This is a genomic window from Bacillus thermotolerans, from assembly GCF_000812025.2.
GTDB classification, from domain to species: Bacteria; Bacillota; Bacilli; order Bacillales; family Domibacillaceae; genus Quasibacillus; species Quasibacillus thermotolerans.
Genome location: NZ_JWJE02000016.1, coordinates 1 through 57,671, shown reverse-complemented (window position 1 = coordinate 57,671; position 57,671 = coordinate 1). Strand labels below are relative to the sequence as shown.

The 57,671-nt window shown below is 45.4% G+C and carries 56 protein-coding genes and 1 riboswitch (1 of these 57 running past the window's edge); of the genes, 40 read left to right on the top strand and 16 right to left on the bottom strand.

Features of this window, described 5'->3' with window-relative positions:
• From QY97_RS08435 to QY97_RS08415, 5 genes are all read right to left on the bottom strand, one after another.
• On the bottom strand, positions 1-529 hold the 5' portion of the coding sequence (locus tag QY97_RS08435) for a peptidylprolyl isomerase (protein ID WP_046128700.1). 434 nt of this gene lie to the left of the window's left edge; 529 of the gene's 963 nt are visible here — the first part of the coding sequence; its start codon is at positions 527-529; its stop codon lies beyond the left edge, outside the window.
• Positions 530-677: 148 nt separating this feature from the next.
• Complete coding sequence (locus QY97_RS08430) at positions 678-863, bottom strand: hypothetical protein (RefSeq protein WP_408606257.1); 186 nt, start codon at positions 861-863, stop codon at positions 678-680.
• Positions 864-982: 119 nt separating this feature from the next.
• The gene (locus QY97_RS08425; protein WP_039237576.1) at positions 983-1,519 is read right to left on the bottom strand and encodes a DUF3267 domain-containing protein; all 537 of its coding nucleotides are present in this window, start codon (positions 1,517-1,519) and stop codon (positions 983-985) included.
• Positions 1,520-1,794: 275 nt separating this feature from the next.
• Positions 1,795-2,364: an HTH-type transcriptional regulator Hpr gene (locus tag QY97_RS08420; RefSeq protein WP_039237574.1), complete on the bottom strand. Its 570-nt coding sequence runs from the start codon at positions 2,362-2,364 to the stop codon at positions 1,795-1,797.
• A gap of 146 nt (positions 2,365-2,510) precedes the next feature.
• On the bottom strand, positions 2,511-2,876 hold the full coding sequence (locus QY97_RS08415) for a YtxH domain-containing protein (protein WP_046128701.1): 366 nt from the start codon (positions 2,874-2,876) through the stop codon (positions 2,511-2,513).
• Positions 2,877-3,075: 199 nt separating this feature from the next.
• Between QY97_RS08415 and QY97_RS08410 the strand changes: the two genes are divergently transcribed.
• Positions 3,076-3,267 (top strand): hypothetical protein, encoded by a 192-nt coding sequence (locus tag QY97_RS08410; RefSeq protein WP_040037156.1) that lies wholly within the window; start codon positions 3,076-3,078, stop codon positions 3,265-3,267.
• A gap of 43 nt (positions 3,268-3,310) precedes the next feature.
• Here QY97_RS08410 and QY97_RS08405 read toward each other — a convergent pair whose 3' ends face one another.
• Entirely contained in the window at positions 3,311-3,829 is a 519-nt protein-coding gene (locus QY97_RS08405) for a tryptophan transporter (protein ID WP_039237570.1), read from the bottom strand.
• 162 nt (positions 3,830-3,991) lie between these two features.
• On the bottom strand, positions 3,992-4,411 hold the full coding sequence (locus QY97_RS08400) for an HIT family protein (RefSeq protein ID WP_039237567.1): 420 nt from the start codon (positions 4,409-4,411) through the stop codon (positions 3,992-3,994).
• A gap of 157 nt (positions 4,412-4,568) precedes the next feature.
• Here QY97_RS08400 and QY97_RS08395 point away from each other — a divergent pair, with 157 nt between their 5' ends.
• Both QY97_RS08395 and QY97_RS08390 read left to right on the top strand, forming a co-directional pair.
• Positions 4,569-5,306 carry an ABC transporter ATP-binding protein gene (locus tag QY97_RS08395; RefSeq protein WP_039237565.1) on the top strand — a complete coding sequence of 246 codons (738 nt, stop codon included), beginning with the start codon at positions 4,569-4,571 and terminating at the stop codon, positions 5,304-5,306.
• Positions 5,303-6,523 (top strand): ABC transporter permease, encoded by a 1,221-nt coding sequence (locus QY97_RS08390; RefSeq protein WP_039237563.1) that lies wholly within the window; start codon positions 5,303-5,305, stop codon positions 6,521-6,523. Before QY97_RS08395 ends, QY97_RS08390 begins: the two co-directional genes overlap by 4 nt.
• Positions 6,524-6,589: 66 nt before the next feature.
• Here the strand turns inward: QY97_RS08390 and QY97_RS08385 are convergent, their stop codons facing one another.
• A complete protein-coding gene (locus tag QY97_RS08385) occupies positions 6,590-7,099 on the bottom strand; it encodes an antibiotic biosynthesis monooxygenase family protein (RefSeq protein WP_039237561.1) in 510 nt (169 codons plus the stop codon).
• A 381-nt stretch (positions 7,100-7,480) separates the two neighbouring features.
• Here QY97_RS08385 and hemE point away from each other — a divergent pair, with 381 nt between their 5' ends.
• From hemE to hemY, 3 genes are read left to right on the top strand one after another with little or no spacing between them, the layout of a single operon-like run.
• Positions 7,481-8,530, top strand: coding sequence for a uroporphyrinogen decarboxylase (gene hemE / locus QY97_RS08380; protein ID WP_261337331.1), 1,050 nt, complete (start codon positions 7,481-7,483; stop codon positions 8,528-8,530).
• Between the two features lie 55 nt (positions 8,531-8,585).
• Positions 8,586-9,530, top strand: coding sequence for a ferrochelatase (gene hemH, locus QY97_RS08375; protein WP_039237559.1), 945 nt, complete (start codon positions 8,586-8,588; stop codon positions 9,528-9,530).
• Between the two features lie 30 nt (positions 9,531-9,560).
• On the top strand, positions 9,561-10,961 hold the full coding sequence (gene hemY, locus QY97_RS08370; RefSeq protein WP_046128539.1) for a protoporphyrinogen oxidase: 1,401 nt from the start codon (positions 9,561-9,563) through the stop codon (positions 10,959-10,961).
• Positions 10,962-11,096: 135 nt separating this feature from the next.
• Here the strand turns inward: hemY and yhfH are convergent, their stop codons facing one another.
• A complete protein-coding gene (gene yhfH / locus QY97_RS19900) occupies positions 11,097-11,231 on the bottom strand; it encodes a protein YhfH (RefSeq protein WP_082090134.1) in 135 nt (44 codons plus the stop codon).
• A 206-nt stretch (positions 11,232-11,437) separates the two neighbouring features.
• On the opposite strand from yhfH, the gene QY97_RS08365 reads away from it, so the two are divergent.
• The 4 genes from QY97_RS08365 to QY97_RS08350 all read left to right on the top strand — a co-directional run bounded on the left by QY97_RS08365 (position 11,438) and on the right by QY97_RS08350 (position 16,343).
• Positions 11,438-12,172: an MBL fold metallo-hydrolase gene (locus QY97_RS08365; RefSeq protein ID WP_039237595.1), complete on the top strand. Its 735-nt coding sequence runs from the start codon at positions 11,438-11,440 to the stop codon at positions 12,170-12,172.
• A 13-nt stretch (positions 12,173-12,185) separates the two neighbouring features.
• Entirely contained in the window at positions 12,186-13,175 is a 990-nt protein-coding gene (locus QY97_RS08360; protein WP_039237557.1) for a lipoate--protein ligase, read from the top strand.
• Between the two features lie 144 nt (positions 13,176-13,319).
• Positions 13,320-14,879 (top strand): fatty acid--CoA ligase family protein, encoded by a 1,560-nt coding sequence (locus tag QY97_RS08355; RefSeq protein ID WP_039237556.1) that lies wholly within the window; start codon positions 13,320-13,322, stop codon positions 14,877-14,879.
• A gap of 159 nt (positions 14,880-15,038) precedes the next feature.
• Complete coding sequence (locus QY97_RS08350) at positions 15,039-16,343, top strand: M48 family metallopeptidase (protein WP_046128699.1); 1,305 nt, start codon at positions 15,039-15,041, stop codon at positions 16,341-16,343.
• Positions 16,344-16,474: 131 nt separating this feature from the next.
• On the opposite strand, the gene QY97_RS08345 is transcribed toward QY97_RS08350, so the two are convergent.
• Positions 16,475-16,705: an IDEAL domain-containing protein gene (locus tag QY97_RS08345; RefSeq protein WP_039237554.1), complete on the bottom strand. Its 231-nt coding sequence runs from the start codon at positions 16,703-16,705 to the stop codon at positions 16,475-16,477.
• A 212-nt stretch (positions 16,706-16,917) separates the two neighbouring features.
• On the opposite strand from QY97_RS08345, the gene QY97_RS08340 reads away from it, so the two are divergent.
• The 7 genes from QY97_RS08340 (at position 16,918) to QY97_RS08310 (ending at position 29,250) form a co-directional block, all read left to right on the top strand.
• Entirely contained in the window at positions 16,918-17,526 is a 609-nt protein-coding gene (locus QY97_RS08340; protein ID WP_039237553.1) for a TVP38/TMEM64 family protein, read from the top strand.
• Between the two features lie 115 nt (positions 17,527-17,641).
• Positions 17,642-21,127 (top strand): helicase-exonuclease AddAB subunit AddB, encoded by a 3,486-nt coding sequence (addB, locus tag QY97_RS08335; protein WP_039237551.1) that lies wholly within the window; start codon positions 17,642-17,644, stop codon positions 21,125-21,127.
• Positions 21,120-24,827 (top strand): helicase-exonuclease AddAB subunit AddA, encoded by a 3,708-nt coding sequence (gene addA, locus QY97_RS08330; RefSeq protein ID WP_039237549.1) that lies wholly within the window; start codon positions 21,120-21,122, stop codon positions 24,825-24,827. The genes addB and addA overlap by 8 nt, the downstream gene beginning before the upstream one ends.
• Positions 24,828-24,966: 139 nt before the next feature.
• Entirely contained in the window at positions 24,967-26,193 is a 1,227-nt protein-coding gene (locus QY97_RS08325; RefSeq protein WP_232506267.1) for a DUF418 domain-containing protein, read from the top strand.
• A gap of 16 nt (positions 26,194-26,209) precedes the next feature.
• Positions 26,210-27,109, top strand: a complete 900-nt coding sequence (locus QY97_RS08320; protein WP_039237592.1) for a fumarylacetoacetate hydrolase family protein — start codon at positions 26,210-26,212, stop codon at positions 27,107-27,109.
• Positions 27,110-27,182: 73 nt separating this feature from the next.
• Positions 27,183-27,548 carry a YisL family protein gene (locus tag QY97_RS08315; protein ID WP_039237547.1) on the top strand — a complete coding sequence of 122 codons (366 nt, stop codon included), beginning with the start codon at positions 27,183-27,185 and terminating at the stop codon, positions 27,546-27,548.
• Between the two features lie 199 nt (positions 27,549-27,747).
• Positions 27,748-29,250: an alpha-amylase family glycosyl hydrolase gene (locus tag QY97_RS08310; protein ID WP_039237545.1), complete on the top strand. Its 1,503-nt coding sequence runs from the start codon at positions 27,748-27,750 to the stop codon at positions 29,248-29,250.
• A 52-nt stretch (positions 29,251-29,302) separates the two neighbouring features.
• On the opposite strand, the gene QY97_RS08305 is transcribed toward QY97_RS08310, so the two are convergent.
• Complete coding sequence (locus tag QY97_RS08305; RefSeq protein WP_039237543.1) at positions 29,303-30,169, bottom strand: SDR family oxidoreductase; 867 nt, start codon at positions 30,167-30,169, stop codon at positions 29,303-29,305.
• Between the two features lie 223 nt (positions 30,170-30,392).
• Positions 30,393-30,581: riboswitch (cobalamin riboswitch) on the top strand.
• A 147-nt stretch (positions 30,582-30,728) separates the two neighbouring features.
• On the opposite strand from QY97_RS08305, the gene QY97_RS08300 reads away from it, so the two are divergent.
• The 16 genes from QY97_RS08300 (at position 30,729) to QY97_RS08225 (ending at position 45,604) form a co-directional block, all read left to right on the top strand.
• Complete coding sequence (locus QY97_RS08300) at positions 30,729-31,091, top strand: (2Fe-2S) ferredoxin domain-containing protein (RefSeq protein WP_039237541.1); 363 nt, start codon at positions 30,729-30,731, stop codon at positions 31,089-31,091.
• A 13-nt stretch (positions 31,092-31,104) separates the two neighbouring features.
• On the top strand, positions 31,105-32,751 hold the full coding sequence (gene cobJ / locus QY97_RS08295; RefSeq protein ID WP_039237539.1) for a precorrin-3B C(17)-methyltransferase: 1,647 nt from the start codon (positions 31,105-31,107) through the stop codon (positions 32,749-32,751).
• Positions 32,752-32,767: 16 nt separating this feature from the next.
• Positions 32,768-33,646 (top strand): sirohydrochlorin chelatase, encoded by an 879-nt coding sequence (locus QY97_RS08290; protein WP_039237537.1) that lies wholly within the window; start codon positions 32,768-32,770, stop codon positions 33,644-33,646.
• On the top strand, positions 33,643-34,452 hold the full coding sequence (cobK, locus tag QY97_RS08285; RefSeq protein ID WP_039237535.1) for a precorrin-6A reductase: 810 nt from the start codon (positions 33,643-33,645) through the stop codon (positions 34,450-34,452). Before QY97_RS08290 ends, cobK begins: the two co-directional genes overlap by 4 nt.
• A complete protein-coding gene (locus tag QY97_RS08280) occupies positions 34,422-35,072 on the top strand; it encodes a precorrin-8X methylmutase (protein WP_039237534.1) in 651 nt (216 codons plus the stop codon). The genes cobK and QY97_RS08280 overlap by 31 nt, the downstream gene beginning before the upstream one ends.
• 5 nt (positions 35,073-35,077) lie before the next feature.
• On the top strand, positions 35,078-36,211 hold the full coding sequence (locus QY97_RS08275) for a cobalt-precorrin-5B (C(1))-methyltransferase (protein ID WP_039237533.1): 1,134 nt from the start codon (positions 35,078-35,080) through the stop codon (positions 36,209-36,211).
• On the top strand, positions 36,174-37,391 hold the full coding sequence (locus QY97_RS08270) for a bifunctional cobalt-precorrin-7 (C(5))-methyltransferase/cobalt-precorrin-6B (C(15))-methyltransferase (RefSeq protein ID WP_039237532.1): 1,218 nt from the start codon (positions 36,174-36,176) through the stop codon (positions 37,389-37,391). Before QY97_RS08275 ends, QY97_RS08270 begins: the two co-directional genes overlap by 38 nt.
• Positions 37,384-38,091 (top strand): precorrin-2 C(20)-methyltransferase, encoded by a 708-nt coding sequence (gene cobI / locus QY97_RS08265; protein ID WP_039237530.1) that lies wholly within the window; start codon positions 37,384-37,386, stop codon positions 38,089-38,091. Before QY97_RS08270 ends, cobI begins: the two co-directional genes overlap by 8 nt.
• Entirely contained in the window at positions 38,088-38,867 is a 780-nt protein-coding gene (gene cobM, locus QY97_RS08260; RefSeq protein ID WP_039237525.1) for a precorrin-4 C(11)-methyltransferase, read from the top strand. The genes cobI and cobM overlap by 4 nt, the downstream gene beginning before the upstream one ends.
• Positions 38,867-39,991, top strand: coding sequence for a cobalt-precorrin 5A hydrolase (locus QY97_RS08255; RefSeq protein ID WP_039237591.1), 1,125 nt, complete (start codon positions 38,867-38,869; stop codon positions 39,989-39,991). Before cobM ends, QY97_RS08255 begins: the two co-directional genes overlap by 1 nt.
• A 160-nt stretch (positions 39,992-40,151) precedes the next feature.
• Positions 40,152-41,540: a cobyrinate a,c-diamide synthase gene (locus QY97_RS08250; RefSeq protein WP_039237523.1), complete on the top strand. Its 1,389-nt coding sequence runs from the start codon at positions 40,152-40,154 to the stop codon at positions 41,538-41,540.
• Positions 41,534-42,175 carry an NAD(P)-binding protein gene (locus QY97_RS08245; protein WP_039237521.1) on the top strand — a complete coding sequence of 214 codons (642 nt, stop codon included), beginning with the start codon at positions 41,534-41,536 and terminating at the stop codon, positions 42,173-42,175. The genes QY97_RS08250 and QY97_RS08245 overlap by 7 nt, the downstream gene beginning before the upstream one ends.
• Positions 42,172-42,948, top strand: coding sequence for a uroporphyrinogen-III C-methyltransferase (gene cobA, locus QY97_RS08240; protein ID WP_039237520.1), 777 nt, complete (start codon positions 42,172-42,174; stop codon positions 42,946-42,948). Before QY97_RS08245 ends, cobA begins: the two co-directional genes overlap by 4 nt.
• A gap of 16 nt (positions 42,949-42,964) precedes the next feature.
• Positions 42,965-43,528, top strand: coding sequence for a nitroreductase family protein (locus QY97_RS08235; RefSeq protein WP_039237519.1), 564 nt, complete (start codon positions 42,965-42,967; stop codon positions 43,526-43,528).
• Complete coding sequence (locus QY97_RS08230) at positions 43,525-44,067, top strand: cob(I)yrinic acid a,c-diamide adenosyltransferase (protein WP_039237590.1); 543 nt, start codon at positions 43,525-43,527, stop codon at positions 44,065-44,067. Before QY97_RS08235 ends, QY97_RS08230 begins: the two co-directional genes overlap by 4 nt.
• Positions 44,068-44,080: 13 nt before the next feature.
• Positions 44,081-45,604, top strand: a complete 1,524-nt coding sequence (locus QY97_RS08225) for a cobyric acid synthase (RefSeq protein WP_039237517.1) — start codon at positions 44,081-44,083, stop codon at positions 45,602-45,604.
• A gap of 64 nt (positions 45,605-45,668) precedes the next feature.
• Here QY97_RS08225 and QY97_RS08220 read toward each other — a convergent pair whose 3' ends face one another.
• Positions 45,669-46,160 carry a YajQ family cyclic di-GMP-binding protein gene (locus QY97_RS08220; protein ID WP_039237515.1) on the bottom strand — a complete coding sequence of 164 codons (492 nt, stop codon included), beginning with the start codon at positions 46,158-46,160 and terminating at the stop codon, positions 45,669-45,671.
• A 25-nt stretch (positions 46,161-46,185) separates the two neighbouring features.
• A complete protein-coding gene (locus tag QY97_RS08215) occupies positions 46,186-47,061 on the bottom strand; it encodes a DegV family protein (protein ID WP_039237512.1) in 876 nt (291 codons plus the stop codon).
• A gap of 145 nt (positions 47,062-47,206) precedes the next feature.
• Here QY97_RS08215 and QY97_RS08210 point away from each other — a divergent pair, with 145 nt between their 5' ends.
• Positions 47,207-48,022, top strand: a complete 816-nt coding sequence (locus tag QY97_RS08210; RefSeq protein WP_039237589.1) for a YitT family protein — start codon at positions 47,207-47,209, stop codon at positions 48,020-48,022.
• 55 nt (positions 48,023-48,077) lie between these two features.
• On the opposite strand, the gene QY97_RS08205 is transcribed toward QY97_RS08210, so the two are convergent.
• On the bottom strand, positions 48,078-48,908 hold the full coding sequence (locus tag QY97_RS08205) for a Cof-type HAD-IIB family hydrolase (RefSeq protein WP_039237510.1): 831 nt from the start codon (positions 48,906-48,908) through the stop codon (positions 48,078-48,080).
• A gap of 184 nt (positions 48,909-49,092) precedes the next feature.
• Between QY97_RS08205 and QY97_RS08200 the strand changes: the two genes are divergently transcribed.
• Positions 49,093-49,401: a metal-sulfur cluster assembly factor gene (locus QY97_RS08200; protein ID WP_039237508.1), complete on the top strand. Its 309-nt coding sequence runs from the start codon at positions 49,093-49,095 to the stop codon at positions 49,399-49,401.
• Between the two features lie 44 nt (positions 49,402-49,445).
• Here QY97_RS08200 and QY97_RS08195 read toward each other — a convergent pair whose 3' ends face one another.
• Positions 49,446-50,258: an undecaprenyl-diphosphate phosphatase gene (locus QY97_RS08195; protein WP_039237506.1), complete on the bottom strand. Its 813-nt coding sequence runs from the start codon at positions 50,256-50,258 to the stop codon at positions 49,446-49,448.
• A gap of 191 nt (positions 50,259-50,449) precedes the next feature.
• On the opposite strand from QY97_RS08195, the gene clpB reads away from it, so the two are divergent.
• The gene (clpB, locus tag QY97_RS08190) at positions 50,450-53,044 is read left to right on the top strand and encodes an ATP-dependent chaperone ClpB (RefSeq protein ID WP_039237504.1); all 2,595 of its coding nucleotides are present in this window, start codon (positions 50,450-50,452) and stop codon (positions 53,042-53,044) included.
• Positions 53,045-53,082: 38 nt separating this feature from the next.
• On the opposite strand, the gene QY97_RS08185 is transcribed toward clpB, so the two are convergent.
• A complete protein-coding gene (locus tag QY97_RS08185) occupies positions 53,083-53,265 on the bottom strand; it encodes a YjzD family protein (protein WP_039237501.1) in 183 nt (60 codons plus the stop codon).
• Between the two features lie 197 nt (positions 53,266-53,462).
• Here QY97_RS08185 and QY97_RS08180 point away from each other — a divergent pair, with 197 nt between their 5' ends.
• The 4 genes from QY97_RS08180 (at position 53,463) to fabF (ending at position 57,458) form a co-directional block, all read left to right on the top strand.
• Positions 53,463-54,446, top strand: coding sequence for a BMP family ABC transporter substrate-binding protein (locus QY97_RS08180; protein ID WP_039237499.1), 984 nt, complete (start codon positions 53,463-53,465; stop codon positions 54,444-54,446).
• Positions 54,439-54,630 carry a ComZ family protein gene (locus QY97_RS08175; protein WP_039237497.1) on the top strand — a complete coding sequence of 64 codons (192 nt, stop codon included), beginning with the start codon at positions 54,439-54,441 and terminating at the stop codon, positions 54,628-54,630. Before QY97_RS08180 ends, QY97_RS08175 begins: the two co-directional genes overlap by 8 nt.
• A gap of 615 nt (positions 54,631-55,245) precedes the next feature.
• Positions 55,246-56,175, top strand: a complete 930-nt coding sequence (locus QY97_RS08170; RefSeq protein WP_039237496.1) for a beta-ketoacyl-ACP synthase III — start codon at positions 55,246-55,248, stop codon at positions 56,173-56,175.
• 38 nt (positions 56,176-56,213) lie between these two features.
• A complete protein-coding gene (gene fabF, locus QY97_RS08165) occupies positions 56,214-57,458 on the top strand; it encodes a beta-ketoacyl-ACP synthase II (RefSeq protein ID WP_039237494.1) in 1,245 nt (414 codons plus the stop codon).
• Positions 57,459-57,671: the final 213 nt, after the last annotated feature.

Sequence of the window (57,671 nt, the reverse complement as noted above, 5' to 3'; positions counted from 1 at the left end):
CTGTAGAGTGCTCTTTCGCAAGGTCAGCAAATTTGGCACCATTGGCTAGCTGGTTTTTGATGTCTTGGGCCGTTTTTTCATCCTCCACTAGAATATGACGCACTTTTACTGGAGGCTGCCATTCTTTATAGTAATCCTTCACTTCTTGATCGGTGACTTCGACTTCAGAAAGAACCGCTTTCTCTTGGAGAAGCTGCAGTTCCATCATATCCTTAAATGCCTCTTCATCAAGACCGTATTGGGAGAGGAACATGTCATATTGATCACCGAGCTGCTCCTTCGTTTGCTTCATTTCCTGGTCAAGCTCTTCCTCTGTTACCTTATATTTATCAGATAGTACCTTTCTGTACATTAGTTCTTGAAGTGTCTGTTCCATTTGAGGAGTGAACTGCTCCTTCATCGCTTCGTACAGTTCTTCCTGTGTGACATCACCTGCCGATGATGTAGCGACGGTGTCACCACCAGCGCCGCAGCCAGCGAGGCCGACAGCCCCTGCAAGCAAGGAAACAGATAGGATCCATTTTTTCATGTGTATACAACTCCCTAGTTAATTAGCCGGCTCTCAGGAAAGTGTCGGCCTTTACATTTTTTTCTTAGGACATACTATAACATATTTTTAATGACCCGCCAAAAGATAAAAAACGAGCTGGCTTATAAAGAATCAGCTCGCTTTTTACCTATGTAAATAGAATTTCAACATACGAAGAAACCAGTAAGATGGTAATATAAATGTTAATCGTGCGGAAGATTTTCGGATGTTTTTCTTCCGGAATTTCTTTTTGGATACAAAGGATATTCGTCATGCGGTTAATATTATAAAGAATGATAACAGCAAAAATGATAAATACAACAATAACGGAGATCAATTGATTTCCCCTCCCCTTTTAAGTCCTATGTAATAAAGATAGCAAAAATAACGGCGAAAAGGTAGAGAAACAGCCCAAAATGAAATAATTGCTTTCTTTTGGGCTGTTTCCTTTAATTATTGAGGGATTAGAATTTCGTATCCTCTGTCATGTTCTTCAATGACCGCTTGCTGAGGGCAAGTAATCAGTGCCTTCACATACAGCAAATCAATTAGGCATAATCCTGTATGAAACGCGATGAGTACCGCAAAGTAATGAGTGTAGTGCGGGAATAAGCCCACGCATGCGAGCAGGATCGGATTGATTGTAAGAAAAGGCAAAATAAGGCTTAACATAAATGTTTTTTTAGGAACCGGTTCTTTTATATGAATTGAGAAAATTGGTAAGCATGAGCAAATAAACTTGCAACGGCATTTCATGTAAGTCCGGTAATGAAAAACCGGCAGCAAGTGAATCAATTTATGAAGCGGGTATATGCCTGCCAAACCAGCTAGGAATACTGGAAAATATTTAAAATGCGGAGTCTCTGAAAAAAGAGACTGCAAGAGTGCATAGCTAAATAAAAAACACATGACTGCGAGCAAAATAGAGTAAACGATGACTTTGTCAAAGCCGTATCGCTTTTCAATGTCAAATGTACGCCAGCATCTCATTGGCATTACCCTCCATTCAACGGCATTATTTTCGTTATCGTTTAATCACTTTACGACGGAAGAAGAGAAAAATCAACCACTTTTTTATTAAGATTACGTAAAACAAAGAGACATAGAAAATAAACAGAAAAAAAGCCCGTTAATAGTGGGCTGAGAAGGGGAAGAAGAACAAAAAATTTATTTATAGGAGTTTAGAAAAAAAGGGGAATAATCAGAATAACCAACCAATAACTGAGGCAGAGAGATGATGCTTCTCTGCCTCAGTTATCGCCCTTTTATACCTTCTGATGAGCAACAGCTTTCTTCAATTTTCCGTCTTCTTCATCGAATTCTCTATCCAAGTTGCCAAGGGATTCCTCGAGGCTGTCAACAAAGTCATTTCCGTAAATATTACGGATGATTGCCATTACCTCTACCATATCCGGAAACTTTCCGAACAGGTCACGCAGCGGGGCGCTTCCAGCAAAGACGGCGTTCTTTTCGGGATCGAAGCATTCCATGAGCTCTAGCAGCAGCTCTTCACCCTCCGCTGTAATTTCCACATATGTATTCCGCTTATCATTTTCTTTCTTGGAAAAACGAAGATAGCCTCTTTCTTCCAGTTTTTTTGAAAAGTTAAAAGCGGTAGACACATGCATCACACCGAATTTTGCGATGTCTGAAATGGAAGCTCCTTTAAGGTGGTACGCAATCGTTAAAATGTGATGCTCGTTAATATTCAAGTCGTACGGCTTAATCCAATTTTGCCAGTCTTTTTCTACAGCTTTCCATAAAGCCTTGCTTAACTGAGCTATTCGCTGGCTGAAAATCAAGGCCTCTTTCATTGAACATGATTGATCGGACATCTTTGCACCTTCTTTTTTATCATTCTTTCACACCTGGTTAAACAATTAGCTATCAAGTTATTAGTATTATTATGCCAGGAAAATAAAAAATAATAAAGATAAAGTTGACTAAATTTTCGAAAAAAATAGAGAGTCTATCCGACTCTCTACTTTTTTCCTTTATTAGGCAAGCTTTTTTGCAGATCTTGGATGTTATCCTGGATGTCTTTTACATCATTTTTTAAATGTTCAATGTTAGGCTTCGTGCTCTCCTTCCACATTCCTGCGCTTACTTTCAAGCTGTCTTTCACTTCCGGAAGAGTCTCTTTTGCCGCTTCTTTCAAGCGGGTCACCGCTTCTTTTAACTGCTTGGCGTCTGTTTTTATCATCTTCGTGCTGCTTTTCACGCTTGTTTGAGCCAGCTTAACTTTCTCACGCGCCTCCTGTCCTGAAACTGGAGTGCTGAAGAGAGTGGCGGCGGCTCCTGCAGCCGTGCCAGTAATAAGACCCACTAATAAAGATTTTGCATTCATTTTCTTCACCTCTATATCAGAATTCTCCTTTAAACGTAAAAATCCTTTCTTTCCTGCAGAAATAGGTCGCGAGCCGATCATACGTGCATAGTATGTAAAAACTGTACTCTTTTATACTTCCCCTAAATAAGGAAGTGAAAACTTGGGATCGGTTTCGCCATGTGGCCAAATGATCGGTAACAGGAAAGGAGTGGCGGAAATGGAAGGGTTAATTTTTGGTTTGTTTGCTCTCAGTTTCATTCTTTTAATTAGCATGGTGTATCATATTCGTGCAATTTGGCGTCCCGGCCTTTCTATGACAAAGCAGCTGCTAATCAAAAGAGCTAGGATCCTGGGCTTAGCGGGAAGCATAGTATTGTTGTTTGCGGTGCTGTTACTGTATCGAATATAATACAAAAAAGCCCTTCAGCTAGAAGGGCTTTTTTGTATGAGTATTATACTTGCTGAGCCAGGCTGGATCGTTTAAACACAGACTGCACGATGGGATAAATAATAAGCATAACGATCGCATTGATCATCGTTGCTGGAAGCACAATGGCTGCAAACAGGGCAACAAACGGTCCAGGCAGACCGACAATGGCAAGGGCTGATCCTAAGAATACAGCTCCTGATATAAGGGTTCCAACCCCTGTTAGCAAGGCAGCTCCAGCTGCGCTCTTTCCCCGTTTAGCAAACAGAAGGAATAATCCATAGAAGATGAAAGCAGTAACCGGTTTATCGATCATATTTGGAAGAAAGCCGCCCGGAAATGTAGTGGTCAAGCCGGAAATGATGCCTGTAGCAAGGCCGGCAAGCAGCACACCTTTCGCATTTGGGAACAATAAGATACCGAGAAACATCATGGTCAGCATCATATCAGGCTTCATTCCAAGAAACAGTCCTGGCATAACAGCATGAAGTACAGCTCCTATCCCAATTAACAGTGACAGGCTTACTAAAGTCTTCGTATTCATTACTCATCTCTCCTCTTCTCTTCTCAGCTAGTCGTTGCTTCTCCTGACGTGCACTCGTTGCCGCCAGCGAAAAGTTAGCACTATTATATCATAGTGATAGATAAGTATGAAGGTGTCGGGGAAGAGCTAATATTTGCAGTATAAGGAACAAAAAAGCCGCTCTTATAGATGAGCGGCAATTTCCTTCGCAATCTGCTGCAGGTCCTCAGAAGTGTATTCGCTGTTATGTTCTTTAAAAACAGGGTGGAAGCCGTCTTCCCGGCCATAACGGGGGATTAAGTGAATGTGAGAGTGAAACACTGTTTGTCCGGCTGTTGCTCCATTATTATTTAAAATGTTTAACCCTTCCGGCTGGAAAGCTGATTTCAAGGCCTCTGCAACTAGAGGCACTCTTTCAAAGAAGCGTCCGGCTTCTTCTTGCGAGAACTCAAAGATGTTTTCTTTGTGCTTTTTCGGAATGATCAGGGTATGCCCTTTCGTAACCTGGCTGATATCTAAAAATGCATATACTTCTTCGTCTTCGTATACTTTTGCTGAAGGAATCTCTCCATCGATGATTTTACAGAAAATGCAATCACTCATACTTCTTTCTCCTTCCTATGTATAATTGTCAAAATTTTATCATACATCCGCTTTTTATGAAATAGACAACATAAGGAGAGGACGGTTTCCATATTAGGAGATTTGCACGGAGTTTTGTTAAAATAAGTATATGACTTTATGAGAAAGGGCGTTTTGAATGTCTTTGTTAACTGTAAAAGAACTGACGGGCGGATATACCCGAAGGCCCGTATTAAAAGACGTTTCGTTCTCTGTAGATGCTAAAAGCATTGTTGGCTTGATTGGCTTGAACGGAGCAGGGAAAAGCACTACGATTAAACACATCATTGGACTGATGGAGCAAAAGAAGGGACAGGTTACTATTAACGGGCTATCTCTCAAGGACAGCCCTGAGAAGTATCGGCGCCAGTTCTCCTACATTCCGGAAACGCCAATCCTATATGAGGAGCTGACGCTTGAGGAGCATATGAAGCTGACAGCTATGGCCTACGGGCTGTCGGAGAAGGAATACAGCGACCGGATTGGTCCGCTTTTGAAGGAGTTCCGGCTTGAAAAGAAGATGAACTGGTTCCCGGCTCATTTCTCCAAAGGGATGAAGCAGAAAGTCATGATTATGAGCGCTTTCTTAACGGAGCCTGCTCTCTATATTATTGATGAACCGTTTGTCGGACTGGATCCGCTGGGCATTCAGTCGCTCCTCAACTGGATGCAGAGAATGAAGGAAAACGGCGCAGGCATTTTAATGTCTACGCACATACTGGCTACTGCAGAGAAGTATTGCGACTCGTTCATTATTTTGCATAACGGTGAGGTTCGTGCACAAGGGACTATCCACCAGCTGCAGGAGCAATTTCATATGCCGGGAGCTTCTTTAGACGATATATATATTCAACTGACAAAGGAAGAAGAGCGATGAACCCGATTAATGAGCTGTGGAAGGAAAGGCTGACCGCCTATTATGCTGAGCTGCGCAAGTATTTGCGTTATATGCTGAACGACCACTTACTGCTGGTGCTTGTGTTTGCGCTGGGCGCTGGGCTTTATTACTACAGCGGCTGGGTGAAGACACTCGACGAGTCCTTTCCAGCCTCTTTGCTAATGGCGGTCATTCTGGGTCTCTTGCTTTCATGGAGTTCTGTTTATACGCTCCTAATGCGAGCAGATACAGTGTTTTTGCTACCGCTTGAAGAGCAGATGGCTCCCTACTTTCGTAAAGCAATCACGACAAGCTTTTTCTCGCAAATTTACTTGCTGATTGCCGCACTTGCTTTGTTTATTCCTCTTCATAGGCAAGTAGAAGGCGGGGGAACACAGTCGTTCTTTTTGTGGCTCGCTGTCGTGGCTGCTATGAAAATATGGAACTTAACTGTCCGCTGGCACGTGCTCAAAATGCAGGAGAAGGAAAGCAGGCAAATAGACTGGCTTGTGAGGTTTGCTTTAAATGGCTTACTCTTATACTTCCTGTTCTCCAATACCTCGATTGTATTTGTTTTGATTGTGGCGGTGATCATGATGGCTTACCTGCTATATTTCAGGAAAGCGTCCGGGAAAGCGACGCTCAAATGGGAAACGCTTGTTGAGCTGGAGGAGGAGCGGATGGCTGCCTTTTACCGGGTGGCAAATTTGTTCACAGATGTCCCTCATCTGCGCGGAGAAGTAAAGCGCCGCCGCTGGATGGACCCGCTGCTTGGAAAGGCATCCTTCGAGCCGCCTCATACGTATGACTATCTGTTCATGCGTACATTTGTCCGCATGAACGAATATTTCGGGCTGTACGTCCGCCTAACTATTATTGCCATCCTCATTATTGCCTTTAGCGGCCAGCTGATGATCCAGTTGTTCGTTGCGTTGTTATTTATTTATTTAACGGGCTTTCAGCTATTGCCAATCATCCGGAGGCATGAAACGAAGATGTGGGTCTCTCTTTACCCGGTGGCTCAGGAGCAAAAGAGCAGATCACTGCTTTCCTTGATCACACGTTTGCTGGCGATTCAGTCTATTCTGTTTGGCTTGGCTGTTTTAATCAGCAATACGGCTATGTATGCATTGATCGTTCTTGCAGTCGGTCTTGCTTTTTCCTTCGTCTTCACGAAGCTGTACGCCCCGGGAAGGCTGAAGAAGATTACAGAATGAGGAACCGAAAAAGACTGCCTGCAGGGGAGCAGCTGCTCTCCTGCAGGCAGTCTTTTCTTTTACGGGTTACTCCTCTTTAGGAATATTATAAGTAGTGATGTACGGCTTGCTCGAGAAAATATGTGGCTCTTTATTTACTCCCGGCTCATTCATTTGCTGCTCATGAGCTTTTTTGAATTCCGGCGAATCCGTCCAATTTGTGTATGCTTCTGAGCTGGTCCATTGCGTAAGGATTACATAAGTATTGGAATTGATCGGACGGAGCACCCGTAAGGCTAGGAAGCCGCGTGCTTTTTCCACTTCGTGTTCCCGATTCTCAAACCGATATTCAAAGACAGGCCGTCCTTCATCGGTAACCGATATGTTGTTACATACGATGAAGCCTCGGTCGGCCAGTTCACCGACGGAATCAATGACCTCATATTTACGGGGAGTTTGAAATACTGTATCTTTTACGGTTTCATGCAAAAGAGTCGCTTCTCCTCCGCTTTCCATCAGAAGGATCCTTTCGGAGGGATGCTTCTCTTTAAGACTCTTCATGAAGCCGTATGTACCTGATGTCATATACACGTTCATTCGTTTCACCTCATTCAAACATAATAAATGCATGCAGTCCTATTAATAATTTACACTGAAAGAGAGCGATATAAACCATTCTATTATAAGATATCCAATAATGTGCCAACCTATATGCTGATAAGCTTTACTGCTGTAGGGAGAGGCGGTATGGCGAATTTATGACATTTAGAGGCCCTTGCTATACTTTTCTGAGAAAAAGAATTATAGTTTAAGCGTACAAATAGACCAATCTTTTTTAGAGAATAAATAGGTATCTTTAGATACGCAAGTAAACTAAGAACAGTCGGAATGAAGGTTATTTATTTTCATTTACCTTAATAGAAGGATACAATATTAAATAAAGCAATGACTTTTTTTGACGGGATGAAAGGTGGATATATGGCAGCTATGAGACCTATTAATGAAACGTTTTTAAAGGCGGCAAAAGGAGAAAGAACAGATTACACACCGGTTTGGTATATGCGTCAGGCAGGACGTTCTCAGCCAGAGTATCGAAAGCTGAAGGAAAAATACTCCTTGTTTGAAATTACGCATCAGCCTGAGCTTTGTGCTTACGTAACAAAGCTTCCGGTGGACCAATATGATGTAGACGCCGCTATTTTGTATAAGGACATCATGTCGCCGCTTCCTGCCATTGGCGTGCAGGTAGATATTAAATCAGGCATTGGCCCGGTGATCGACAACCCGATTCGCTCTATGGCAGATGTAGAGAAGTTGGGGGAGATTGATCCTGAAAACGATGTACCTTATGTGCTCAATACAATTAAATTGCTGACGGAAGAGCAGCTGGACGTTCCGTTAATCGGCTTTGCCGGTGCTCCGTTCACGCTAGCCAGCTATATGATCGAGGGAGGCCCGTCTAAAAATTACAATAAGACGAAAGCATTTATGTATGCAGAGCCGAAAGCCTGGCAGGCGCTGATGAACAAGTTAGCGGATATGACGGTCACTTATGTAAGAGCCCAAATAAAAGCAGGCGCCCGAGCCATCCAAATCTTTGATTCTTGGGTAGGGGCTTTAAATCAAGCGGATTATCAAACATTTATTAAGCCGGTAATGATGCGCATTTTCAGTGAGCTGCGCGAAGAAAATGTACCTCTCATCATGTTCGGAGTCGGGGCAAGCCATCTAGCTAAAGACTGGCACGATCTGCCGCTTGATGTAGTTGGTCTTGACTGGCGTTTGCCGATTTCTGAAGCAAGAGCGATGGGGCTAACGAAGACCCTTCAAGGCAACCTGGATCCGTCTCTCCTGCTTGCTCCTTGGGAAGTGATTGAAGAAAGGGCAAAAGCAATCTTGGATCAAGGTCTTGCACAGCCTGGACACATTTTTAATCTGGGCCACGGGGTTTTTCCTGAAGTTAATCCAGATACATTGAAGCGCCTAACAACATTTGTTCATGAATACAGCAGGCAAATGAGAAAATAAAGCATAATGTAACCATTTTTTATTCAACAAGTGCACTAATTTCGAGGTGAGAGATATGACAAAAAAACAAATGGGATTATTAGTTATGGCCTATGGGACACCTTACAAGGAAGAAGATATTGAGCGTTACTATACACACATTCGACACGGGCGAAAGCCGACACCAGAAATGCTTGAAGACTTACGTTCCCGTTACGAGGCAATCGGAGGTATTTCCCCATTAGCTGCTATCACTAAGGAGCAGGGACAAAAGCTGGAGGAACATCTGAACAGCATCCAGGACGAGGTCGAATTCAAGCTGTATATTGGCTTGAAGCATATTGAGCCATTTATAGAGGATGCGGTTCAGCAAATGAAAGAAGATGGCATAGAAGAGGCAGTCTCTCTCGTGCTTGCTCCTCATTTCTCTACTTTCAGCGTAAGATCGTACAACGAACGCGCGAAGAAGGAAGCAGAAAGAATTGGCGGCCCATCTATTACTTCTATCGAGAGCTGGTATAAAGAGCCGAAATTCATCCGCTACTGGGCAGATAAATTGAAGGAAACAATGGCTGCTATGCCAGACGAAGAGCGGGATCATTTTGTATTGATCGTGTCTGCTCACAGCCTGCCGGAGAAGATTCTAGCTATGGGAGATCCATATCCTGACCAGTTGAAGGAAACAGCCGCTTTAATTGCTGAAGAAGCAGGTATAGCTAATGTAGAAGTAGGCTGGCAAAGTGCAGGCAATACACCGGATCCGTGGATTGGACCGGATGTACAGGATTTAACGCGCGATTTATATGAGGAGAAAGGTTACAAGGCATTTGTATATGTACCTGCCGGGTTCATCGCGGATCACCTGGAGGTATTGTATGACAATGATTATGAATGTAAAGTCGTAACAGACGAATTAGGTGTGTCTTATTACCGGCCGGATATGCCGAACGCTCGCCCGGAATTTATTGAAGCGCTCGGAGATGTGGTGATGAAACACTTGAATCAATCAATGAATGAGTAAAAAGAAGGCGATCAAACGGTGCTGGGAGAAATGAAAAAAATTGTCGTGATCGGTGGGGGAATAACGGGTATCACGTCTGCTTATTATTTACAGAAGGAGGCCCGAAAACGAGGGCTTCCTCTGTCCATTTCATTAATCGAAGCTGCTCCGCGGCTTGGAGGGAAAATTCAAACGGTACAAAGGGACGGCTTTTTCATTGAGAGAGGCCCTGATTCTTTTTTTGAAAATAATGAGAGTGCCATAAGGCTGACCGAGGAGCTGGGCCTTGCCGATCAGCTGTTGCCGAGCAACGTAGAGACGGCTTATGTACTGGCTAACGATCGACTCCATCCCATGCCGGCTGGGCTCGTCAGGGGAATCCCGACCCAGATTACCTCTTTTATGAAAACGAGCCTCGTGTCTATCCCCGGAAAAGTAAGGGCAGGTACAGACCTGCTTCTGCCGAAACCGAAGCCGGGGCAAGATCAGTCTGTCGGCCGCTTTTTTAAGCGCCACTTCGGTGACGAGGTCGTAGAGAATTTAATTGAACCGCTCGTCTCGGGCATGTACGGAGGAGATATTAACAAGCTTAGCCTTGTATCTACATTTCCTCGTGCTTATGAAGCAGAGCAGAAGCATCGAAGCTTAATGCTTGGCATGAGGAAAATCCCCTACGAACAGGGAGCTTCCATGACGGTACAAGGCGGCTTGGAAGGAATAGTTGAGGAGGCTGCCGCTTCCTTGACGCCAGGCTCTGTATTGAAGGGAACCCGTGTAGAAAAAGTTGAAAGAAGAGAAGATGGAATCTTCACACTTGTCCTAAACAGCGGCAAGCATATAGTGGCGGACAGTATTATTTCTACCGTCCCGCATTTTATGCTGCCGGCGATGATGCCGCAATATAAATTTTTCCATGACTTAAAAGAAATCCCCTCCGCCTCGGTGGCCTCCATTTCTCTTGCTTTTTCAGAGGATGTGATTCCTCCTGAACTGCAGGGAACCGGCTTTGTTGTAGCAAGAAACAGTGATTTTACTATGACTATGTGTACATGGGTGCACAGAAAGTGGCCTGATGCTGTACCAAAAGGAAAAGCACTGCTGCGCTGCTACATTGGAAGGGCCGGAGATGAAGCTGTAGTGGATTTGCCTGATTCCGAGCTTGAGCGGATTGTCTTAACGGACTTGAAGCGGATTATACCTTTGAATATAGCGCCTAGCTTCTCTGTAGTGACTCGCTGGAAAAAAGCGATTCCTCAATATATCATCGGCCATCAGCAGCGTCTGGAGGAAATGGAAAAGCACCTGCAGAAAGAGTTACCTGGCTTTTTTGTTGCCGGCAGCTCTTTTAAAGGCCTCAGCCTGCCTGATTGTATCAGTCAGGGGGAGGAAGCGGCAGAGAAAGCTTGGTTATTTTGCGGGTATGATCGTTTCAGGGCTTCTAAAGAAAAGTAAATCCTTGTTAGCATCCCTCCTATTCTTTGAGACTAGGAGGGATTTGCTTAGCAGATGACAAAGAAGAACCAGCCCAAGGCGAGGCTGGTTCTTCTTTTATATGTTATGGAATTGGAAACATAGTTACTATAGGAATCAGATATCATGAACTTCGGTACACTCATCGCACGTGTGGATGTAGGATTCATGCTGTTCTTCAATAAGCGATCCGCACTTTACACATTGCTTAGAAGGTAAGTTCTTAAAAAACTCTACGATGCTTTTAACCATTTTAGTATTCTCCCCTCAACTTGTTATATAACTGTTCTTTTTATTGATTAAATTGTATTATAACAGAGTGGCAGCGTCAATAGTTTTCTGAAAATTTTTAAGAACTTTTTTGAAAAGCGAAAAAACAGAAGCCTTGAACTGCAATAAATAGGGGAATACAATACATAAGGAATAAAATAATGAACGTAAAGGAAGGTGCTGTTATTGTGAATGTGACGGTTATTGGCTGCTGGGGGGGTTATCCGAAGGTAAACGAAGCAAGCTCCGGCTACTTATTTGAGGAAGGCGGCTTTAAAATGCTGATCGATTGCGGGAGCGGTGTTTTGTCAAAGCTTCAAAACCATATCCAGCCCGAGGACTTAGATGCAGTGCTGCTGTCTCACTATCATCCAGACCATGTAGCGGATATTGGTGTGCTGCAGCATGCACGTTTAATTGGCAAGTATTTAGATAAAGAAGTCTCTACGCTGCCGATTTATGGCCATCGGGAGGATGAGCAGGGCTTCGCTGCGCTTACATACAAGGACATCACAGAGGGAAGAGCTTATAATCCTGATGAGAAGCTATCGGTAGGGCCATTTACTGTTGAATTTTTGAGGACGGCTCATCCTGTACCATGCTATGCTATGAAGATTTCTACTAGAAGAAATTCGGTTGTGTATACAGCTGATTCCTCTTATCAGGAGTCCTTTGTTTCTTTCGCTAAAGGCAGCAGTGTACTCCTTTGTGAGAGTAACTTCTACAAAGGCATGAACGGAGCAGCAGCTGGTCACATGACAAGTGAAGAGGCCGGCAAACTTGCCCGGCTAGCGGAGGTAAATACGCTTGTTTTGACGCATCTTCCACACTACGGCGATTTGAGTAAGCTTAAGGAAGAGGCAGAGGAAGAGTTTTATGGTAATGTATTAATGGCAAGCGAGAATCTAGAAATAGGACTATAATGGAGGAGCTATTATGCTATTCATCGATAATCAAGGCATCACAGATCCAAGAGTGAATCTGGCCATTGAAGAATATGCCGTAAAGCATTTAGATATAAATGAATCTTATCTGCTTTTTTATATTAACGAACCATCCATCATCATTGGAAAGAACCAAAATACTATTGAAGAAATCAATGTAGACTATGTGGAAGAAAAGGGAATTCACGTCGTACGCCGTCTATCAGGAGGCGGAGCAGTCTACCACGATTTAGGCAATCTGAACTTCAGCTTTATTACTAAAGACGATGGAGACAGTTTTCACAACTTTAAGAAGTTCACGCAGCCGGTAGTAGATGCGTTGAATAAGCTGGGTGTCCGGGCAGAGATGAGCGGTCGGAATGACATTTTGGCCAATGGGTATAAGATTTCCGGAAATGCTCAATTCTCGACAAAAGGCCGCATGTTCAGCCACGGCACGCTCTTGTTCCAATCTGACATGGATGAAGTCGTATCAGCCTTGAAGGTGAGAAAGGACAAGATCGAATCAAAGGGCATTAAATCTATTCGCAGTCGGGTAGCCAATATATCAGATTTACTGGAAGAACCGATGACGATTGAACAATTCCGCGAGTTCCTATTAAGAAATATCTTCAAAGAAGAAAGCGAAATTCCAGAATATAAGCTCACAGAAAAGGATTGGCGGGTCATTGAGCAAATCTCTCAGGAGCACTACAAGAATTGGGAATGGAATTACGGAAAGTCACCGGCCTTTAACATTCAGCGATCTCATCGCTTCCCAGTAGGATTAATTGATGTTCGGCTGGATGTGAAAAAAGGTGTCATTGATCATTGTAAAATATACGGCGACTTTTTCGGAGTAGGAGATGTGCAAGAGATAGAGCAGGGCCTCATCGGTGTCCGCTATGAAAAGAATGCAATCAAGGAAGCACTTAAGTCGTTCGATATACCTCATTACTTCGGAAATGTAACAGAGGATGAAATAGCTGATTTATTATATTAAGCAGAGGAATAACTGAGCGGAATAACAAAAGGAGCTGCTGTATATGAGCAGTTCTTTTTGTTTATTCTTGATAAGTCAGAAAATTTAAACTATAATAACAGAGAAAATGAATGGTTGTTCATTCATCAAGGGAGGGGGAATAGGATGAACTTATCAAAGGCGTTAGAGACAGCAGTTGTTGAATCCGGGGAAAAGGCCGCTTATTATTTTATTGGTCAGACAGCAACCTATGAAGAGCTGAACGAATCAGTCAATCAGTTTGCAGCAGGTTTGAGGGAAATTGGAATTGGACAAGGAGACCATTTAGCCTTAATAGCCGGAAACTCTCCGCACTTTATCATTTCTCTTTATGGAGCTATGAGGGCGGGGGTAACTGTTATACCGATTAACCCGGTCTATTCGTCCGAAGAAGTCAGTTATATTGTGGAAAACAGTCATGCCAAGGCGGTAGTATTGCCGGATGTGCTGGCGCCTATGGCTGAGCGCCTATGTAGGACTCTTCCTGCTGTAGAACATTATATTGTCTTTGAGACGATGGAGGAGAAAGTGGAAGGGTCGCAAGCCTGGCAGCCTGCCTTTTATCAAAAGGTGAAAACGTTTTCTGATTTGCTGCAAACAGCCAGGCTGCCGTTTGACCCGCCTCCTATACAAGAAGAGCAAACAGCCGTTATTCTGTATACATCAGGTACAACCGGAAAGCCGAAGGGAGCTATGCTTACCCATAAAAACCTTTACTCTAATGCCAGAGATATTGGTACGTATTTGCAGTTTAGCAAAGAAGATAGCGTCATCACCGTTCTTCCCATGTTCCATGTATTTTGTTTAAGCGTCTGCTTGAATGCTTCAATTATTAAAGGCGCAACAATGATTATATCCCCGAAGTTCAGTCCTAAAGAAGTATTTGCTTTATCGAAGGAATATAAAGCAACTGTTTTTGCAGGTGTTCCGACCATGTATAACTTCCTGCTTCAGTCTCCTGAAGGCAGACCTGAGGATTTAGCTTCTCTGCGTCTGTGTATTTCAGGCGGTGCTTCTATGCCAGTTGCCTTGCTTGAAAACTTTGAGAAGAAATTCAGCGTAAGAATCTCAGAAGGATACGGATTATCAGAGGCTAGCCCGGTGACGGCTTTCAACCCATTAGATCGGCCGAGAAAGCCGGGATCAATTGGGCGGTCCATTATTAATGTTCAGAATAAAGTGGTGAATGCGGAAGGGGCTGAGCTGCCTCCAGGCGAAGTGGGCGAGTTAATTGTTAAGGGTCCGAATGTTATGAAAGGCTATTATAAGCAGCCAGAGGAAACCACATCTGTATTGAAGGACGGATGGCTGTATACGGGAGACTTAGCCAGGATGGATGAGGAGGGATATTTCTACATCGTTGACCGCAAGAAGGATCTCATTATCGTAGGAGGCTACAATGTATATCCGCGTGAGGTGGAGGAGGTTCTCTATAGCCATCCTGATATCGTAGAAGCAGCCGTACTTGGCGTGCCTGATGCTGAATATGGAGAAGCGGTGCTTGCTTTCGTCGTTTCAAAGAATGACCGGCTTTCCAGCAGGGAGGTGAGGGCGTACTGTGAAAGCAGACTTGCCCAATACAAGCAGCCTAAAGAGATTGAGCTTTTGGAGGAGCTTCCAAAAAATGCAACCGGAAAAATTCTGAGAAGAGCCTTGAGGGAGCAGGTTCTGCCTAACCGAAGTTAATAGTATAGGAGAAAGTCCTGCTAGGCATTGGCGGGGCTTTTTTTATGCAAGCATCTGACAGATGACATTAGAAAGAAACAATTGACGCATAATCATGTTCTAATTGAATTGGCTGCTGATTACATATAATAGAGGAACAAGAAAGGAGTGAGACAGGCAGTGAAGAAATGGGTTGCGTTTGCTCTGCTTGGATACGTGCTGTTTGCTTTTGCTGCTTATTATTATCTATACGTAATGGCAGCAGGAGACATCCTGGAAATTTACAAAGGAACAAGCGCTGATCCGGATATGTTCTTAAGCCAGGCAGATCAAGCATTAAGTAAAGATTATTCAACAGTGAAAAACTTTCTCTTCTTCCTTAGTGTCCCCTTTGAGTGGCTGGTCTATTTTTTGATTCTTGTATTCGGAATCTCCCGGAAATTTGAGGACTGGTCAAAGCAAACCGCTAGATTTTCTTTTCTTCAAACGGCTGTGTATCTGTTCTATTTGTCACTTCTTACTTTTCTATTAGCCTTTCCATTCCAATACATGAGCTATCATTTTTCAAAGGCTTATCACATTTCTGCCCAGCCTTTTCCACAATGGATGAAGGGTGAGCTGATGGATTTCTGGATCAGCTATTTAATTATGACCGTTCTTGTGGCCGCATTGTATGGGTTGATGAAGAAGTTCCAGAAAAGGTGGTGGCTGGCCGCTTGGGCATTGTTCGTTCCATTCACTGTCTTTTTAATGTACGTACAGCCAGTCGTCATTGATCCGCTTTATAATGAGTTTTCTACGTTAAAGAATAAAGAGCTTGAAGCAGAAATTCTTGAACTGGCGGCTCAAGCAAACATTCCGGCTGAACACGTATACGAGGTAGATAAATCGAAGGAGACGAATGCACTCAATGCATACGTAACAGGCATTGGTGATAACGCCCGGATTGTTTTGTGGGATACAACATTAAACAAGCTTAATGAAGAGGAAATTCTATTCGTAATGGCACATGAGATGGCGCACTATGTAAAGAAACATATTTATATTGGAATCGGCAGCTATCTTCTTCTTGCCTTTTTTGGATTCTGGTTAGCGGCTAAATGGATGGAGAGAATCATTCATAAACACGGTGAAAATCTTCAGATTGACAGACTATCACAACTGAGAACCTTGCCGCTTTTGCTGCTCGTCCTGTCCATGCTGTCGTTTGCCGCAAGTCCGCTCTCTAATGCTTTTTCCCGCTTTGAAGAGAGACAGGCAGATGCTTATGCTATTGAACTAACCCAAAATAAAGAAGCTGCTGTCAGTGCTTTTCAAAAGCTGGCAAAGGAAGGGCTGTCCGAGGTCCAGCCGCCTCTGTTAGTAAAAGTTTTCCGCTACGGGCATCCTGCTATGTCAGAGCGGATTTATACGATTGAAACCTATCCTTTAGAAACGGAAAAGAAAGAGTGGGGAAAGGTGGACACTCAAAAAAGCCAGAACTAACCCATAAGTACATGACACTTCGTTATAAAGAAGTGTCATGTACTTCATTTGAGTCAGCCCCTAATTATAATTGCCTCGTCGGCTCAAGAGGAGTTTAGTATAAAAGAGGATGAACTTTTAAAGAAGAAAAATTATGCCTTGAACTTTTTCTCTAATTCGTTCAGCTTGCTTGATAGTTCAATGAAAGATTTGCGGTTGCCTTCATCCAGCGCCTGGTCAATTGACTTCATAAGTTTTTGTCTTTCTTGGTTAAATAGAATTTCGTTCAGCAAATTATCAATGTAGGCGGATGTAGCACTTTTCTTTTTCTCACGCGGCATCGGGGACTTCATCATTTCAGCAAAATAATTGTTATTTTCCATTTTCATCACCTCAGATACCTTTTTCTTATTATATGTGATACCCAGAAACTTATCAATAGAAACTTTTAAAACTTTCTAAAAATTTATTTTTTTATAAATAGGCTTTTCTTCTTTGGTAGTAAATCTCTGTGATTAGGATTACAGATTTTATTTGTGATAAAATAATTAAGAAGTAAGACACGTGAAGGGGAAAAGGAAAACAGGTGAATGGTATGGATGTTAAGGAATGGCTAACGTTAGAGAATATTATGGAGATTTTGGAAAGGTATGAATCATTCGGGCCAATCCCCGGATTTTTTTTGCCTATGCTCGAGGCCTTTTTGCCGTTTCTGCCACTATTCGTGTTCGTTATGGCGAATGCGGGAGCGTTTGGGCTGTGGTTCGGATTTTTATTATCATGGTCAGGAGCGGTGGCAGGAGCTTTCCTTGTTTTTTTTCTCGTCCGAACATATGGACAGCGGAAGATATTATCGTTTCTACAGCGGCACCGCCAAGTAAAGAAATTGATGAATTGGGTGGATCGCCACGGTTTTGGGCCGGTGTTTCTTCTCCTCTGTTTTCCTTTTACCCCTTCAGCGGTAGTTAATATTGTAGCCGGCTTATCAAATATCAGTACCGGACAATACTTGCTGGCGGTTATGTCAGGGAAAGCGGTGATGATCTTCACGATCAGCTTTATCGGATATGATGTAGGGGCTTTATTTAGAGAGCCGGCAAGAACTGCTGTCGTTATTGCCGTCATTGCTGTTCTCTGGTTCGTTGGTAAGCAAATTGAAGCTCGGCTGGACACAAAGGACCACAAGGAAAGAGAAAGAGGTTAGAAAGCAGCTGCAGCTGCTTTTTTTATGCAGGTGACAGAACGTATGATCTGTATTATAGTAAAAGGATAAATAATGAGCTGTCAGTAACTGTGCAAACTTTATTGGAGGGAAAAGGATGTCTGTTCAATTTATTATTGGCCGGTCAGGAACCGGCAAGACAAAACGGCTGCTTGATGAAATAAAAAGCAAGGTGAAAGAAAGTCCAATCGGCGACCCTATCATTTACCTTGTACCGGAACAGATGACATTTCTATCTGAATATACGCTGGCATCTGATGAGGGGATCGGAGGCATGATCCGGGCGCAGGTGTACAGTTTTACCCGTCTTGCCTGGCGGGTGCTTCAGGAAACGGGCGGCATGAGCCGTCAGCACATTTCCTCTGCGGGTTTGAATATGCTGATCCGCAAGATTATCGAGGACAAAAGGGATGACCTTCATATCTTTGCGGGAGCTGCCGATAAAAACGGATTTATCAGTCATGTGGAAAGCATGCTGACGGAATTTAAGCGACATTGTATTACACCGGAGGAGCTGGAGGAAAAGCGTGAGGAACTGGTGCAAGCTGGTGCCTCGAGAGCCCTAAATGACAAGCTTCACGATCTCCAGACGATTTATGCTGATTTTGAAGAGGCATTAGTCGGCAAGTATGTGGATTCGGAAGATTACTTGCGCCTGTTGACGGAAGCTGCTGCTGTTTCTTCTTATATCGAGCGGGCAGAGGTATACGTGGATGGCTTCCATAGCTTTACTCCTCAGGAATACCTGGTACTCCAGCAATTAATGAAGCGGGCAAAGAAGGTGACCGTTGCCCTTACTGTAGATGCTCCGTATCGGACAGCGCCGCCAGAGGATACATATTTGTTCCGCTTGACGGGTAATACGTATTCCACTGTATACGAAATAGCAAAGGAAAGCGGCATACAAGTAGAAGAAGACGTGGTGCTAACAGAGTCAGTGCGCTATAAAAATAAAAGTATGGCTCATTTGGAAGCATACTTTGACCGCCGTCCGCCTTTTGCTTTAGAGCCTTCTGAAAATCTTCAGCTTGTTCAAGCGGCAAGCCGAAGAGCGGAAATAGAAGGCGTAGCAAGAGAAATCCGCCGACTTGCACGAGAGGAAGGGCGCCGTTTTAAACAGATGGCTGTGCTTGTCCGTAATGGGAAAGATTATCAACAGCTGATTGAGACGATTTTCGGAGATTACGATATTCCTTTCTTTATTGACCAAAAGCGGCCGATGATGAATCATCCTCTTATCGAGCTCATCCGCTCTACCCTCGACGTAATTAGCAGCAACTGGCGGTACGAATCGGTCTTTCGCGCGGTAAAGACAGATCTGCTGTTTCCGATGGAAGCGGACTGGCATGTGCTCCGTGAGAAAATGGACCGCCTTGAAAATTATGTTCTTGCTTACGGGATAAAGGGCAGCCGCTGGACAGAGAAAGAAAACTGGCATTATCGCCGGTACCGGGGGCTTGAAAACATCAATAGCGTACAGACGGATGAAGAACGGGCAATAGAGGAAGAGCTCAATGAGGTCAGGCGGCTCGTAGCGGGACCGATCTCCAGATTTGAGAGCAGGCTCAAACGGGCAAAAACTACACAAGAATACGCAAAGGCCCTCTATTTATATTTAGAAGAACTGGCTATTCCGGAGAAGCTCGAAGTATTCAGCCGGGAAGCAGAAGAAAGAGAAGACTTAGTCACCGCAAGGGAACATAACCAGGCATGGAATGCAGTTATGGAGCTGCTTGATCAGTATGTGGAGGTGCTTGGGGAGGAAACGATGCCCTTGCGGAAGTTTGCCTCTGTTATGGATGCAGGGTTAGAGGCCATGCAATTTGCAATTGTGCCGCCGGCTGCTGATCAAGTGACAGTAGCAAACCTGGAGCTTTCTCGACTCAGTGAGATGGAAGCTATTTTCCTCGTTGGTGCCAATGATGGTATCTTGCCGGCAAAGCAGAATGAGGATGGTGTGCTAGCTGATGAAGACCGCGAGACGTTGCTTCAAAGCGGCATGAAGCTTGCTCTGAGCAGCAAACAGAGGATGCTGGATGAAGAATTTACAGCTTACCTGGCATTTACTGCTTCATCCAACCGTCTGTACATCTCTTATCCAATTGTTGATGACGAAGGAAAGGCCCTGCTGCCTTCTTTATATATCAAGAGAATGAAGGAACTATTCCCGGCTATTGAAGAAAGAATGCTTGCGAATGAACCTTCAGGCTTGCAGGAGGAGGAGCAGCTGCAGTATGTTTGTCACCCGGCTCCAACGCTGTCTTATTTAGCTTCGCAGCTCCAGTTAAAACAGCAGAATTATCCGATATATGATTTTTGGCAGGATGTTTATAATTTCTATATGGACAGGCCGGATCAAAAAGAGAAAGCTAGGAAAGTATTATCTAGCCTGTTTTATAAAAATGAGGCCGAGCCGCTTGATGAAGCAACAAGTGCTCAGTTATACGGCGATCATATCATGGCTAGTGTAACGAGAATGGAGCTGTTTAATAGCTGTCCATTTTCTCACTTTGTGAGGCATGGACTGAAGCTTCGGGAAAGAGAGGTTTACCGCCTGCAGGCGCCAGATATTGGAGACCTGTTCCATGGAGCGCTGAAGTGGATTGCTGATGAGGTAGCCAGGAGGGGGCTGAGCTGGGCAAGCTTGACAAGAGCAGAGTGCCAGGCATTGGCACGCGAGGCGGTAAAGCAGCTGGCTCCCCGCTTGCAAAACGAAATTCTGCTTAGCTCGAATCGTCACTTATATCTTGGCCGGAAGCTCGAGCAAATTATTGAGCGGGCCTCTTATGCGCTGAGCGATCAAGCGAAAGCAAGCGGCTTCTCACCTTTAGGTCTCGAGCTTGGCTTTGGTCCGGGAGAGAAGCTGCCTCCGCTGGCCTTTACGTTGAAAAATGGTGCGAAAATGGCGCTGGCTGGCCGAATTGACAGGGTCGATCAGGCAAAAGGCGAGGAAGGAGTCTATTTACGGGTGATTGATTATAAATCAAGCAGCCGGGATTTAGATATAACAGAAGTGTACTACGGAGTGGCGCTTCAAATGCTCACGTATCTGGATATTATCCTAACCTACTCGCCTCAGCTGATTGGAACGGAAGCTCAGCCGGCAGGTGTTTTGTATTTCCATGTTCATAATCCTCTGATCAAAACGAACAAAATTATGACACTTGAAGAAATTGAACGGGAATTATTCAGGCAGTTTAAGATGAAAGGCCTCGTCTTAGGAGAAGAAGAAGCGCTTCACTTAATGGATGAGAACATAACAACAGGCTCTTCCGACATTATCCCAGCTGAATTGAAGCGTGATGGCACGATTAGTTCAAGATCTCGAACAGCGGACCGGCGAGTATTTACGGGAATGAGAAAACATATTCGCCGCCTGTACCAGCGGTCAGGAGATGAAATTGTAGGCGGAAATGTTGAGATCGCCCCTTATCAATATAAAAAGCATACGCCATGCGCATTCTGTTCGTACCGGTCCATCTGCCAATTTGATGATTCACTCGAGGAAAACAATTACCGGCTGATCTTGCCGGAGAAAGAACTGATAAAGAAATTAGCGGAGGAGGGGGACAAAAATGAATAAGCTGATCATTCCTGAAAAGCCCAGCGATGTTTCTTGGACGGACGACCAGTGGAAAGCGATAAACGCCAGCGGAAGAGATATCCTGGTTGCAGCAGCGGCAGGCTCTGGAAAGACCGCTGTGCTGGTCGAGCGGATCATTCGAAAAATAACGAGTAAAGAAGATCCCGTTAATATTGATGAACTGTTAATCGTAACATTCACGAATGCCGCGGCAGCGGAAATGCGTCAGCGGATCGGGAGTGCATTGGAAGGAGCCATGGACGAAGATCCTGCCTCCCCGCATTTGCGGCGTCAAGGTACATTATTAAACAAAGCCCATATTTCAACGCTTCATTCGTTCTGTCTTGAAGTAGTGCGCAAATATTATTATTTAATTGATGTAGATCCTGCATTTAGAATTGGAGACCAGGCAGAGTTGCTGCTTCTTCGAGATGAAGTGCTTGATGACTTTCTAGAAGAAGAGTATGGGAAAGAAAATAATGAAGAGTTCTATCGTCTTGTTGATACATTTTCTGGTGATCGAAGTGATGAAGAGCTGCAAACAATTATAACTGAACTGTATAAGTTTGCTCGTGCCCACCCAGAGCCGGACCGCTGGCTTCGTGAATTGTCTCAGCTATATGACGTCAAGGAGGGAGAGGACAGCATTGATGGACTTCCCTTCATCCAGACGCTGAAATCGTATATAGACTTACAATTAGAAGCTGCTGAAGCGATGCTTGGAGAATGTTTGAATATGGTGCATCTTCCGGGAGGACCGGCACCGAGAGAAGAAATGTTTCGCCGGGAAAAGGAAATGATTCATCGTCTGCGTGAATCGCTTTCTTCATGGAATCATCTGTATGAAGAGATGCAGGCCGTTCACTTTCCTACACTCAAAGGCTACAAGGGTGATGAGTATGATCCTGAACTAAAGGAACGTTCTAAAGAGCTGCGCACAGAAGCGAAAGATATTGTACTGAAGCTGCAGAAAGAATACTTTGCCCATAAGCCGGACATCTATGTTAGAAATATGGAAGAAATGCATGAAGTGATTGATGCATTGGCTCGTCTCGTGCAGCGTTTTACGGATCGGTTTCAAGCGGCCAAGAGAGAGAAAGGGCTTGTCGACTTCAGTGATTTAGAGCACTTCACGCTGGACATTCTAACGAATGAGGAAGGCGGCCCTTCGGAGGCGGCATCAGCTTATAGGCAGCAGTTTAAGGAAATTTTCTTAGATGAATATCAAGATTTTAATATTGTTCAAGAATCTATTATTCAGTTGTTAAAAACAGGGAACGAGGACAATGGGAACGTATTTATGGTTGGGGATGTAAAACAAAGCATTTACCGTTTTCGCCTGGCAGAGCCGAATCTATTTTTAGAGAAATATAGACGCTTTTCTGCTGATGGGGAGGCGAACGGACTGCGTATTGACCTGTCTCAGAACTTCCGAAGCCGGATGGAAGTGCTAGCGGGCACCAACTTCTTGTTTAAGCAGATCATGGATAAAGAAATAGGGGAGATTGATTATGACAAACAGGCGGAGCTGGTTCTCGGGGCTGATTATCCAGCGGAGAAGCCTTTCCCTATTGAGGTAGCGCTGATTGACAAGGAAAAGACAAGAGCTTCTGATGAAGCTGTCGTAGAGGATATTAAGGAATCAGAGCTTGAAGCGAGATGGATGGCTATGAAAATTAAAGAGCTGATTGATTCACGCTACCCGGTCTATGATTCAAAGAAGAAGATGGAACGGCCGATACAGTACCGTGACATCGTTATTTTGATGCGTTCCATGTCATGGGCAGGAGCCATCAAGGAGGAGTTTAAGCGGGCCGGCATTCCAATCTATGCAAAAGCAGGGGACGGTTACTTTCAGGCGGTAGAAGTGGCGATCATGATTTCCTTACTAAAGGTGATCGATAACCCCTATCAAGATATTCCGCTTGTGTCGGTCTTGCGTTCACCAATCGTTGACTGTACAGAGAATGATTTGGCTGTTATTCGAACAGCTGCCAAGTCGGGAGCCTATTATGAGGCGATCCAGGTGTTTGTTTCGGCTCGCCCAGCTCCTCAGCATGAAGAACTGCATGAGAGGGTCAGCAAGTTTCTTGAAAAGCTGTCCGAATGGCGTGCCCTTGGCCGGCACGGTGCTTTATCAGCGCTTGTGTGGCAGCTATACCGCGATACGAACTTCTATGATTTTGTTGGAGGAATGCCAGGAGGAAAGCAGCGGCAGGCCAACCTGCGTGCATTATATGACCGGGCCAGACAGTATGAGGAAACATCTTTTAGAGGATTGTTCCGTTTTCTTCGCTTTATTGAACGAATGCAAGAACGCGGCGAGGATTTAGGTGAGGCCGGCGCATTAAGCGAGCAGGAGGATGTAATCCGTTTGATGACCATCCATGCTTCAAAAGGGCTGGAGTTTCCAGTTGTCTTCGTTGCAGGCTTAAGCCGTTCCTTTAATAGAACGGACTTAACGAAGGATTATTTGCTGGACAAGGAAATGGGGATCGGGGCGAAGTATATCAACCCGGAGAAGAGAATCAGTTATCCTTCCCTGCCTCAGCTGGCGCTAAAGCAAAAGAAAAGGATGGAGCTTCTGGCCGAAGAAATGCGGGTGCTTTATGTTGCTTTAACAAGAGCGAAAGAAAAGCTGTTCCTGCTTGGTTCTGTGAAGGAGGCAGAGAAGCAGTTCGACAGGTGGCGGAAATCAGCAGAAAGCGATCAATGGCTGCTGAATAAAGCGATGAGAGCATCTGCCTCTTCTTATCTAGGCTGGATTGGTCCTGCTCTTGTGCGTCACTTAGACTTTATTGAACCTGATGCTGGTCTTATTCCTGCAAGCTTATCTGAACATCCATCAAGATGGAGTGTTCAGACCATTCCAGCAGACACCTTGCAGCAGACAGAGCAAGAGGTGGAAGACAAGGCTGATTGGCTCAAGAGAGTAGAGGCTTTTGAGCCAGTGCCTTCTGCTTCTCGATTTAAAGAAGAAATTGATGAGCGAATGAGCTGGAGATACAGACATAAAGCGGCTACGCATTTGCGTTCAAAACAATCTGTCTCTGACTTAAAGCGGATGAACGATATTTTTAACGAAGGGGCTAGTACCGATTTGTCCCATTCTTATCAACGGCCTATTTTCAAGCGCCCAAGGTTTATGCAGGAAACATCCTTAACACCGGCAGAGGCGGGTACTGCTCTTCACACGGTTATGCAGCACGTTTCACTTGATCAATCGCCCGAGGCTGGAGGGATTGAGCAGTTAGTGAGAGAGCTCGTTGCCCGTGAGCTGCTGACAGAAGATCAAGCAGCTGTTATTGAGCCGGAGAAAGTTCTCTCTTTCTTTCAGACCGAGATTGGACAGCTGCTCCTGAAGGCCGATCATGTATACAGAGAAGTCCCATTCAATATGGGGATGAAAGCAAGTGAGCTTCATTCTGACTGGCAGGGAACCGAAGAGACAGTGCTCGTTCAGGGAGTAATTGATTGCTTGATTGAAAAGGATGGAAAGCTGTATCTGCTAGACTATAAAACAGACCGGATTACGGGGCGCTTCTCGGGAGGAGCAAAGCAAGCTCTTCCTGTTCTTGAAAAGCGTTATCGTCTGCAAGTCAGTCTGTACGCTAAGGCGGTTGAACAGATTTGGAAGAGGAAAGTAGATGGCAAGTTCCTTTTCTTCTTTGATGGTTCGCATGTACTGCCAATAGATTAATATAGATGGAGAAGGCTGACCGAAAAGCTGCAGCAAGCTGACTTTTCGGTCAGCTTTTTTATTTTTAGCTGAAAGACGGTGCTGTGATTCTGTTAATAGAGTCGCTATTAATGATATGATAAAAAGGAGCAAGCACAATATGACAGAAGGGAGCAAGCATGGAGAGGAGAGAACAGCAGGTATGCAAGTAACCCCGTTAAAACAGGAAGAGCGCCTGATCACATTAGACAGTTTAAGAGGATTGGCGCTTTTAGGGATTTTTTTAGTAAACATGATTTCCTTTCATTCCCCTTACATATACTACAATCCGTTTGAATGGTGGGAAGGAGCAAGCGATCGCTGGCACTTTAGCTGGATTGACCTATTCATCCAAGCAAGTTTTTATCCGCTGTTTGCGATGATGTTCGGTTTTGGAGCTGCTATGCAGGCTGAACATGCTGCTCGGAGAGGCCAATCTTATACAGGTATTGGCATCCGTCGCTTTTCGTTCTTAATGATTCTTGGCCTTGTTCATGCTTTCCTCATTTGGTCAGGGGACATTTTATTCAGCTATGCATTGTTTGGCTTTTTGCTGCTGCTGTTTATGCGGCTTTCCGGAAGGATGCTAGTGGTTCTTGGCAGCTTGCTGCTGTTTATACCAGGCGTGTTTCTTGGCGTGCTGCTGGTGCTTATGTCTTTAGTGGACCCGCTTAGCACCTCCCACTGGACAGATATCGGTGGGGTTGAGCGTTCAATGGCTGCATATGGAAGCGGCACATTTGGAGAAGTAACAGCCCAGAGGATCGTTGACTGGCTGACAATCAATGGATTAGGCGTTATTTGGACACAGCTGATCTCAATCTTTCCGCTTTTCCTTATTGGGGCCGGAGCACAGAAGCTTCAAGTATTCTCTAGATGGCAAAAACGTCCGTCTCTTGCTTGGTTTGTATTCGCCAGCTTCTTCACGGCAGGCATTATTTTAAAAGCGCTTCCTTATGTCATCGAGGCAAACCTCGCTTATACATTTGTACAGGACTCTGTAGGCGGACCGCTTCTAGCGATCGGTTATGCGGCCCTGATCATAGCAATTGGCTCATCCGCTCACGGTCAAACATTTTTAAAGCCGTTCGCATCAGCCGGAAGAATGTCACTGACCAATTATTTGCTGCAGTCTATTATCGGCACGCTCATCTTTTACCCTTATGGCTTAGGGCTGTACGGGCAGATTGAACTGTCGACAGGTGTATGGCTTGTTCTGGCCATCTTTGCTGCTCAGGTGATCGCTTCTGAACTTTGGCTGTCTAAATTTGAGCGGGGACCGATGGAACAGCTGTGGCGCTGGAGTACTTATGGACTTTGGAAGAAAGGGAGAAAAGAAAGCGAATAAGAAGGGAGAAAGAGGAATGAAATTAGTTAGCTATCGATTAAATGGTCAGGAAACATATGGGGTATATCAAGAACAGGAACAAAAGGTGTGGAGTTTGCCCGCCCTAGAAAAACAAGCGACAGGTCAACAAACACTGCCTGGTACGATGGCGGAAGCAATCGCCCTTGGCGGGAAGCTGGTGGCCCGCATTAACGAATGGTTCGAGCAGGCTGGTGAAAAGGGAGAGCAGACAGCTGTTTCTGCAGAGAGCGTGGAATGGCTGGCACCGATTCCGCGGCCGTTAAAGAATATCATGTGTGTCGGTAAGAATTACCGGGACCATGCGATTGAAATGGCGGGAGAAGCAAGCATCCCGACCGACATGATTGTGTTCACGAAATCACCAACATCAGTCATTGGAAATGAAGCACCTATCCCGGCTCATAGCGGCATTACGGAAGCGCTTGATTATGAAGGAGAGCTTGGTGTAATTATTGGCAAGCGTGGGAAAGGCATCTCTAGGGAAGAGGCGCTTGATTACATCTTTGGCTATACCATTATCAATGACGTTACTGCCCGTGATCTGCAGAAGCGCCATAAACAATTTTTCATTGGCAAAAGCCTAGACGGCACTTGTCCGATGGGGCCTTGGCTTGTAACGAAGGATGAAGTCGACAACCCGCATGCGCTGGATATCGAAACAAAGGTAAATGGAGAAACACGCCAGCAATCTAACACGGAACATTTTATTTTTCCTATTGATGAAATTATTTCGACGTTATCAGCAGGCATGACACTTGAGCCGGGTGACATTATCGCGACAGGTACGCCCGCCGGAGTTGGACAAGGTATGAAGCCGCCGCGCCATTTAAAGTCCGGTGATGTGGTGGAAATCAATATTGAACAAATTGGTACATTAACAAATAAGGTTCAATAATGACCGCCTAATCAGTTTCCTTCCTGCTGACCAAAATGATACTATTAAGAAGGAAAGTGGAAAGGAGGAGTATATGTTGGAAAGCTTATTTTTTGACAGCACCCACTTACATATTACAACTTGGGTTATAGCTATCGCTTTATTTTTCATTGCCTTAAGCAAATATTCAACAGGTCTTCACATGGCACTGAGATTATTCTATGTGCTCGTTTTAGTAACCGGTCTTTTATTGTTCATTCAGCATCACGGGATTGATGATATGATGTACGGCTTGAAGATGCTTGCCGGATTACTGACGATCGGCTTAATGGAGATGGTGCTTGTACGCAAGAAGAAAGGTAAAGAGATCAGCAAAGTGCTGGTTGGCGTGCTCGTGCTTTTAATCATCACTCTTTATTTAGGCTTCCGGTTGCCGGTAGGGATGAACTTCTTTGCTTAATAAACAGAAGAAAAAGCTGTCCTTTCGAGCGGGAAAGCCCGCTTATGGAACGGACAGCTTTTTATTTTGTTTTTTCATGAACTCGCTCTTATTCCGGTTATTGTAGATTTGTTGAACTTTCTTATTTGTGTTTGACGGCAGTCATAGAAAAGCGTAATCTTAAAAGCGGTATAATCACTTGAGACTGGGGGGGAGCGAAGTGAAAAGATTAGTATATTCGCTTGTCTTATTGTCAGTATTTCTTACATCTGTTTTCCCTGCCGATGCGGCTGAGAAGGAAGAGAGAAGCTGGCAAGATGAAACATTTTATTATGTAATGACCGACCGCTTCCATAACGGAAGCCGAGAAAACGATAAAGAGATTAATAATAACGATCCTCTCGCTTATCAGGGAGGCGACTTTGCAGGAATGATTGATAAATTGGATTACATAAAGGATATGGGGTTTACTTCTATCATTATAAGTCCAATCTTTGAGAATGCAGAGGGGGGCTATCACGGTTACTGGATTACAGATTTTTTCAAGACCGAGCCGCAGTTTGGGACAAAAGAGGAATTGAATGAGCTTGTCAAACAAGCGCATGACCGTGAGCTCAAGGTGCTCGTTGATTTTCCAATTGCGCAAATCAGTCCTTCCCATCCATGGACAGAAGAGGAAGGAAAAGCAGACTGGTTTGTATCCAAAGCAGCCAAGGCAGAAGAGGAATGGCTTGGAGAAACAGCTGTGCTTAATTTGGAGAACAGAGAAGTACAGGAGGAACTCATTCGTGCAGGAGAATGGTGGATAGACCAAGTGAATATTGATGGCTACTATTTAAGCCAAGCGAGTCAAGCACCTCTTTCGTTTCTTCAAGCCTTTTCTGAACAGGTGAAGTCACGGTATCCGGATGCTTTCCTAGTTGGCGAGGGCAGTGAAGGAACAGATATGGATGCTTATGAGGAGTCAGGGCTAGATGCCTTCATGAATATGGCGCTGTCCACTTCATTGCGCAGCCAATTCAAAAATGTCAACGAACCTTCAGGCAAGGCAGATGCCTTGTTGACAGAATCGCCGGACAGTAAGCAGCTTATGTCCGCGAACTTCTTAGATACAAATAAGACCGCCCGCTTTACGAAGGAAGCGGTAGAAGAGAATATGTTCCCAGGTACGCGCTGGATGCTTGGATTAACTTATCTGTATACTATCCCGGGTGTGCCGGTTGTCACATACGGCTCCGAAATTGCCCTTAATGGAGAAGAAGGAGTGGACAGCCATGGTCTCCTCAGCTTCAAGGAAGATGATGAGCTAATTAGCCACATTCAGGATATCGGCAGGTTACGCCAGGATCTTCCTGCCTTGACTCGAGGCACGTACGAGCCTATCTATAATGAAAACGGCATGGTGGTCTTTAAGAGAGAGTACCAGGATGAAACGATTATAGTAGCGATTAATAATACAGATGAGACACAGCAGGTGGCGATTCCAGCAGAGGAGCTGCACCGCAATAAAGAGCTGCGAGGCTTGCTGGCGGGAGGGCTGGTTCGTCCGCAGGAAGATCAATTTACGATTATTACTGACCGGGAGACCTCAGAAATCTATGCGCTGGCTGATAAAACCGGAGTGAACATTCCATTTATTACGGCGCTGGCCGCTGTTTATGTTATCTTTATAGCTTTCCTATATATTGTGTGGAAGCGAGGAAGGTCCGCTCGCTCTGATTAACGAAAAGAAGCCCTCAAGATTGGTCAATCTTGAGGGCTTCTTTTATGCTTTCTTAACCATTTACGACCGTTCCGCCATTTACATGAATCATTTGTCCAGACACATAGCTGGAGTCCTCGCTGGCAAGATAGACATATGCTGGTGCAAGTTCAGACGGTTGTCCTGCACGCTCCATTGGTGCATTCGCTCCAAATTTGGCTACATCTTGTTCTGAGAATGTAGATGGGATGAGCGGTGTCCAAATAGGACCGGGTGCCACACCGTTTACACGAATACCATCTTTTGCAAGAGACATGGCTAATGCACGAGTAAATGACACGATTGCTCCCTTTGTAGCGGAGTAATCAATCAGCTTCGGGTTCCCCTGGTAAGCTGTGATGGATGCTGTATTAATAATGCTGGCCCCTTTTTTCAAATGAGGTAGGGCTGCTTTTGCCATATAAATATAACCAAAAATATTTGTACGGAAGGTCTTCTCTACTTGTTCAGCTGTGATATCCAGGAGACTCTCCTGCGGGTGCTGCTCGCCGGCATTATTAACAAGCACATCGATTTGCCCGAAAGCATCTATTGTCTTCTGTACGACCTCTTTACAGAAATCCTCCGAGCCAAGATCACCAGCGATTAACAGGCATTGCTGGCCTTCCTGTTCAATCAATTTTTTCGTCTCTTCCGCATCCTCGTGCTCTTCTAAGTAGACGACTGCGACATCGGCCCCTTCTTTTGCGAAATAAACGGCTGTTGAGCGACCGATGCCGCTGTCTCCACCCGTAACAATCGCTTTCTTGCCATTTAATTTGCCGCTGCCTTTGTAATTGTCATTAATATGCTCGGGCAGGGGCTCCATCGGATCTATTCTGCCGGGCTGTACATCTTGATGCTGTTTCGGAAACGTTTGTTTTTGTTCTTGCTGACTCACATAATCACTCCTCAGAAGTTTTTCTAGAAGTATGTTTACCCGAACTGGTCTTTTTATTAAACAAGGAAATAAAAGTAACATTAACGACTAAGAAAAAATTCGTTTTTTCACAGTCTTCACGTAAAATAAAAAGAATTTTAATTTTCTATTTTCAATTGTCAAAAAATAGTTTATGATAGGGACAGTTTTTACTTAAGTAATAGATAAACATGTCAACTAACAATTGAATAACATATTTAAAAGTGCCTGATGCCTAATGGGCTAGGGATAATAGGGAAGTCGGTGCAAATCCGACGCAGCCCCCGCTACTGTGAAGCTGATGAAATTGTCAAAACCACTGGCTATAACGCCGGGAAGGGACAAGAGTAAGAGGAAGCTAAGCCAGGAGACCTGCTTTTAAATTTGATCGATACTCATTCGGAGGGAATGGTTGAAGCGATAAGTATATAAAGCAGTCTAATCGGCGCGAGCTTTATTATGTTCTCTGGCTTCTTTGAAACCTTAACTCTATGAGTTAAGGTTTTTTTATTTTCCCTGTCGTATAAGAAGGAGGAAGAAAATGACTACTTGGAATTTAAAAGGAACAGATACTCATTTACTGATCTGCAATGGAAGCAGCTGCATGAGAAAGGGAGGCGAAGAAGTCACGCAGGCCATTCGGGATGAAATCAGCCTGATTGGTGCGGATGATCGTATACACACGACGCGTACCCGCTGTAATGGCCGCTGTAAGGATGCATGCATTGTCATTGCTTATCCGCAGGGGATTTGGTATCACGTAAATTCACCTGAAGTAGGCCGTGAGATCGTACGCAACCTTCACCATCCAAGTCTGGATTCTCATAAAATTTATCAATTTGTGGAGGGGGAGATGATGCCACATCCCGCTGCGGCTGCTCCTGTAGGAATTTCAAAGAAGTAAAGGAGAGGATTATGTGAGTAATAAAGGAAAGCTGTTCGTCGTCGGGTTTGGGCCGGGAGACTTTAAGCATATCACGGCCCGGGCTGTAGAAGCGCTTCAAGAGAGCGACTTTATTATTGGATATAAGACATACGTAGAACTTATTCAAGACTTGTTGACTAGTCAAACCATCATTAGCACGGGAATGACAGAGGAAGTGTCACGGGCTCAGGAAGCCGTGAAACAGGCAGAAAACGGAAAGAAAGTTGCCGTCATCTCCAGTGGTGATTCAGGTGTATATGGAATGGCAGGACTTGTGTATGAAGTGCTTATTGAAAAAGGCTGGAAGGAAGAGACAGGAGTAGAAATTGAAATAATCCCTGGCATTTCGGCTATTAATTCCTGTGCTTCCCTAATCGGTGCACCCGTTATGCATGACTCCTGTACGATCAGCTTAAGCGACCATTTAACTCCATGGGAGCTGATTGCCAAGCGAGTGGAAGCAGCAGCGCAGGCCGACTTTGTGATTGCGCTGTATAACCCGAGGAGCGGCCGGCGAACACGGCAAATTGTGGAAACGCAAAAAATTCTGCTTAAGTATCGTTCACCAGAAACACCAGTCGGACTGGTGAAAAGTGCCTACCGTGAGCGTCAGCATATTGTTATGACCAATCTAGCGGACATGCTGAATCATGAAATTGGCATGCTAACAACGGTCATTATTGGGAACTCATCCACCTTCATGTATGACAACAAAATGATTACTCCACGCGGTTATCAGAGAAAATACACACTTAGCGCTGAAAAGCAGCCGCTAAGACCGCACCAGCGTCTGAAGAAGGAAGCGGAGCCTTGGGCATTGGACCAAGAAAGAGGAGTGGAGGAAAGTGCTCATGCTGAGTCCGCTGTTGCTCTGCTTACGAAAGAGCCGGAGAAAAAGAGTGATTCCTATGACGTTGCAATGGAAGCTTTAGCACGAGTTTCCGGGAAGCATTCGCAGCCATCCATTGGCACTGTTCAGCAGCCGACAGAATCTATTTTCGAGCTCGCTGTCAGCCCAGGGGTCGCGAATAAAAAATTCACACCAGATCAAATGATGACCCTTGCGCAAGTCACCGGTGAAAAGGGAACGATGGAGTATACGCCTGACCATCAGATTGTACTGAGAATTCCTACATCCGAACCTCAATACATAACAGAAAGGCTGGAGAAGGCTGGGTTTTTACTTTCACCAACGGGTCGCGTAGTTACCTTAAAAGCATGTGATTTTTGTGATGGAGAGAAGGCGGAGTCTATTCCTTATGCGGAAGAATTGCAGCGTACCTTAGGCGGAATGGAGATGCCAAAGGAATTGAATATCGGCTTTAATGGGTGCGGCATGGCTTGCTACATGGCTGTTATGAATGATATTGGCATCGTCTTTCGGAGAGGGAAATTTGATTTGTTTTTAGGGGCAAAGCCGGTAGGGCGTACAGCTCATCCGGGACAACCGGTGGCAGAAGGAATGGATCCCGAGCAGCTGGTTGAGGTCATTACAGCCATTGTTGAAGAGTATAGACAAAATGCTCACCCGAATGAACGATTATTTAAGTACTTCAAACGGGCAAAACAACTTCACGGGTATCGTTATCAAGATATCGCACCGAAGATTAAAATCGAGCCGGCGCCTTGTGAAGATTAAGAAGGGGGATATGTAAATGAAAGCTGTACTATTTGTCGGGCACGGCAGCCGCCTGGAAGCAGGAAATGAGGAGGTCCGCACGTTCGTTAAGAGAATGACACCGCTTATGGATCCGCGTTTAATCGTGGAGACGTGCTTTCTCGAGTTTGCCTCACCCACAATTTCACAGGGGATTGATACTTGTGTAAAAAAGGGGGCGGATGAGGTCGTCGTTATTCCGATTATTTTGCTGCATGCTGGTCATTCTAAACTGCATATTCCAGCTGAGGTAGTGGACGCAGAGGAGCGTTATCCGGATGTGACGTTTACATACGGACAAACCATTGGCGTTCACCCCGAGGCATTGAAAATCCTAATAGACCGATTAGGGGAAGCAGGATTGGATACGGCCGCAGAGCATCCGGATACAGCCATATTGCTGATCGGCCGGGGGGGCAGCGATGTAGATGCGAATAGTGATTTCTATAAAATTACCCGCCTCCTCTGGGAGGAGTTGAACGTGAAATGGGTAGAGAGTGCGTTCATGGGTGTAACAGATCCGCTTGTTGATGAAGGTATTGAACGATGCGTGAAGCTTGGAGCCAAAAGGGTGATTATGCTTCCGTACTTCTTGTTTACCGGCATCCTGATGGAACGCATGGGAAAAATGGTCCTTCGTTACAAAGAGCAGTATCCGCAGTGTGAATTCACACTGGCCGATTATTTCGGCTATCATCCGAGACTGCAAACGATTTTAAGGGAACGTGCCATGGAAGCGCTGGAAGGAAAATCAAGCGGAGACCAAGACATCGAGAGCTATCGCCGATACGCAGAGGAGCACGGGCATGCACACCACCATCATCATCACGATCATGATCACCATGATCACATGCAAGGAGCTGGCGCGTTAAAATGATTCTGTTCTTAGCCGGCACGAGTGATGCAAGAGAGTTAGCGATTGAAATACAGGAAGCAGGCTTTTCGGTATTAGCAAGCGTAGTGACAGAATCGGCGGTTCATAGCTTGCAGGAAGCGGGCATTCGCACTCGCATGGGGAGGCTGACGGCAGCTGATATAGCTGAGTTGATCGTTAAGGAGGGGTTTGAAGCTGTTGTGGACGCCAGCCACCCGTTCGCTGAGGAAGCCTCGAAGAATGCGATGCAGGGGGCAAAGGAAGCAAGTGTACCTTATATCCGCTATGAAAGAGAAAACCAGCAGTTTTCAAATGAGAAAATAGTGACCGTGCGTGATTACCAGGAAGCGGCTGAACGAGCTGCCGAGAGAAAGGGTGTGATCATGCTGACCACAGGGAGTAAAACACTCGAAATCTTTGCGAAGAAGCTGGTAGGTTTGGAGAATACGAGGCTGATTGCCAGAATGCTCCCGCGTACAGACAACATGGAGAAGTGCGAGCAGCTTGGCATTGAACAGAAAAACATCATAGCGATTCAAGGACCTTTTTCTAAGGAGCTTAACAAGGCGTTATATCAGCAGTACGGCGTTACTTTAATGATCACAAAGGAAAGCGGGAAAGTCGGCTCAGTAGATGAAAAGCTGGAGGCCGCCTTGGAATGCGGAATTGAAACCATTATGATTGCGCGGCCAAACGTCCGTTATGAAAATGTCCATTCAAGCTTTTCTGGTGTGATTGCAGAGTTAACTAAACAATTAACTGAGAGGGGACAAGAAGCATGGACTTTAAAACAGAATTTAAGCCGTTGACGGTAGATCCAGATAAAATTTATGATTACAGTTTTTCGATTATTGCAGAGGAAATGGGAGCTCACTCATTTTCAGAAGAGGAGTGGAAAATCGTCCGCCGTATTATCCATGCCTCCGCTGATTTCGACTTAGGGAGAAGCGTCATTATTCATCCCGACGCCATCCGGGCAGGGGTAGAGGCCATCCGAAAAGGCCGGCATGTGATTGCTGATGTCCAAATGATCGAAAGTGGAACAGGCAGAGCCCGTTTTCAAAAGCATGGCGGGGATCTGCATTGTTATATTGCTGATCCGGATGTAGCCGCAGAAGCGAAGCGCCAAAACACAACGAGAGCCATCATTTCTATGCAAAAGGCTGTACGTGAGAATGAAGGCGGTATCTACGCAATTGGCAATGCCCCGACGGCTTTATTGGAGCTGATTCGATTAATTAAGGAAGGGATAGCAAAGCCCGATCTAATTATTGGCATGCCTGTTGGATTCGTCTCTGCGGCGGAATCGAAAGAAGAACTGGCTAAAATCACTGAAGTTCCTTTCATCACAAATGTTGGCCGAAAAGGCGGCAGTACTGTAACTGTAGCGGCACTGAATGCTATTTCCCTTCTAGCTGATCAGGTATAACAACGATGCAAAAGAAAGGAAAGAAAGATCCATCTGACATGCGCCATGGTTACACGACAGGCGCTTGCTCAACTGCGGCGACGAAAGCGGCCCTAATAGCGTTAATCACTGGAGAGGTGCAGGAGGAAGCCACCATTCACCTGCCTGTTGGGCGTGATGTGACGTTCTCTATGGAAAAGTGTGAAATAAACGAGACGGCTGTAACAGCAGAGACAATCAAGGATGCCGGTGATGATCCGGATGCAACAGATAAGGCACGGATTGTATCGACGGTCAGCTGGACAGATACGCCTGGAGTTACTCTAGACGGGGGAACGGGGGTTGGCCGGGTAACGAAGCCGGGTCTCCCTGTCCCGGTAGGGGAAGCTGCCATCAATCCAGTGCCGCGCAGAATGATTCTTACAACTGTTCAAGAGGTAATGGAAGAGTTCCAAATTGATCGGGGAGTAAAAGTTGTAATCTCTGTGCCTGACGGTGAAGAAATAGCCAAGAAAACATTGAATGGCCGGCTAGGAATCGTCGGAGGCATCTCGATTTTAGGAACGAGGGGAATTGTCGTTCCTTTTTCTAGTTCTGCCTACATGGCAAGTATTGTGCAGGCGATTAGTGTCGCTAAGTCAGGTGGCTGCGACCACCTTGTACTGACAACAGGCGGACGGAGTGAGAAGTATGCAATGGGGCTATTTCCTTTTCTTCCTGAGGAAGCATTTATTGAAATGGGCGATTTCGTCGGCTTTTCATTAAAGAATTGTAAGAAGCAGGGAATTAAAAAAGTCTCGCTCGTTGGAATGATGGGCAAGTTTTCAAAGGTTGCTCAAGGGGTCATGATGGTTCATTCAAAAAGTGCACCTGTTAATTTTGAGTTTCTAGCCAATATCGCTAGAAGTGTAGGTGCATCGGAAGAGCTGGCGGCTGAAGTGGAAGGAGCTAATACAGCTTCACAAGTTGGGGAATTGATGGCTCAGGCGAACCACGATGAATTCTTTCGTCAATTGTGTGAAGCTTGCTGCCGTTCAGCCTATCATCACATCAAAGGCGGAGTGGAAATAGAAACCGCTATTTACTCGATGAAGGGACAATTATTAGGAAGGGCTGTTGGCATTGACTCAATCGGTGAAACTAATCGGAATCGGGGATAACGGACAGGAAGGCTTACATCCTCAATATGTACGGTGGATTGAAGAAAGTGAAATGCTTGTTGGCGGGGAGAGAGCATTGTCTTTCTTTCCGAATTACCAAGGAGAAAAAATAGTCATAAAAGGCAGATTAAAGACTATAGTCGAGCGGCTGCAGGCAGAATCGCGTTCAGCTGTTGTATTAGCCTCTGGAGACCCGCTTTTTTACGGGATTGGCGGCTACCTTTCTAAGAAATTAGCGATAGAAGTTTACCCTCATGTAAGTTCTATCCAGCTGGCCTTCGCAAAGATGGGAGAGAGCTGGCAGGATGCCTATATAGCAAGTGTGCATGGCCGCAGCATGAAGGGGTTGGCACAAAGGATCGATGGGAAGGAAAAAGTGGCATTGCTTACAGATGAAGAGAATAGCCCAAATCGCATTGCCCAATACCTTCTTTCCTTTGGCATGACGGAATACCGTGCCTTCGTCGCTGAAAATCTTCAAGGAGAAGCCGAGAAAACCGGCTGGTATGAGCTTGAAGAAATGGTCGATGGGGATTTCTCTCCCCTGAATGTAACGATTTTGAAGAAAGTATCTAACGGGCCAAGCTGGACATTTGGGATTGACGATGAGGAGTTCTCGCAGCGGAAGCCCGATAAAGGGTTAATTACGAAAAAAGAAGTAAGAGTACTAAGCTTGCACGCCCTAAACCTTCGAAAGAACAGTGTCGTTTGGGACATTGGAACATGCACGGGCTCCATGGCGGTTGAAGCGGCGAAGCTTGCTCCGGAGGGGCAGATCTTTGCCATAGAGAAGAATGAACAGGATTTGGAGAACTGCCTAGAGAATCAGCGCAAGTTCCGGACGGATATCACCGCAGTGCATGGAAAAGCGCCACACGGACTGGAAGACTTCCCTGACCCGGATGCTGTTTTCATTGGAGGCACGGGCGGGGAGATGAAGGAACTGCTCCAAGTTTGCTGCGGAAGGCTGCGTGAAGGAGGGCGTATCGTTCTTAATGCGGCAACTATTGAGAACTTGTATAAGGCAAATGAAGCTTTCATACAAGAAGGCTTTCAAACATCCATTATGCATGCGCAAGTTTCAAGAAGTAAGCCCATTTTAGGAATGAATCGCTTTGTACCGCTTAATCCGGTGTACATTATTACAGCAAAACGGAAGGAAGAGAAAGAGAATGACTAATCTTGGCACATTGTATGGACTAGGTGTGGGACCAGGGGATCCAGAACTAATCACGGTTAAAGCATTCCGTGTCATTCAAGAATCGCCTGTTATTGCTTATCCCAGAAAACGGAAAGGCAGCAAAAGCTATGCACATCGCATTGCAGAAGTATATATTCGTCCCGAGGAGAAAGAGATGCTCGGACTCGTGTTCCCGATGACAAAAGACCAGGCCATTTTGGAACGTGAATGGAATGCGGCAGTAGAGAAGGTTTGGGAAAAGTTAAGGGAAGGAAAAAATGTTGCTTTCGTTACGGAAGGGGATCCGCTTTTATATAGTACATTCATTCATATGATGAAATTAATGCGAGAGCTGCACCCAGAGGTGGATATTAAGACAGTGCCCGGGATTTCTTCCTTCAATGGATCAGCCTCTAGACTAGGCATTGCGCTAGCTGACGGTGACGATCATGTGGCGATTGTTCCAGCACGTGATGATTATGAAGCAATGAAAAAAGCTATTGTGGAACACGACGCCGTTGTTTTTATTAAAGTGGCGAAAGTAATAGACTTAATGATTGCTGTTCTAAAAGACTTAGATTTATTGCACAAGGCTTCCGTCGTGACTAAGGTAACGTCGGATGAAGAAGTAATTTGGAATATGAGTGAGCTCGAAGGAGCCGAGCTTGAATACTTAACATTAATGGTGGTGCGCAAATGAAAAAGATTTATATAGTAGGGGCAGGCCCGGGAGACCCAGATTTAATTACGGTAAAAGGCTTAACGATTCTCCAAGCAGCGGACGTGATTTTATACACAGATTCATTAGTAAACGAAGAATTAATAGCAAAGGCAAAGCCCAGTGCAGAAATATTAAAAACAGCAGGCATGCACTTAGAGGAAATTGTAGAGGTTATCGCTGACCGGGTGAAGAAAGGAAAAATGGTAGCTCGTATTCATACAGGAGACCCGGCTATGTACGGCGCCATTATGGAACAAATGGCTCTCTTGAAGAAGGAAGACATTGGCTGCGAGATCATTCCAGGCGTCAGCTCAGTCTTTGCATCGGCTGCGGCCATCGGAGCCGAGCTGACGATTCCTGATTTGACGCAAACGCTTATCCTTACACGTGCGGAAGGAAGAACACCGGTTCCGGAAATGGAAAAGCTAAAGGATTTGGCTAGCCACCATTGCACGATTGCCCTTTTCTTAAGTGCCACGCTGACGAAGAAAATTGTAAAGGAACTACAGGCTGCGGGGTGGCAGGATGAAACGCCGGTTGCTGTCATTCAGAGAGCTTCGTGGCCAGATCAGAAAGTTGTCAGGACTACATTAGTAAACTTAGATGAGGACATGAAGAGAAACGGCATCCGCAAGCATGCCATGATTTTAGCGGGCTGGGCGCTGGATCCTGAGATCCACGAGAGGGACGAATACCGTTCGAAGCTCTACGATGCTTCCTTTACACATGGCTATCGAAAGGGAGTAAAAGCATGATGATGGAATTGCAAGAAGGAATTCAGCCATCTATTGTCCAAAAGAATGCTTATGCGATTGTTGCTATTACAAAGCACGGTGTTGACATATCTCGTCGTCTGCATAAGGTATTCTCCAATGCAGATGTCTACTATATGAGCAAGTTTGAAAAAGGGGACGAAGCCGACAGAAATATTCAACTCTTTTCTGGAAGCGTCCGTCTGCTACTGCCGGAGCTCTTTCGCCAGTATAAAGGAATTGTGATGATCATTTCTCTAGGAGCTGTTGTTCGAATGATTGCTCCCATTTTAAAAGACAAGAAGACAGACCCCGCGGTCGTGGTAATCGATGACCGGGGAGAGAATGTCATCAGTGTGCTGTCCGGTCATCTAGGCGGGGCCAATGAGCTGACGAAAGAAGTGGCGGCCTCTTTAGGGGCGAGACCGATCATTACGACTGCTTCGGATGTTCAAAAGACGATACCAGTTGATTTATTCGGTTCGCGCTTTGGATGGGTGTGGGATTCACCTGAAAAGCTTACTCCTGTTAGTGCCTCGGTTGTTAATGAGGAGCCTGTTGCTGTTGTGCAAGAGTCAGGAGAGCCGGATTGGTGGATATATGATACGCCCCTTCCTGAGAATATTACGATTTATCCATCCATTGCAGAGGCTATAGACGCAAAGCCGAAGGCCGCCCTTATCGTCACCCATCGCTTATTAACGAAGGAAGAAGAGATCATCCTTGAAAACGGCGTTGTATTCCGGCCGAAAACAGTGGCCATTGGGATCGGTTGTAACCGTGGAACTTCCGCTCTTGAGATTGAGCAGGTGATCTGTGAAACGCTGGCAGAATTACATATTTCCCTTAAAAGTGTAAAGGCGGTTTGCACAATTGATTTGAAGAAGGATGAGGCAGGATTACTTGAGGTCGCCAAAAAATACGACTGGGAGTTCATCTATTATTCTCCGGCTGAATTAAATGAGGCGAAGATTGAAGCGCCGTCCGAGACAGTATTCAAGTACACAGGTGCTTATGGAGTAAGTGAGCCAGCTGTTCGGCTGTATTCGAAAGCCCAGCAGCTGGAGCTCGTGAAGAAGAAGTCTGGGAATGTGACTATTTCTGTCGGTGTCATTCCTTTTAAATGAGATAAAGCTTCAATCAGTGGGGGCTCCTTATCCTCAATGATTGTTAGTTGCACCAATCAGGCTTTTATGGGCAGTTGATCTCGACTTATCCAGCTTGCTTTTACTAAGCTTGGAGGTGAGAGGCCTGCCTCTGTTAAAGCGGGATAAAGGAGGAAACAGAGTGAGTAATCGAAGGTTAGTAATTGCTGGAACTGGCAGCGGAGTAGGGAAAACCACTTGTACCATTGGTCTGATGGCCGCCCTGCGCCAGAAAGGCTACGTAGTACAAGGGTTCAAATGCGGCCCAGACTATATTGATCCCTCTTATCATACAGCGGTGACAGGCAGAGTGTCACGGAACCTGGATAGCTGGATGCTTGAGCATGGGACAGTACGCGATATCGTTATCCGTGCAAGCAAGGGAGCGGATATTTCCATTATCGAAGGGGTCATGGGGTTTCTAGATGGGAAAAGCCCGTTAGAAAATACGGGCTCCACAGCCGAAATCAGTATGATTACTGACAGCCCTGTACTGCTCATCGTGAATTGTGCCAGCATGGCGCGCAGTGCGGCGGCGATCGTAAAAGGATTCCAAGCCTTAACACCAGGGGCAGGCATCGTCGGGGTCATTGCTAATAAAGTAGGCAGCAAAGGTCATTTTGAGATTGTGAAAGCGGCCATTGAGCAGGAGTGCCAGGTGCCGGTCATCGGTTATATGAAGCGGGAGCAGGACATTGATATTCCGAGCAGGCATTTAGGGCTCGTTCCCGCGATTGAAAGTGGAGAGTTAGATTCATTTTTTGAGCGATTAGCCGCTCTTGTGTCAGAAACGGTCGACATCGACCAGCTATATGACTTAGCTCAAACGACGGAGCTAACACATGAATCTGCAACTTTATTTAAACAGAGGGAGTCCCAAGACATTTGTATTGCTGTGGCAAAAGACGCTGCTTTTAATTTCTACTATCAAGAAAATCTTGAATTGTTAGAAGCATACGGGGCAAAGCTTCTTTATTTCTCTCCTTTACAAGGAGAGGAGGTTCCAAAGGAAGCAGACGGTTTGTACCTCGGAGGCGGTTTTCCTGAGGAGTTTGCATCAGAGCTTTCAGAGAAAGCAGAAGCAAAGAGCTCCATTCGAAGTGCGATCGAAAACGGGCTCCCGACATTAGCGGAATGCGGAGGGTTTATGTATTTAACAGAGTCGATTGTAAATACATCTGGCGAAGAATTTCCGATGGCGGGCCTGATCCCTGGCAGCGTGAAGATGCAGACAAAGCTTGCTGCCCTCGGTTACCGTGAAATATTCGGTATGGAAGGTAATTTCATTTTGGGGTCTGGTCAGCAGGCAAAGGGGCATGAATTTCATTACTCCAAGTTTGAGAGCAGAGCCGCTGCTTCTCCGGCTTATGAAACGGCAAGCCGGTTTGGCAAAAAGGCAGAAGGATATTTAATGAGCAATCTTGTTGCCGGCTATACCCATTTCCACTTCGCTTCTAATCCAGAGCTTGCTGAGCAGTGGGTGAAGGCTTGCGTCGAATATAAGGAGGGGGAGAATAGCAAGGTATGGTAAATTATTACCCGCTCATGCTGAATTTAGCAGGAAGGAGAGCTGTCATCGTTGGAGGAGGGAGCGTAGCAGCTCAGAAAATTCGTACGCTAGTTGAAACGGCTGCCGACATTACCGTTGTGAGTCCCGAGCTTCATGACGAGATAAAAAACAAGCTGGTTAAAGAGAGAATCGTTTGGAAAAAGAAGCGGTTTGAGGAAAAGGATATATGTGATGCTTTTTTAATTATAGCAGCGACGAATAAGCCCGAGGTGAATATGAAAGTATACGAAGCAGCCAGGGCTCATCAGCTCATCATGCTAGTGGACCGGCCGGAGTTAAGCGATTTTATTGTTCCTGCCACTGTTCGGCGCGGGAAACTTGCTGTCTCTGTCTCCACTTCAGGTGCAAGCCCCGGCTTAGCAAGAAAAATAAAAAAAGAACTTGCTGAACAGTATGATGAGACATATGAGGAGTATCTTTTCTTTTTAGAAGAAACCCGCTGCAGGGTGTTGCGAGAAGTGAGTGATCATCATTTAAAAAGACATATATTGAAGGAGCTTCTTCAGCCTTTGTTTTTGGAACTGACGAGACAAGGAAAGGTTCAAGAACGAGAGGGGCTTGTTCAGCAATTATTAAAGGGGGAGACCGTGAGATGACAAAAGGAAAAGTCTACTTAGTCGGTGCCGGTCCGGGGGATCCGAAGCTATTAACTGTATATGGTCTTGAATGTATACAAATATCTGACGTCATTGTTTACGACAGGCTCGTCAATCCGAAGCTCTTGGATCATGCGAAGGCATCCGCTGAACTTATTTACTGCGGGAAGCTGCCAGGCAAACATCATCTGATACAAGAAGAGATCCACGAGTTGTTAGTCAATAAATCGCTGGAAGGAAAAACAGTGACTCGATTAAAGGGAGGAGATCCGTGTGTATTCGGGCGTGCAGGAGAAGAAGCAGAGGTACTTGCGGAACATGGAATTGAGTATGAGATAGTGCCGGGGGTTACGGCCGGAATTGCGGCGCCTGCTTATGCAGGGATCCCTGTGACACATCGCGAATACGCTTCAAGCTTTGCAATCGTTACTGGCCATGGGCGTGATAGTAAAGGGGAAGACCGGCTGAACTGGGAGGCTTTGGCTACAGGCATTGATACGATCGCTTTTTATATGGGAGTTGGAAACCTGTCACATATTTGTAAGCAGCTCATTGAACACGGACGTCCCCCAGGCACGCCTGTTGCTGTCGTTGAATGGGGAACGACCGATCGACAAAGAACCATTACAGGAAAGCTTGATACAATCGCCCATTTGGCATTAGCAGAGAACATCCAGAATCCTGCCCTGGTACTCGTAGGGGAAGTTGTCAAGCTGCGAGAGAAGATTAAGTGGTATGAAAAAGTACTAGAAGCAGAAACCGTTTTAGAGTGAGAAGGAGAGGATCCACTTGTCAATTATTCAAGCATTAAAGGAACGGCGGGCCATCCGCAGCTATGAGGATCAACCGGTTGAAGAAGCGAAAATTCAGAAGCTGCTTGAAGCAGCGACCTATGCGCCAAACGACCGTATGCGAGAGCCTTGGAACTTTTATGTCATAAAAGGAGAAGCGAAGAAGCGTTATGAAGTATTGGCGGAAGGATACCTGCAAAACCGTTTTCCGACGAAGCCTCATTTAGTGGAGAGTTCTTTAAAAGCGGTGACATCCACACCTGTGATTATTGTTGTGACAGCTGATCTTGTACCGGGTGACCCTCACGCATCTGAAGATAATGTATTTGCGACATGCTGTGCCATTCATTCCATGTGGCTTGCAGCAAAAGAACTTGGCCTCGGATTTGTGTGGCGCACGAGAGGTGTCGGTCTTGTTCACGATGACGGCATGCATCAGTTCATTGGAGCTCCTGAAAACCAAAAGGTAGTAGGGACGATATGTATCGGATATCCAAAAGCCGGCCAAGAAGCGACAGAGAAAAAAAGAACGCCTTATACAGAGAAAACGGTGTGGCTATGAAGACGGCGCGTCAAGGACTATTTTTAATTTATACGGGAGATGGGAAAGGAAAAACAACCGCTTCACTAGGGGTAACACTTCGGGCAGTTGGCCGGGGCATGCGGGTAAAGTATTTGCAGTTTATTAAGTCAAACGAGCGTACATACGGAGAAGCACTAGCACTTAAAAGGCTCGGTGTAGAAATGGAGCAGCTGGGTATTGGTTTTACCTGGACGAAAACCCCTGAAGAGCACAGGACTGCCTTGAAAAAAGCATGGCTTAAAGCAAAAGAAGCATTGAATGATCCCGATGTCGATTTGCTCGTACTAGACGAATTAAATAATGCACTAGCTATTACAAAGTTTCCAATTGATGACGTACTTCCGCTTGAGGAAGTCCTAGAAGCGATTCGCCGCCGTCCTGCTCATATGCATCTTGTTGTAACGGGAAGAGACGCTGCAGACGAGCTGATAGAGATGGCTGATCTTGTATCCAGTATTGAGGCAACAAAGCACTATTACGAACGAGGCATTCCGGCTGTGAAAGGCTTGGAGTTTTAATGGAGGAATGTAAATGACTGCACAAGCAATTATGGTTCAGGGAACCGCTTCAGATGTAGGAAAGAGCTTAATCTGCACGGCGCTGTGCCGAATCTTTTCAAATGACCGTCTGCGTGTGGCCCCTTTCAAATCACAGAACATGGCTCTAAATTCCTTCGTAACGATAGATGGAGGAGAAATTGGACGGGCACAGGGGGTACAGGCGGAAGCTGCGCGTGTCATAGCAACAACAGATATGAACCCGATCCTGCTAAAGCCAAAGCAGGATATGGTATCTGAAGTGATCGTCCACGGCAAGCATTTTTTAGATATGAATGCGCAAAGCTACCGAAACGACTTTGTTCAAGAAGCCATGCCGATTGTCGAGCAATCTCTCCGCCGGCTGCAGGAAGAGCATGATGTCATTGTCCTAGAGGGGGCGGGAAGTCCGGCTGAAATCAATTTGAAGGCCCGGGATATTGTTAATATGCGAATGGCTCATCTTGCAGATGCCGCTGTCATTTTAGTCGCAGACATTGACCGGGGCGGCGTGTTTGCGTCTATCATCGGTACGCTCGCCCTTCTGGAAGAAGAGGAAAGGAAACGCGTGAAAGGCATCGTTATTAATAAATTTCGAGGCATGCGGGAATTGCTGGACGATGGAGTCGAATGGTTAGAGAAGGAAACAGGCATTCCTGTCATCGGTGTTATCCCTTACCTGGATGTAGCGATTGACGCGGAAGATTCACTTGCCCTTTCCTCGCTGCGCTTCAAAAAGCCGAAGCAAGGAGAGTTTGCCATCGATGTAGCAGTGGTCAGCCTTCCGAGGATATCCAACTTTACAGATATTGATCCGTTATTCGAAGAACCCGATGTAGGAGTCCGCTTTGTCCGTTCAATCAAAGAGCTGGGACATCCAGATATGTTGATTATCCCAGGGACGAAGAATACCATGGCCGATTTAAAATGGTTAAGAGAGAAAGGGTTCGATGAAGCGATCGCAGGGCTCTACCAGCAAGGAAGCCGCATTGTTGGAATCTGTGGCGGTTTTCAAATACTAGGGTGTGAGCTGTTCGATCCGGAGGCTGTGGAAGGAAATGGAGAAACGGCCCAAGGTCTTTCGCTGTTGCCAATTAAAACTGTCTTTCATAAAGAGAAAGAAACAAGGCAAATGACAGGAAGCTTATCTAAAGGCATTATATCGGAAGCAATGACTTTATCAGGCTATGAGATTCACTTAGGAAGAACGGAGAGAGAAGTAAAGGCAGCTAAGCCTTTTTTGAAGCTGGAAGATGGCAGGGAGGACGGAGCGGTGTCTAATGATGGCCGTGTGCTTGGCACGTATTTTCATGGGATTTTTCATAACCGTGCTTTTACAAGGGCTTTTATGAATCAGATCCGGCGACAAAAAGGGATGAAAGAGATCACGGATGCGATCCGGTCCGATGCAGACAGGCGTGAGGAGGCTTATAATTTGCTTGCCGAGCATGTGAGAAGCCACTTAAACATGGAACAAGTATATGAGCTTATCCAGCAGAAGCCATTAGTGAAGGAGTAAGGCTGTGTATAAAGTAAAAAGGCAGACGAAAGGTCAAATCTTTCGTCTGCCTTTTTTTCTGTGATTAACGGAAATTTACGAACTGCACATCAACCGGCAGATCTGCTTCACGAACAGCCGCCATGACCTTTTGCAGGTCATCTTTGTTCTTGCCTGTCACTCGAAGCTGGTCGCCCTGAATTTGGGACTTCACTTTCAGGCCGCTGTCCTTAATGATTGCGTTAATTTTCTTTGCAGTATCTTTATCAATCCCCTGTACCATCGTAGCACGCTGGCGGACCGTACCGCCTGAAGCTCCCTCTATTTTGCCGTACTCAATATTTTTAATCGGCACGGAACGCTTAATCAGCTTGCTGAGCAGCACATCCTTTAACTGTTCAAGCTTAAACTCATCATCGGAAAGGAGAACAATCTCTTCATTATCAAGAGAGAGGTCGCTTTTGCTTCCCTTAAAGTCATAACGCGTTTGAATTTCCTTCATTGCTTGTGTAATGGCGTTTGTTACTTCAGAAAAATCAACTTTCGAAACAATATCAAATGAGCTTTCTTTTGCCATGTGTATTTCCACCTTTCTAAATGGGTTAGTTATGATTTGATGGTTCATTTGGTTGAGGCGCGTTCAAGAAAAATAGCGCAATTGTGCCAGGACCTGCATGAGCGGCGATTGTTGAACCGATAATATGGGTATAAATCTCTTGACAATGAAAACGTTCGGCAATCATTGCTTTGAGCTGCTCGGCTGTTTCGGGGTCATCACCATGGCTGATTGCCACCCGCTGGTTAGCCAGGTCCTGTCCGCGTTCCTGCATAATATCAAGCATTCGCTTAAATGCTTTTTTGCGCCCCCGTATTTTCTCAAGGGGCATGAGCTTGCCTTCTTTTACATGCAGGATCGGCTTGATGTTCAGCAGTCCGCCAATCCAGGCAGCGCCATTAGACAGACGGCCGCCCTTGGCGAGATGTCCAAGATCCTCTACAGTGAAGATGTGTTCCATATGTTGACTGTGAAATTGGATATCTTCTATAATATCGTCTTTGTGCCAGCCTTTCTGCAAGCATTCGGCTACCCGCATAACGATTAGACCGTATCCTAAGGAAACCGAATTGGTGTTAAGAATAGTCAAATCAAGATCAGGATACTTTTCCTTCACTTGATCCCTTACCATAACAGCGGTTTGGTATGTACCAGAAAGGGCGGAGGAGAGGACAGGGTAGATACCTGATTCACCGCTTTCGGCAAGCTCCGTAAACAGCTTCTCAAATACCAGTGGAGAAGCTTGGGATGTTTTCGGCATTTCTCCTTGGTGAATCGCTTCGTATATTTTTTTGGGGTGGATGCCTATGGCATCTTCGAATTCTTCACCATTCAGATGGACATGAAGCGGAATAAGAGTGACTTGATGACGCTCAAAGAACTCGAGCGGCAAATCACTGGCTGAATCAGCAAATAGCTTCATTGATTGAATACCTCCCTTTATCTGTCATTATTGTAAAGGCTTCTTGAGGAAATAACAATGAAATTTGCTTTAGCTGAACGTAATTCCCGGAAAAGGAGGAGAAAAGTTGATTAAAGAATCTATATGGAGTTTATCAAAGAAAACAATGATCGTAATTGTCGGTGCTTTTTTAAATGCAATGGCTATGAATTTCTTCTTAATTCCGGCTAATGTATATGCAAGTGGATTTCAAGGGGCAGCTCAGCTTCTGTCCAATATCCTCACTTCATTTACACCCGTTAATATATCGGTAGGAGCACTCCTGCTATTGTTGAACATTCCGGTCGCCATTCTTGGGTGGATGAAGGTAGGAAAGTCCTTTACCATTTTCAGCTTCTTATCAGTTGCTGCCACTACTTTTTTCATGGAAATGATTCCTGTTCAAGCGTTGTCAGAGGACATTATTCTAAACGCGGTGTTCGGGGGCGTGATCGGCGCAGTCGGAATTGGTTTAACGCTGAAGTGGGGGGCTTCCACTGGCGGACTTGATATTATCGCCATGATCCTCTCTCGCATGAAGGACCGGCCCATCGGTACTTATTTTTTAGTGCTGAATGGAATCATCATTCTGCTCGCCGGTTTAATCTTTGGCTGGGAGAAAGCGCTGTATACACTCATAGGGCTTTATGTATCCACGCGTGTGGTTGATGCGATTCATACACGCTACACGAAATTAACAGCCATGATTATTACAGATAAATCGGAAGAGCTGAAGAGGGCGATTCATGCCAAGCTGGTGCGAGGCATCACAGTCATACCGGCCAAGGGGGCCTTTTCAGGAAAAAACCGTGAAATATTAATGATTGTCATTACCCGATATGAATTGTATGACCTGGAACACATACTTAAAGAGGTCGACCCGAATGCCTTTACGAATATTGTAGAGACCGCGGGGATTTATGGGTTCTTTAGAAAAGAGTAGCTATGACGGCAGAAAAAAATGGCTTGCACGCAAAGAAATGCGTGTGAGCCATTTTTTACATAGCGGTTTTTTCAACCTTTAAATTCAGCCTGTCCTCTAAAAAGTGAGCAATGCCGTCTTCTTCATTCGTTAGTGTGATTTCATTCGCAATGTTCTTCAACTGGTCGATTCCATTTCCCATGGCGACTCCTGTACCTGCATATTCAATCATTTCCAAGTCATTATCTTCATCACCAAAAGCAATAATGCGCTCTCTTGGTATATTTAAATCCGCTGCCGCTTTCTGGATGCCCACCGCTTTATTTAAGCCAGCCTTGACAATTTCAATAACATGCCACGGTTGGGACCACCTTCTATGGTGAAGCACTTCAGCATGCACGTCGCTTAAATGCTGGCTAATGAGCGGTGCCGTTTTATCGGTAGCGTGGATCAGCATGCTTGTCGGGTCGTAAGTAAGCTTGCGGCGCAAATCGCCTGTTGTTACGTTCGGTTCGCCCATGCTGAACAGGTTGATCAGACGCTCATCGTGGTAATGAAAATATACATCGTCCTGCACTTCAGCGATAATGTTATGGAAGTTATAATCATGACAGGCTTCTACGACTTCTACAGCCGTCTTTACATCCATCGGCTCGTGATATTGGCCCCAGTTCTGCTGGCGGGGATGATGCACGAATGCGCCATTGAAGTTAACAATCGGTGTAATAAGACCGAGCTCTTTATAATATAACTCGCTGGAGCGGTAAGGCCGGCCGGTGGCAATCATTACTTCATGTCCTTGCTTCATGGCATGCTGCAATGTTTTTTTCGTGCGAGGGGAAATCTTTTTTTCGTCGGTAAGCAGTGTTCCGTCAAGATCCAGTACAATTAAATGCTTTTCTGCCATAGACTAGCTAACACTCCTTTTTCGTTTGTATAATAAGTGTACGATTAATTACATGCTTATGTCTAACAAAGCGCAGATATTTGCCTAAAGTTCATTGATTTTCGTGAAATGAGGCGTCCGGGGTGATAATTTGTCCGTTCCTTTGTTATCATAAGGGTAACATGAAGCAGAAGGAGGAAAGAGCATGGATCAAGATTTGAAAGAGAATATTTTTGGCGCACTTGAACAAGTAGTCGACCCGGAGCTTGGCATTGATATTGTAAACCTCGGGCTTGTATATGATGTAGATATGGATGAAGAAGGGAAAACAACGGTGACAATGACGTTGACTTCTATGGGCTGTCCGCTTGCCCCTGTCATTGTTGACCAGGTGAACGCAGCCCTTGCTGATATTCCAGAAGTGAAGGAAGTAGATGTGAACATTGTCTGGAACCCGCCATGGTCAAGAGATATGATGTCACGCTATGCAAAGATTGCTCTCGGTATTCAATAAGAATGAAAAAGCATCGGCTCAAGCAGCCGATGCTTTCTTATGCATTAAAGAAAAATCAATACAAGCGGGCCTACGATAAAGCAGTAAATAGCGAAGTATTTGAGGTTTCCTTGTGCCATGATATTCATGAACCACCGCAGGGAAAAGTAAGACATAATGAATGAACCAAAAAAGGCCAGCAGATAAGGGAGAAACAGCTTATCTAAATTAGGGTCATTCAAAATATCTGAAAAGCTAAGGACCATGCCGCCGGCACTGACAGGAATGAACAGCAGAAACGAGAAGCGAAGCGCTGTTTCCTGTTTCATGCCAAGACCCATAGCTGCAACAATTGTAGCGCCAGAGCGGCTAATACCAGGAATAAGAGCAACAGCTTGAGCACAGCCGATGATAATGGCATCCTTTAGCTTCATATCGCCATCATTCTTACGTCCTCTTAGATTACGAATCAACCAAAGAGCGATCCCCGTGATAATTAGTGTAATAGCAACCGTCCGTATAGAAGACAGTCTATCCTCAATAAAGTCGTCGAATAAAATGCCGATGACGCCTGCCGGAATTGTAGCAATAATTAAATAGACAATGAACATAAACTCTGACCGGTCTTCAGGCTTCCGGTCTTTTATGTAATTCATGCCATTTACGGCGAGCCGCATAATATCTTCTCGGTAGATAACTAGCACAGCCAAAAGTGAAGCCGAGTTAACAAACAGTTCAAAGGATAAGCCTTGAATCTCGACACCGAGAAAGTGTTGAGCGAGCTGTAAGTGGCCGCTCGAAGAAATAGGAATCGGTTCGGTAAAACCTTGGAACAATCCTAACAATAGGTACTTAATAAGCAAATAAATATCTTCCACTGTAAAAAGCCTCCGTATGTCATTCAATTACTTTTCAAATTTATCATGAATGGGAAAGAAAGTGAAAAGAAACCTTATTTATAACTGGTAAATTTTCTTTAAGCGTGCCGGCGTATTACTTTACAAGCCGAATATCCACCTTTTATAATGAAATAAAAGGTCAAAAAAGGTCAAAGAAAGGCGGAGTCCTATTGGATATTGAACGAATGACTAGCTCTATGCAAGAGGCTCTTGTAGAATCTCAGAAGCTAGCAGAAGAACACCAGCATACAGAAATTGATCTTATCCATTTCTTGCTGTCGCTCGTCAGCCGAACAGACAGCCTGCATGTCCGAATCATGGAAAGGGCAGGCAGCCCCCGTGAACATTGGCTCCGTTTTTTGCAGAAAGAATTACAGAAAAAGCCGGTAATTTCAGGCGAAGGAGTCAAATATGGGGCGTTCGTCTCCTCAGGGCTACAGAGCGTGCTGAATGGAGCGGAGGTCATAAGAGGGAAATGGGAAGATGATTTCCTGTCTGTAGAGCACGTATCATTAGCGTTGTTCCAAACGACAGATCCAGCAATGAAACAGTTCTTAGAACAAGAAGCACTTACACAAGAGAAGGTTGAACAGGTAATTAAAGAGATAAGGGGGAATCAGAAGGTGACATCACAACAGCCAGAAGCAGGTTATGAAGCATTGACGAAATACGGCCGGGATTTAGTAGAGGAAGTGCGTGCTGGCAAAGTGGATCCGGTCATCGGACGCGATCAGGAAATCCGCCACGTGATTCGGATTCTTTCCCGGAAAACAAAAAACAACCCGGTGTTAATCGGTGAACCCGGTGTCGGGAAAACGGCGATCGTTGAAGGTCTAGCCCAGCGGATTGTGCGGAAGGATGTGCCGGAGGGGCTAAAGGACAAAACCGTATTTGCGCTTGACATGAGTGCGCTCATTGCCGGCGCTAAATTCCGTGGAGAGTTCGAAGAAAGGCTAAAGGCTGTCTTAAATGAAGTTAAAAAAAGTGAAGGACGCATCTTATTATTCATTGACGAACTGCATACGATTGTCGGTGCCGGCAAGACAGAAGGAGCAATGGACGCTGGCAACATGCTGAAGCCCATGCTTGCGCGCGGAGAGCTGCACTGTATAGGAGCAACAACTCTTGAAGAGCACCGGAAGTACATTGAAAAGGACCCGGCATTGGAGCGCCGTTTTCAGCAGGTACTCGTTCAGGAGCCGACACCGGAAGACACGATTTCTATCTTGCGCGGCTTGAAGGAGCGTTTTGAAATCCATCATGGGGTCAAAATACATGACCGTGCTCTTGTGGCCGCTTCGACGCTGTCAAACCGGTATATTACCGACCGTTTCCTGCCGGATAAGGCCATTGATTTGGTCGATGAAGCATGCGCAATGATCCGGACAGAGATTGACTCTATGCCAAGTGAACTCGATGAAGTAACCCGGCGTGTGATGCAGCTGGAGATTGAAGAAGCTGCTCTTCGGAAAGAAACAGACACCGCAAGCAAAGAAAGGCTGGAGCAGCTGCAGGAAGAACTGGCCAACCTGAAAGAAAAGGCAAGTGAAATGAAGGCACGCTGGCAGTCAGAAAAGGAAGCGATCCAGTCTGTACAAGAGAAAAGAGAGCTCTTAGAGAAGCTGAGAAGAGAGCTGGAAGATGCAGAGAACCGATATGACCTAAACAAAGCAGCTGAATTGCGGCACGGCAAAATTCCGGCCATGGAAAAAGAGCTGGCTCAGCTGGAGGAGGAAGAGGAGCAAGCGGATACCGATAGCCGGATGGTTCGTGAAGAAGTAACGGAGGAGGAAATTGCTTCTATTGTTGCCCGTTGGACAGGCATTCCTGTTACAAAGCTTGTGGAGGGAGAGAGAGAGAAGCTTCTGCGTTTAGAAAGCATCATGCATGAGCGCGTAGTCGGTCAGGACGAAGCTGTTCAGCTCGTCAGCGATGCAGTGCTGAGGGCACGATCTGGGATTAAAGATCCAAACCGCCCAATCGGTTCGTTCATTTTCTTAGGACCGACGGGTGTAGGGAAAACAGAGCTAGCCAAGACGCTCGCAAATACATTGTTCGATAGTGAAGAACAGATGATTAGAATTGACATGTCTGAATACATGGAAAAGCATGCGGTATCCCGCTTGATCGGTGCCCCTCCAGGCTATGTCGGCTTTGAAGAGGGCGGCCAGCTTACAGAGGCACTGCGGAGAAAGCCTTATTCAGTTGTTTTGCTTGATGAAATCGAAAAAGCCCATCCGGAAGTGTTTAATATTCTGCTTCAAATGCTCGATGATGGTCGTATTACTGATTCACAAGGAAGGACGGTCGACTGCAAGAATACAGTCGTTATTATGACATCTAATATTGGTTCGCAATTCCTGCTTGACCGGAAAGAAAATGAAGAAGAGATACAAGAAGAGACCAAGGAAAAGGTCATGAGAGAGCTGCGTGCTCATTTTCGTCCTGAGTTTCTCAACCGGGTGGATGACATTGTTCTGTTCAAGCCGCTGAGTGTAGAGAATATTAAAGGCATAGCTGAACGAATGATTAAAGATTTAAGAGAGAGATTAGATGATCAGCAAATTAAGCTGACGCTGACAGAGGAAGCAAAGGAGTTAATTGCACGGGAAGGTTTCGATCCGGTATATGGAGCGCGCCCGCTGAAGCGGTTTATCCAGCGTCAAATTGAGACGAAGCTGGCCCGCGCAATCATTGCTGGGAAGCTGCCGCCGCAGAGTGAAGCAGTGATTGATGAAGCGGACGGTGAACTGGTCGTTAAATAGGAAAACGGCTGCTTACAATCCGTAAGCAGCCGTTTTTCTTAATGCTGTTCCCTAGGCCCGTCCGGGATCACTGCAGAAAGAACAAGAATTAAAATAGTCGTGACGATAGAAATAATGAAGGCTGGCATGAATTGGAACTCTACGCCGTTCATTGAAGAAACAACATATGTTAACATCTCTACAAGCAAGAAAGTCCAAAAGAAAGTCGCAATATATTTCATAATGGTTTCCCCTCCTTTAATTAGAAGCTGAATTGATATGTAATCCAACTTCAATAATAGCATAGCCGCAGATTGAAGTTAAATGAAATTTTTGTCCGTATTTTTAACAATTTCTCTGTACTTTCAATGAACCTCTTCCCCTTCTTGAAAATTAAAAGTAAGATAAAAGGGCATACAGTTGAAAAAGGAGACAGAGAATGGTTAAGCGACTGTTTATTATATGGATAGGTTTATGCTTCGTCGTCAGTCTCGCCGGCTGTTCAGGTGAAGGCAGTGAAACAAAGATCGAGAAGGTGGGACTGCTTGTTCCTCATACGATTAATGATCAAGTTTGGGGAACAAAAGGCTACGGCGGAATGCTGAACATACAAGATAAATATGGAGCCGATATTTTCTATAAGGAAAATATTCGTTCACAGGCATTGGCTGAAAGGGCCGTAGAGGAGTTTTCCCATAAGGGCATTACCCTTGTGTTCGGCCATAGCAGCGAATATGCCGAATACTTTAATGAAATTGCACCGAAATATCCCCATATGCATTTTGTCAGCTTTAATGGAGATGCGCAGGAGAAAAATACAACGAGCTTGAAATTTGAAGGTTACGCGATGGGGTTCTTTGGCGGCATGACAGCTGCTCAACATTCAAGCACAGGAACAATCGGCATCATAGCTACCTACAAGTGGCAGCCAGAAGTGAAGGGGTTCGTCGAAGGGGCAAAATTTGAGCGGGAGGACACTCAGGTAATCACTAGCTTCGTAGAAAACTGGGATGATACTGAAAAAGCTCTGCAGCTGCTTGAGCAAATGACCGCTGAAGGAGCCGATGTTGTCTATCCGGCAGGGGATGGCTATAATGTACCTGTTATTGAAAAATTAAAAGAAACTGGCTTGCATGCGATCGGCTACGTATCTGACCAGTCTGATCTTGGAGAAGATACCGTGCTGACGAGTACCGTCCAGCATGTGGACCGGCTTTACCTGCTTGCAGCTGATCAATTTGCGAGGGGTGAGCTAGAGGCGGGGAATCTTTATTTTGATTTCGCTGATGGCGTCATTTCCTTAAGCCCCTTCAGCAAAGAAGTGGACAAAGGTTTTCAGCAAGAGGTAGAGAGGTATATACAGCAATACATGGAGACGGGCGAGCTGCCAAATAAGCAGATGGAGGTACGTAATCATGAATGACAACAAAAACCTGGAATTTATGCAAATTGCCATGAAGTATTTACCTGAGGCTCAGGAAAAGCTGAAGGAAGCAGGAATTGAATTCTCCATGGATTTAGCTGAGCCGTTTATGGGCATCTTCCTGAATGTCATGAACGAAGCTTACGAAATGGGCAAAAAAGACGCTCAGCAGGAGAATAACTGATTTTCAAGAAAAAGCGAAGGGACGCCCCCTTCGTTTCAGTTTGTCGACAAAAGGGTTCGGAATGGTCTCATTCTGGACCCTTTTTCGGCTTTTTACTAGTGTTGACGCTATTTGATAGAAAAGACTGGACCTCTCCAAGGCCATCATTTAGACCATTTCTGGACCTTGCCAAGTCCAGTTGGCCACTTTCTTAAGATTCATGGCAGCAAAAGTAATCATCGCCTGCATGGACAATTTTTTAAGTCCTCTTAGTGAACTTGATTACTCTTGTTGATTGGAATGGAAGACGCGCAGACTCCTGCGGGATCAGCGGGACAGGTGAGACCCCGCAAAGCGCAGCTTGAGGAGGCCACCGCCCGCCCCGCAGAAAGCGAAGCGTCTGGAGTGGAAATCAACACACTTACAGGCAAAATAAAAAGACTGCAGACGCTCGACTTCCATCGGGTTTGTCTACAGTCTGAAGCGAAGGGATGCCCCCCTTCGCTTTTTTAGTTGTAAGGGGTTCATTATCTTTTCTCCTATTGCAAAGTTCACTCTTTTTTATTAAAATTAGTACCAAGTCTTAATAATTGATAGTACGTGCAAAAAAAAGATGGGGAAAGAAGGGGTCTCAATATGAACGCAGGAATTATTGGAATGGGGCAATATGTACCTGATAAAGTGGTCACAAACGCGGATTTAGAGAAAATCATGGATACGTCTGATGAATGGATTCGTACACGGACTGGCATTGAAGAGCGCAGAATTGCTGAGCAGGACAGCACCTCTGAGATGGGCATCAAGGCTGCACAGGAGGCAATCGAGGATGCTGGAGTTTCACCGGAGGATATCGACTTAATTATCGTAGCGACCGTCTCGCCGGATTACCGCTTCCCATCTGTAGCAACAATGATCCAGCATGAAATCGGCGCCAAGCGGGCAGCGGCAATGGATGTCAGTGCGGCTTGTGCAGGCTTCATGTATGGAATTGTTACGGCGAAGCAATTTATTGAAACAGGTGCTTATAAGAATGTACTCGTCGTAGGTGTAGAGAAGTTGTCTACAGCGATCGATTGGTCGGATAGAAATACAGCTGTTCTATTCGGTGACGGAGCAGGCGCGGCAGTGGTCAGCTCGGTATCTGAAGGCCGAGGCATCTTATCGTTCGAGCTTGGCGCAGATGGTGCAGGGGTCAAGCATTTGTATCAGGAAGAGCACATTCAAATGAATGGACCGGAAGTGTTTAAATTTGCTGTCCGCCAGATGGGGCAATCCTGCATCAATGTTCTGGATAAAGCGGGATTAACGAAGGAAGATGTAGATTTCCTGCTTCCTCATCAAGCTAATATTCGGATTATGGAAGCATCTCGTCAGCGCCTGGAACTTCCACGTGAAAGAATGTCTGTTACTATTAATAAATATGGGAATACATCATCGGCTTCGATACCTTTAACTTTGATAGAAGAGTTGCGAGCAGGTAAAATTAAAGAGGATGATCTGCTCGTCATGGTCGGATTTGGCGCCGGGTTAACATGGGGTGCCATTGCGATGAGATGGGGGCGTTAAGGTCGAAGAGTACCTAAATGAATATGGAGGAGAAAAGGATGGAAAATCGAAGAGTCGTTATTACAGGACTTGGTATCGTATCCCCGATCGGGAGTACCATTCAAGAAGCATGGGCAAACGCTTTAAGCGGTCAAAGTGGCGTCAAGCCTATGACTAGAGTAAATGCCGATGATTATCCGGCAAAGGTAGCTGCAGAAATTAGAGACTTTAACCCAGAGGACTTCCTAGAGAGAAAGGAAGCCCGCAAAATGGACCGTTTCACTCAATTTGCTGTAGCTGCATCTCAAATGGCTGTGAAAGATGCCGATTTAACTATTGATGAGTCTAATGCAGAACGTATTGGCGTATGGGTCGGTTCCGGCATTGGGGGCATGGAAACGTTTGAAAAGCAATTCCAAACATTCCTTGACCGCGGCTACCGCCGTGTGAGCCCATTCTTTGTGCCAATGATGATCCCAGATATGGCTGCAGGCCAAGTATCTATTTACCTGGGCGCAAAGGGCGTTAACTCATGTACAGTTACTGCCTGTGCAACAGGAACGAACTCCATCGGTGATGCTTTTAAAGTTATTCAGCGCGGCGATGCAGATGCAATGATCACAGGCGGCAGCGAAGCGCCTATTACTCAAATGTCTGTAGCGGGCTTCTGCGCCAATACGGCTTTATCCACGAACCCGGATCCGAATACAGCGAGCCGCCCGTTCGATGCTAACCGTGATGGATTCGTCATGGGAGAAGGCGCTGGTATTATCGTGTTAGAGGAACTGGAGCATGCGAAGAAACGTGGCGCACGCATTTATGCTGAAGTAATCGGCTACGGGTCAACTGGAGATGCCCATCACATTACAGCTCCGGCACCAGGCGGAGAAGGTGGTGTAAGGGCGATGAGAATGGCTATTGAAGACAGCGGGGTATCGCCTGAAGAAGTGGATTATATTAATGCTCACGGAACAAGCACACCTTATAATGATGAATTTGAAACAGCGGCTATTAAGAGCGTGTTTGGTGAACATGCCTATAAGCTGGCTGTCAGCTCTACGAAGTCTATGACAGGCCACTTGCTTGGCGCAGCTGGGGGCGTTGAAGCGATCTTTACGGCTTTAACATTAAAACATGGAATGATTCCTCCAACGATTAATTACGAAACACCAGATGAGAAGTGTGACCTCGATTATGTGCCGAATGAATCCCGCAAAAGAGACGTGAAGGTAGCGCTCAGTAACTCTCTTGGGTTTGGCGGCCACAATGCTACACTTGCTTTTAAGAAGTATACAGGAGAGTAAGAGAAAGATGAATAACAGCACCCGCTGTTATTCATTTCACGTTGTTGAAAAACAACTTAGTCAAGAAAACCCTGGTGAATTCTCACCGGGGTTTTCACTTTTTTTGAATTGTTAAACGGAACCTTCTATAATATGAGAAGTGAGGTGGAGACCAATTTTCTGTAAAGAGCGGAGTTTGGCCCACTTTTTCAAGTTTTGTATGATGGCAGTCAT

Bases quoted from the DNA above. Each gene is read 5' to 3' on its own strand.
- QY97_RS08425 (WP_039237576.1), bottom strand. From the start codon at position 1,519: ATGAGATGCTGGCGTACATTTGACATTGAAAAGCGATACGGCTTTGAC.
- QY97_RS08420 (WP_039237574.1), bottom strand. From the start codon at position 2,364: ATGTCCGATCAATCATGTTCAATGAAAGAGGCCTTGATTTTCAGCCAG.
- QY97_RS08415 (WP_046128701.1), bottom strand. From the start codon at position 2,876: ATGAATGCAAAATCTTTATTAGTGGGTCTTATTACTGGCACGGCTGCA.
- QY97_RS08410 (WP_040037156.1), top strand. From the start codon at position 3,076: ATGGAAGGGTTAATTTTTGGTTTGTTTGCTCTCAGTTTCATTCTTTTA.
- QY97_RS08405 (WP_039237570.1), bottom strand. From the start codon at position 3,829: ATGAATACGAAGACTTTAGTAAGCCTGTCACTGTTAATTGGGATAGGA.
- QY97_RS08400 (WP_039237567.1), bottom strand. From the start codon at position 4,411: ATGAGTGATTGCATTTTCTGTAAAATCATCGATGGAGAGATTCCTTCA.
- QY97_RS08395 (WP_039237565.1), top strand. From the start codon at position 4,569: ATGTCTTTGTTAACTGTAAAAGAACTGACGGGCGGATATACCCGAAGG.
- QY97_RS08390 (WP_039237563.1), top strand. From the start codon at position 5,303: ATGAACCCGATTAATGAGCTGTGGAAGGAAAGGCTGACCGCCTATTAT.
- QY97_RS08385 (WP_039237561.1), bottom strand. From the start codon at position 7,099: ATGAACGTGTATATGACATCAGGTACATACGGCTTCATGAAGAGTCTT.
- hemE (WP_261337331.1), top strand. From the start codon at position 7,481: ATGGCAGCTATGAGACCTATTAATGAAACGTTTTTAAAGGCGGCAAAA.
- hemH (WP_039237559.1), top strand. From the start codon at position 8,586: ATGACAAAAAAACAAATGGGATTATTAGTTATGGCCTATGGGACACCT.
- hemY (WP_046128539.1), top strand. From the start codon at position 9,561: ATGAAAAAAATTGTCGTGATCGGTGGGGGAATAACGGGTATCACGTCT.
- yhfH (WP_082090134.1), bottom strand. From the start codon at position 11,231: ATGGTTAAAAGCATCGTAGAGTTTTTTAAGAACTTACCTTCTAAGCAA.
- QY97_RS08360 (WP_039237557.1), top strand. From the start codon at position 12,186: ATGCTATTCATCGATAATCAAGGCATCACAGATCCAAGAGTGAATCTG.
- QY97_RS08355 (WP_039237556.1), top strand. From the start codon at position 13,320: ATGAACTTATCAAAGGCGTTAGAGACAGCAGTTGTTGAATCCGGGGAA.
- QY97_RS08345 (WP_039237554.1), bottom strand. From the start codon at position 16,705: ATGGAAAATAACAATTATTTTGCTGAAATGATGAAGTCCCCGATGCCG.
- QY97_RS08340 (WP_039237553.1), top strand. From the start codon at position 16,918: ATGGATGTTAAGGAATGGCTAACGTTAGAGAATATTATGGAGATTTTG.
- addB (WP_039237551.1), top strand. From the start codon at position 17,642: ATGTCTGTTCAATTTATTATTGGCCGGTCAGGAACCGGCAAGACAAAA.
- addA (WP_039237549.1), top strand. From the start codon at position 21,120: ATGAATAAGCTGATCATTCCTGAAAAGCCCAGCGATGTTTCTTGGACG.
- QY97_RS08325 (WP_232506267.1), top strand. From the start codon at position 24,967: ATGACAGAAGGGAGCAAGCATGGAGAGGAGAGAACAGCAGGTATGCAA.
- QY97_RS08320 (WP_039237592.1), top strand. From the start codon at position 26,210: ATGAAATTAGTTAGCTATCGATTAAATGGTCAGGAAACATATGGGGTA.
- QY97_RS08315 (WP_039237547.1), top strand. From the start codon at position 27,183: ATGTTGGAAAGCTTATTTTTTGACAGCACCCACTTACATATTACAACT.
- QY97_RS08300 (WP_039237541.1), top strand. From the start codon at position 30,729: ATGACTACTTGGAATTTAAAAGGAACAGATACTCATTTACTGATCTGC.
- QY97_RS08290 (WP_039237537.1), top strand. From the start codon at position 32,768: ATGAAAGCTGTACTATTTGTCGGGCACGGCAGCCGCCTGGAAGCAGGA.
- cobK (WP_039237535.1), top strand. From the start codon at position 33,643: ATGATTCTGTTCTTAGCCGGCACGAGTGATGCAAGAGAGTTAGCGATT.
- QY97_RS08280 (WP_039237534.1), top strand. From the start codon at position 34,422: ATGGACTTTAAAACAGAATTTAAGCCGTTGACGGTAGATCCAGATAAA.
- QY97_RS08275 (WP_039237533.1), top strand. From the start codon at position 35,078: ATGCAAAAGAAAGGAAAGAAAGATCCATCTGACATGCGCCATGGTTAC.
- cobI (WP_039237530.1), top strand. From the start codon at position 37,384: ATGACTAATCTTGGCACATTGTATGGACTAGGTGTGGGACCAGGGGAT.
- cobM (WP_039237525.1), top strand. From the start codon at position 38,088: ATGAAAAAGATTTATATAGTAGGGGCAGGCCCGGGAGACCCAGATTTA.
- QY97_RS08255 (WP_039237591.1), top strand. From the start codon at position 38,867: ATGATGGAATTGCAAGAAGGAATTCAGCCATCTATTGTCCAAAAGAAT.
- QY97_RS08245 (WP_039237521.1), top strand. From the start codon at position 41,534: ATGGTAAATTATTACCCGCTCATGCTGAATTTAGCAGGAAGGAGAGCT.
- cobA (WP_039237520.1), top strand. From the start codon at position 42,172: ATGACAAAAGGAAAAGTCTACTTAGTCGGTGCCGGTCCGGGGGATCCG.
- QY97_RS08230 (WP_039237590.1), top strand. From the start codon at position 43,525: ATGAAGACGGCGCGTCAAGGACTATTTTTAATTTATACGGGAGATGGG.
- QY97_RS08225 (WP_039237517.1), top strand. From the start codon at position 44,081: ATGACTGCACAAGCAATTATGGTTCAGGGAACCGCTTCAGATGTAGGA.
- QY97_RS08220 (WP_039237515.1), bottom strand. From the start codon at position 46,160: ATGGCAAAAGAAAGCTCATTTGATATTGTTTCGAAAGTTGATTTTTCT.
- QY97_RS08215 (WP_039237512.1), bottom strand. From the start codon at position 47,061: ATGAAGCTATTTGCTGATTCAGCCAGTGATTTGCCGCTCGAGTTCTTT.
- QY97_RS08210 (WP_039237589.1), top strand. From the start codon at position 47,207: ATGATCGTAATTGTCGGTGCTTTTTTAAATGCAATGGCTATGAATTTC.
- QY97_RS08205 (WP_039237510.1), bottom strand. From the start codon at position 48,908: ATGGCAGAAAAGCATTTAATTGTACTGGATCTTGACGGAACACTGCTT.
- QY97_RS08200 (WP_039237508.1), top strand. From the start codon at position 49,093: ATGGATCAAGATTTGAAAGAGAATATTTTTGGCGCACTTGAACAAGTA.
- QY97_RS08185 (WP_039237501.1), bottom strand. From the start codon at position 53,265: ATGAAATATATTGCGACTTTCTTTTGGACTTTCTTGCTTGTAGAGATG.
- QY97_RS08180 (WP_039237499.1), top strand. From the start codon at position 53,463: ATGGTTAAGCGACTGTTTATTATATGGATAGGTTTATGCTTCGTCGTC.
- QY97_RS08175 (WP_039237497.1), top strand. From the start codon at position 54,439: ATGAATGACAACAAAAACCTGGAATTTATGCAAATTGCCATGAAGTAT.
- QY97_RS08170 (WP_039237496.1), top strand. From the start codon at position 55,246: ATGAACGCAGGAATTATTGGAATGGGGCAATATGTACCTGATAAAGTG.
- fabF (WP_039237494.1), top strand. From the start codon at position 56,214: ATGGAAAATCGAAGAGTCGTTATTACAGGACTTGGTATCGTATCCCCG.